Below are 57519 nucleotides of genomic sequence, written 5' to 3'. Positions count from 1 at the left end.
CTTGCATACAGCTTCTCCTTCGTTGCCAGTGCATAAAGCGGCAGGCAGAAATGCCTGCCACTGGAACGCTGTGGCGTGGCCTGTTACATCAACCGCTTGCGTTCGCTCGAAGGCGCGATCCCGAGGGATTCGCGGTATTTGGCGACGGTGCGGCGGGCCACCTGAATGCCTTGTGCCTCCAGTAAACCAGCGATCTTGCTGTCACTCAACGGCTTTTTCTGATTTTCCGCGGCCACCAGTTTTTTGATGATCGCGCGGATGGCCGTGGACGAGCATTCGCCGCCTTCGGAGGTGCTGACGTGGCTGGAGAAAAAGTATTTCAATTCATAGATACCCCGAGGGGTATGCATGAATTTCTGGGTGGTTACCCGGGAAATCGTCGACTCGTGCATGCCCACTGCCTCGGCAATGTCATGCAGGACCAACGGTTTCATTGCTTCATCGCCGTACTCCAGGAAGCCGCGCTGATGCTCGACGATCTGGGTGGCAACTTTCATCAGGGTTTCGTTGCGGCTTTGCAGGCTCTTGATGAACCAGCGCGCTTCCTGCAACTGGTTGCGCATGAAGGTGTTGTCGGCACTGGTGTCGGCACGCTTCACAAAGCCGGCGTACTGGGCGTTGACCCGCAGCTTGGGCACCGACTCCTGGTTGAGCTCCACCAGCCAGCGATCATTGTGCTTGCGCACGATCACGTCGGGGACTACATATTCGGGTTCGGTGGATTCGATCTGCGAGCCGGGGCGCGGGTTGAGGCTCTGCACCAGTTCGATGACCTGGCGCAGCTCATCTTCCTTGAGCTTCATGCGACGCATCAGTTGGCTGTAGTCGCGGCCGCCCAACAGGTCGATGTAATCGGTGACCAGCCGCTTGGCTTCGGCCAGCCACGGTGTCTTGGCGGACAACTGGCGCAGTTGCAGCAACAGGCACTCGCCCAGGTTGCGGGCGCCGATGCCGGCCGGTTCGAACTGCTGGATGCGATGAAGGACGGCTTCGATCTCGTCCAGCTCGATGTCGAGCTCGGGGTCGAAGGCTTCCAGGATTTCTTCGAGGGTCTCGTCCAGGTAGCCCTGGTTGTTGATGCAATCGATCAGGGTCACGGCGATCAGGCGATCGGTGTCGGACATCGGCGCCAGGTTCAACTGCCACAGCAGGTGGCTTTGCAGGCTTTCGCCCGCAGAGGTGCGGGTGGTGAAGTCCCACTCGTCGTCATCGCTGCTTGGCAGGCTGCTGGCGCTGGTCTGGTAGACGTCTTCCCAGGCCGTGTCCACGGGCAGTTCGTTGGGGATGCGTTCGTTCCATTCGCCGTCCTCGAGGTTGTCCACCGTCGGGGCGGTTTCCTGGTAGGTCGGTTCCGGGATTTCGGTGTTGGTCTTCTGCTCGACGTTGTCGGCCAGCGGATCGGTGTTGTCGAAGTCGTCGCCTTCTTCCTGGCGTTCGAGCATCGGATTGGACTCCAGGGCCTCCTGGATTTCCTGCTGCAGGTCCAGGGTCGACAATTGGAGCAGGCGGATGGCCTGTTGCAGCTGCGGTGTCATCGTCAGCTGCTGGCCCATTCTCAAGACTAGCGATGGTTTCATGGCAGGGGCTTAACACCTTATTAGCCGGCGCACATGCGCCATCCACTACAGGGCGCCGAAGCGCCAAACTTAAGCAAATTATATGCCTGAAACTGAAGTGTTTGCCTAGAGCGTCGCCACAATAAAATTAAACGACGCTCGGACAATTCGCCAGACACTTGTGATTACAGGCGGAACTCATGGCCCAGATACACTTCCTTGACCAGCTCATTGGCCAGGATGGCTGCGGAGTCGCCTTCGGCGATCAGTTGGCCATCGTTGACAATGTAGGCGGTTTCACAGATATCCAGCGTCTCGCGCACGTTGTGGTCAGTGATCAGCACGCCGATCCCCTTGGCCTTGAGGTGATGGATGATCTGCTTGATATCACCTACCGAGATCGGGTCCACGCCAGCGAACGGTTCGTCGAGCAGGATGAACTTCGGTGCGGTGGCCAGGGCGCGGGCAATTTCCGCGCGACGCCGCTCACCGCCGGACAGGCTCATGCCCAGGTTGTCGCGAATATGGCTGATGTGGAATTCCTGCAGCAGGCTTTCCAGCTCCTGGCGACGGCCGGCCTTGTCGAGTTCCTTGCGGGTCTCGAGGATCGCCATGATGTTGTCGGCAACCGACAGTTTGCGGAAGATCGATGCTTCTTGCGGCAAATAGCCGATACCTGCCTTCGCCCGGCCGTGCATCGGCTGGTGGCTGACATCCACGTCGTCGATCAATACGCGACCCTGATCGGCCTGGACCAGGCCGACGATCATGTAGAAGCAGGTGGTCTTGCCCGCGCCGTTGGGGCCGAGCAGGCCGACGATCTGGCCGCTGTCGATGGACAGGCTGACATCACGCACGACTTGACGGCTCTTGTAGCTCTTGGCCAGGTGCTGAGCTTTCAGAGTTGCCATTACTGGGCCTTCTGCTCGTCGGTTTTCTTTTTCGGTTGGATCACCATGTCGATCCGCGGACGCGACTCGGTCACCTTGCTGCCGGTGGCGCGACCGGCGCTGGCGAGTTTCTTGTTGGTGTCGTAGACGATTTTCTCGCCTTGGGTCACGTTGTTGTCCTTGTCAACGACCTTGGCGCGGTCGATCAGGACGACGCGATCCTGGGAGGCGTGGTACTGGATGGTTACCCCGTAGCCCTGCACAGGCTTGGTATCGCCTGCGGTTTGCAACTGCTCGAAATAGGCCAGGTTGCCCACCGAGGTCACCACGTCGATGTCGCCGGACTGGGTGCGGGTGATGGTCACGGTATTGCCGGTGACCTTCATCGAGCCCTGGGTGATGATCACGTCGCCTTTATAGGTGGCCACGCCATTCTTGTCGTCGAGCTGGGCGTCGTCGGCCTGGATGCGGATAGGCTGGTTGCGGTCGTCGGGAAGAGCCCAGGCGCTCGCGCTTCCCAGTGCTGCTGCGCCCAGACTGAGCAAAATAGGGAGGGTTTTAGCGAGCTTCATACTGTCCTCTTACGTTCGATAGCAGGTGTATCCTGCTTTCCTTCAAATACGCTTTCATTCCCGTGCCGGTCGATACACCCCCGGCGCCGTCGATTCTAACGGGTTGCTCGGTCTGCGCATATTCTTGCTGTGGGAACACGGTCATGCGCGTGCTGGTGATGATAGTCGTACGGTTTTTCTCGTCGGTTCGGGCGATGCGCACCGAGTCGATCAGTTCCACTTCGGTGCCGCCGGAATTGACTTCGGCATGCTCGCTCTGCACATGCCACGGAAACTCGGTGCCGCGGAACATGTTCAGGTCGGGCTTGGTGACCAGCGTAATGTCAGTGGCCTTTACGTGGTCGACCTTGTCGGACGTCATCTCGTACTGCACTTTGCCGTCGGGCAGGTACTGCAGGGTATGCGTGTTGGTCGCGTACCAGTCGATCTTTTCCTCGATCTGGGCCGCAGGCCGGTCGAGAAACCGTTCGGGGCTGATGTTCCAGTAGCCCACCGCAGCAAAAATCGCCGCGATACAGCCGAACACCACGATGGTGCGAATCTTCTTGCTCAGCATAAATGGCTCACAGGTACGCGGCGTTGGCCGCTTCGAGGTGGCCCTGGGCGCGCAGGATCAGTTCACAGAATTCGCGGGCCGCACCTTCGCCGCCTCGCGCCGTGGTGACGCCGTGGGCGTGCTCGCGGACGAAGCTGGCCGCATTGGCGACCGCCATGCCCAGGCCGACCCGGCGAATCACCGGCAGGTCTGGCAGGTCGTCACCGAGGTAGGCCACCTGTTCATAGCTTAGGTTGAGTTGACCCAGAAGCTCGTCCAGCACCACCAGTTTGTCTTCGCGCCCCTGGTAAAGGTGCGGGATGCCGAGGTTCTTCGCGCGCCGCTCGACCACTGGGGTCTTGCGGCCGCTGATGATAGCGGTCTGCACGCCGGCGGCCATCAACATCTTGATGCCTTGGCCGTCGAGGGTGTTGAACGTCTTGAACTCGCTGCCGTCTTCAAGGAAGTACAGGCGACCGTCGGTCAGCACGCCGTCCACATCGAAAACCGCCAGCTTGATGGCTTGGCCGCGTTGCAACAGGTCTGTGTTCATTTACATGACTCCCGCACGCAGCAAATCGTGCATGTTCAGGGCGCCCACCGGACGGTCTTCGTCGTCGACGACCACCAGGGCGCTGATCTTGTGGTCTTCCATGATCTTCAGGGCCTCGGCGGCGAGCATCTCGGCGCGGGCGGTCTTGCCGTGGGGCGTCATGACTTGCTCGATGGTCGCACTGTGGATGTCGATGGTGCGGTCCAGGGTGCGGCGCAGGTCGCCGTCGGTGAAGATCCCGGCGAGCTTGCCGTCGGTCTCCAGGACCACCGTCATGCCCAGCCCTTTGCGGGTCATTTCCATGAGGGCGTCCTTGAGCAGCGTGCCGCGCAGCACTTGTGGCAAATCCTGGCCAGCGTGCATCACGTTTTCGACTTTCAGCAGCAGGCGACGGCCGAGGGCGCCACCGGGATGGGAAAAGGCGAAATCTTCCGCGGTGAAGCCCCGGGCTTCCAGCAGCGCCACGGCCAGGGCGTCGCCCATGACCAGGGCCGCGGTGGTGGAGGAGGTCGGTGCCAGGTTCAGCGGGCAGGCTTCGTGTTCGACATGAACATTGAGGTTGACTTCGGCGGCCTTGGCCAGCGGCGAGCCCGGGTTGCCGGTCATGCTGATCAACTGGATGCCCAGGCGCTTGATCAGCGGCAGCAGCGTTATGATCTCATTGGTGGAGCCGGAGTTGGACAGGGCCAGGATGACGTCGTCCCGGGTGATCATGCCCATGTCTCCGTGGCTGGCTTCGGCCGGATGGACAAAAAAGGCCGTGGTGCCGGTGCTGGCGAGGGTGGCGGCGATCTTGTTGCCGATGTGCCCGGACTTGCCCATGCCGACCACGACCACCCGGCCTTTGCTGGCCAGAATCATCTCGCAGGCGCGTACGAAATTAGCGTCGATATGGGGCAGCAAGCCTTGCACGGCTTCGAGCTCGAGGCGGATGGTACGTTGTGCCGATTGAATCAGGTCGCTGGATTGGCTCATGTCAGAAATCGTATAGCCCGATGAAAAGGCGGCGATTATAGCGGCAATGAACAATTCCCTCACGTAAGTTCGTCATGCTTTGTTCGGGAGGCCGCAAGGTTCGACATAAAATGTGGCTTTTAACCTTAAGCCAGGCTTAACAGGCGGGGCGTTGGCCTTGGGCGCTTGGCCGTTGCAGTGATATAGTTCGCCGCCGGTTCGCATGCCCGGCGGTACCGGCGCTTGTCGGCTGCCCAGGGCATTCGAATGTGAGGCTGCATCGCAAGGAGTTTAGATGAGTGCCGACAACGCCTACGCGGTCGAGCTGAAGGGACTGTCCTTCAAGCGAGGGACGCGCAGCATTTTCAATGACATCGATATTCGCATTCCGCGCGGCAAGGTCACCGGCATCATGGGGCCTTCCGGGTGTGGCAAGACCACGCTGTTGCGGCTGATCGGGGCACAACTGCGCCCCAGCGCCGGCGAAGTCTGGGTCAATGGTCAGAATCTTCCCCAGTTGTCTCGCAGCGACCTGTTCGATGCGCGCAAGCACATGGGCGTGCTGTTCCAGAGTGGCGCGCTGTTTACCGATCTCGATGTGTTCGAGAACGTGGCGTTCCCGTTGCGGGTCCATACCGAGCTGCCGGAAGAGATGATCCGCGACATCGTCCTGCTCAAGTTGCAGGCCGTCGGGCTGCGGGGCGCCCTCGACCTGATGCCCGACGAGCTGTCCGGCGGCATGAAGCGGCGGGTCGCGCTGGCGCGGGCGATTGCCCTCGATCCGAAGATCCTCATGTACGACGAACCCTTCGTCGGGCAGGACCCGATCGCCATGGGTGTGCTCGTGCGCCTGATCCGCCTGCTCAACGATGCGCTGGGCATCACCAGCATCGTGGTCTCCCACGACCTGGCCGAAACCGCGAGCATTGCCGACTATATCTATGTGGTTGGCGATAGCCAGGTGCTGGGGCAGGGCACGCCTCAGGAACTGGCGGATTCTGACAATCCGCGCATTCGCCAATTCATGAAGGGTGATCCGGACGGGCCGGTGGCGTTCCATTTTCCGGCCACGGATTACCGTACCGATCTGCTGGGGAAGCGCTGATGCGCAAGAAATCACTGTTGGAAAGAATTCGCCTGTTTGGTCGCTCGGGTATCGACGTGGTGGCGGTACTGGGCCGCTCCTCGCTGTTCCTGATGCACGCCTTGCTCGGTCGCAACTCGACGGGCGGCGGTTTTGGCCTGCTGGTCAAGCAGTTGCACTCGGTGGGCGTGATGTCCCTGGTGATCATCGTGGTCTCCGGGATCTTCATCGGCATGGTGCTGGCGCTGCAAGGCTTCAGCATTTTGTCCAGCTACGGTTCGGAGCAGGCGGTCGGGCAGATGGTTGCGTTGACGCTGCTGCGTGAGCTCGGCCCCGTGGTAACGGCGCTACTGTTCGCCGGGCGTGCCGGTTCGGCGCTGACGGCCGAAATCGGTAACATGAAGTCCACCGAGCAGTTGTCCAGCCTGGAAATGATTGGTGTCGACCCGCTCAAGTACATCATTGCCCCGCGCCTGTGGGCCGGTTTCATTTCCCTGCCGGTGCTGGCGATGATTTTCAGCGTCGTGGGGATCTGGGGCGGCTCGTGGGTGGCTGTCGACTGGCTTGGGGTCTATGAGGGTTCCTACTGGTCGAACATGCAAAACAGCGTCGACTTCCTCGACGATGTCCTCAATGGCGTGATCAAAAGTGCCGTATTCGCTTTCGTCGTGACCTGGATCGCCGTGTTTCAAGGCTATGACTGTGAGCCCACGTCAGAGGGGATCAGCCGTGCCACAACCAAGACCGTGGTGTACGCCTCGTTGGCGGTCCTGGGCCTCGACTTTATTCTGACCGCCTTGATGTTTGGAGATTTCTGATGCAAAACCGCACCCTGGAAATCGGTGTCGGCCTTTTCTTGCTGGCTGGCATCCTGGCTTTGCTGTTGCTGGCCCTGCGGGTCAGTGGACTGGCGCCGACGGCAAGCACCGATACTTATAAACTTTATGCCAACTTTGACAATATCGCCGGTTTGACGGTCAGAGCAAAGGTGACCATGGCCGGTGTCACTATCGGCAAGGTCACGGCAATCGATCTGAATCGCGAGGATTTCACCGGTCGGGTGACGCTGCAGTTGGAAAAGCGCGTGGATAACCTGCCGACTGATTCCACTGCATCTATCCTCACGGCTGGGCTGCTGGGTGAGAAGTACATTGGCATCAGCGTGGGTGGGGAAGACACCGTGCTCAAGGACGGTGGTGTCATCCACGACACGCAGTCGTCCCTGGTGCTCGAGGACCTGATCGGTAAATTCCTGCTCAATACCGTTAGCAAAGACGCCAAATGAGGAGCTTTTGAATGATCTCTATCTTGCGACGTGGCCTGTTGGTGCTGCTTGCCGCGCTGCCGTTGATGGCTAACGCCGTGGCTGCGCCTTCGGCCCATGACATCATCCAGGACACGACGACCCGGCTGTTGGCGGACCTTTCCGCCAACAAAGAGAAGTACAAGCAGGACCCGAGTGCGTTCTATGACGCGCTGAACGGCATCGTCGGCCCCGTTGTGGACGCCGACGGCATCTCCAGGAGCATCATGACCGTCAAGTACTCGCGCAAGGCGAGTCCGGCACAGATGACTCGTTTCCAGGAGAACTTCAAGCGCAGCCTGATGCAGTTCTATGGCAACGCCTTGCTTGAGTACAACAACCAGGGCATCACCGTTTCGCCGGCCAAGGACGAAAGTGGCACCCGCACCAGCGTCGACATGCAGGTCAAGGGTAACAACGGCGCGATCTACCCTGTCTCCTACACTCTCGAGAAAATCAACGACGAGTGGAAGGTGCGCAACGTGATCATCAATGGCATCAACATCGGCAAGCTGTTCCGCGATCAGTTCGCCGACGCGATGCAGCGCAATGGCAACGATCTGGACAAGACCATCAACGGTTGGGCCGGTGAGGTCGCCAAGGCCAAGGAAGTGGCCGAAGAAGCCGAAGAGAAGCAGGCGCAATGATCGAGTCGGTGAGTGAATCGGCCGTTCGTCTGGGTGAGGCTGGCGTGCTGATGCTCAGTGGCGTGCTGGATTACCGCACGGGCCCGGCCCTGCGCAAGGAGGGCCAGGCGCTGATCAAGTCCATCAGTGCCGCCGAGGTGGTCATTGACTGCTCGGCGGTGCAGAAGTCCAGCAGCGTCGGCCTGTCGCTGCTGCTGTGCTTCATGCGGGACGCCAAGGCTGCCGGCAAAACGTGGAGCATCCGTGGGATGCCCGAAGACATGCGCGAAATAGCCCAGGTCAGCGAACTGACCGAGTTGTTGGCGCACCCCTGACCCATTGTGGCGAGGGAGCTTGCTCCCGCTGGCCGCGCAGCGGCCCCTGCTTTTATTGGGACAGCTTTGCAGCCAGGCGGGAGCAAGCGCCCTCGCCATGATGATTCACGCAAGCAAGTGGCCAGCGTTACTCGTCAGAGTCCTGCTTCGCGGGGTTCGCAGGCGCGGGGCTTTTTTGTATGATGTGCGACCCGCGCGCACAGGGCGCCGATTGAGGTTGAGCATGCAGGCTGTAGAAGTAAAGAGCTTCCTAGAAGGAAAGCTGCCTGGTACGCAGGTGGAAGTCGAAGGCGAAGGCTGCAACTTCCAACTGAACGTGATCAGCGATGAACTGGCGGCGTTGAGCCCAGTGAAGCGTCAGCAGAGCATCTATGCCCATTTGAACCCATGGATCGCCGATGGCAGCATCCACGCGGTCACGATGAAATTTTTCAGCAGCGCGGCCTGGGCCGAGCGCACCTGAGCCCAAGGGCCTCGAGATTCTTATGGATAAACTGATTATTACCGGCGGCGTTCGTCTTGATGGCGAAATCCGTATTTCCGGGGCAAAGAACTCCGCCCTGCCGATCCTGGCCGCGACCCTGCTGTGCGATGGCCCGGTGACCGTGGCCAACCTGCCGCACCTGCACGACATCACCACGATGATCGAGCTGTTCGGCCGCATGGGCATCGAGCCGGTGATCGACGAGAAGCTCAGCGTCGAGATCGACCCGCGCACCATCAAGACCCTGGTCGCCCCGTACGAGCTGGTGAAGACCATGCGTGCGTCGATCCTGGTACTGGGCCCGATGGTCGCCCGTTTCGGTGAAGCCGAAGTCGCCTTGCCTGGCGGTTGCGCCATTGGCTCGCGCCCGGTGGACCTGCACATTCGCGGCCTGGAAGCCATGGGCGCGGTAATCGACGTCGAAGGCGGCTACATCAAGGCCAAGGCGCCGGAAGGCGGCTTGCGCGGCGCGCACTTCTTCTTCGATACCGTCAGTGTGACCGGGACCGAGAACATCATGATGGCCGCCGCACTGGCCAAGGGCCGTAGCGTGCTGCAAAACGCCGCACGCGAGCCTGAAGTGGTCGACCTGGCGAACTTCCTGATCGCCATGGGCGCCAAGATCAGCGGCGCTGGCACCGATACCATCACCATCGATGGCGTCGAGCGCCTGCATTCGGCCACCTACAAAGTGATGCCGGACCGGATCGAAACCGGCACCTACCTGGTGGCCGCTGCGGTCACCGGTGGCCGCGTCAAGGTCAAGGACACCGATCCGACCATCCTTGAAGCCGTCCTGGAGAAACTCAAGGAAGCCGGTGCCGAAGTCACCTGCGGCGAAGACTGGATCGAAGTGAACATGCACGGCAAGCGGCCAAAAGCCGTCAACGTGCGGACCGCTCCGTACCCGGCGTTCCCGACCGACATGCAGGCGCAGTTCATCTCCCTCAACGCCATTGCCGAAGGCACGGGTGCGGTGATCGAGACGATCTTCGAAAACCGTTTCATGCACGTCTACGAACTGCACCGCATGGGCGCCAAGATCCAGGTGGAAGGCAACACGGCCATCGTGACCGGCACCGAGAAGCTCAAGGGCGCGCCAGTGATGGCCACCGACCTGCGGGCCTCGGCCAGCCTGGTCATCTCGGCCCTGGTTGCCGAAGGCGATACCCTGATCGATCGCATCTACCACATCGACCGTGGTTATGAGTGCATCGAAGAGAAACTGCAGATGCTCGGCGCCAAGATCCGCCGCGTGCCGGGCTAGTTCCGGCTGCATGGGCGCAGGGACGCGTCCGTTGATTTCGTTTTATCGAGGGTGGTTGCACCCTCGATGTGTGTCTGGCGCCGCTTGCGACCGGGCATGAGTACCTTGATAAGGACTGACGTTTCCCATGTTGACCATCGCACTGTCCAAGGGCCGCATCCTTGACGACACCCTGCCGCTTCTGGCTGAAGCGGGCATCGTGCCGACCGAGAATCCGGACAAGAGCCGCAAGCTGATCATCCCCACGACCCAGGCCGACGTGCGCTTGCTGATCGTGCGTGCCACCGATGTGCCGACCTACGTGGAACATGGCGCCGCCGACCTGGGCGTTGCCGGCAAGGACGTGCTGATGGAATACGGCGGCCAGGGCCTGTACGAGCCCCTGGACCTGCAGATCGCCCGCTGCAAGCTGATGACCGCCGGTAAAGTCGGCGCGCCGGAGCCCAAGGGGCGTTTGCGCGTGGCGACCAAGTTCGTCAACATTGCCAAGCGTTATTACGCCGAGCAGGGCCGTCAGGTCGATATCATCAAGTTGTACGGTTCGATGGAACTGGCGCCACTGATCGGCCTGGCGGACAAGATCATCGACGTGGTCGACACGGGCAACACCCTGCGGGCCAATGGCCTGGAACCCCAGGATTTCATCGCCGACATCACCTCCCGGCTGATCGTCAACAAGGCTTCGATGAAAATGCAGCACGCCCGTATCCAGGCTCTGATCGATACCCTGCGCAAGGCAGTGGAATCGCGACACCGCGGCTGATTCACCTGCGCGACCTTGAGTCGCGCCCGTCTATCCGTGTCATAGCCAATTTTCTCAGGTGCCCACGCGAATGGACTGGTAGCTTAGGGCGCCTGAGCATTTGCCATTAATGAGGCCTTCGCTATGACCGCTCCCACTTCGATTCGCCGTCTCAACGCTGTCGACCCGGATTTCGCACATCATCTGGATCATCTGCTGAGCTGGGAAAGCGTGTCTGACGACTCGGTCAATCAGCGGGTGCTGGACATCATCAAGGCTGTGCGCGAGCGTGGCGATGCCGCCCTGGTGGAATTCACCCAGAAGTTCGACGGCCTGCAAGTGGCGTCCATGGCCGACCTGATCCTGCCGCGCGAGCGCCTGGAACTGGCCCTGACCCGGATCACCGTGCCCCAGCGCGAAGCCCTGGAAAAAGCCGCGTCGCGGGTGCGCGACTATCACGAAAGGCAGAAACAGGACTCCTGGAGCTACACCGAAGCCGACGGCACGGTGCTGGGCCAGAAGGTCACGCCGCTGGACCGCGCCGGCCTGTACGTGCCGGGTGGCAAGGCGTCCTATCCGTCCTCGGTGCTGATGAACGCGATCCCGGCCAAGGTCGCCGGCGTGACCGAAGTGGTCATGGTCGTCCCGACCCCGCGGGGTGAAATCAACGAGCTGGTGCTGGCCGCCGCTTGCATTGCCGGCGTGGACCGGGTGTTCACCATTGGCGGTGCCCAGGCCGTGGCTGCGCTGGCCTATGGCACCGAAAGCGTGCCGCGGGTCGACAAGGTGGTCGGGCCGGGCAACATCTATGTCGCCACCGCCAAGCGCCACGTGTTTGGCCAGGTCGGCATCGACATGATCGCCGGCCCTTCGGAAATCCTCGTGGTGTGCGATGGCCAGACCGATCCGGACTGGATCGCCATGGACCTGTTTTCCCAGGCCGAGCACGACGAAGACGCCCAGGCGATCCTGGTCAGCCCGGACGCCGAGTTCCTCGACAAGGTCGCCGCCAGCATCGACAAGCTGCTGCCGACCATGGACCGCGCCGAAATCATCAACACCTCGATCAACGGCCGTGGGGCGCTGATCCATGTCCGCGACATGGAGCAGGCCATCGAAGTCGCCAACCGTATCGCGCCGGAACACCTGGAGTTGTCGGTCGCCGACCCGCAGGCCTGGTTGCCGCAGATTCGTCACGCGGGTGCGATCTTCATGGGGCGCCACACCAGCGAGGCCCTGGGCGATTACTGCGCGGGCCCCAACCACGTGTTGCCGACCTCCGGTACCGCGCGCTTCTCGTCGCCGCTGGGGGTGTATGACTTCCAGAAACGTTCGTCGATCATCTTCTGCTCCGAGCAGGGTGCCTCCGAACTGGGCAAGACCGCTTCGGTGCTGGCCCGTGGCGAATCGCTGAGCGCCCACGCGCGCAGTGCCGAGTACCGCATTCTTGACGAGCCATCCATTGAAGGGCAGGGGAACTGAAATGAGTAAATTCTGGAGCCCGTTCGTCAAGAACCTGGTGCCCTACGTGCCGGGTGAACAGCCGAAGCTGACCCGGTTGGTCAAGCTCAACACCAACGAGAATCCCTACGGCCCATCGCCCAAGGCCCTGGCGGCGATGCAGACCGAGCTGAACGACAACCTGCGCCTGTATCCGGATCCCAACAGTGACCTGCTCAAAGGCGCCGTGGCCCGCTATTACGGCGTGCAGAGCAACCAGGTGTTCCTGGGTAATGGCTCGGATGAAGTGTTGGCGCACATTTTTCACGGCCTGTTGCAACATGACCAGCCGCTGTTGTTCCCCGACATCAGCTACAGCTTCTATCCAGTGTATTGCGGGCTGTACGGCATTCAGTTCGATGCGGTGCCGCTGGATGCGCAATTCCAGATCGACCCGGCAGACTACGCCAAACCCAATGGCGGGATCATTTTCCCCAACCCGAACGCGCCGACCGGCTGCCTGCTGGCGCTGGAAGCGGTCGAGCAGATCCTCAAGGCCAACCCGGATTCGGTGGTGGTGGTCGACGAGGCCTATATCGACTTCGGCGGCGAGACGGCCATCAGCCTGGTGGATCGCTATCCGAACCTGCTGGTGACCCAGACCTTGTCCAAGTCCCGCTCCCTGGCGGGGCTGCGCGTGGGCCTGGCGGTGGGTCATCCGGAGCTGATCGAAGCGCTGGAGCGGATCAAGAACAGCTTCAACTCCTACCCGCTGGATCGCCTGGCGAATGTCGGCGGCGCGGCGGCGTTCGATGATCGCGAGTATTTCGATCGGACTTGCCGGTTAGTCATCGAGCACCGTGAATGGGTCGTGGCCCAACTGCAAGCCAAGGGCTTTGAAGTGCTGCCCTCGGCGGCCAACTTCATCTTCGCCCGCCACCCTCGGCACGATGCGGCGGGCTTGGCGGCGAAACTGCGGGAACAGGGGGTGATCGTGCGGCACTTCAAGCAGGAGCGGATTGCCCAATTTCTGCGGATCAGCATCGGTACACCGGAGCAGAACCAGGCCCTGATCGAAGCCCTCGGCGAACTCTGAAACCCTGCAAATCCCCTGTGGGAGCAGGCTTGCCCGCGAAGGCGTAGTGTCAGTCGCTTCGATGTTGGCTGAACCGACGCCATCGCGAGCAAGCTCGCTCCCACAGTTGTTTTGGGGTGTTCGCACTGTCGGCGTTCCACCGCCAATCCCTCTGTGGGAGCGAGCGTGCTCGCGATGGGGCCTTCGGATCAGACCCTGAACTGATTGATCAGCCGCCGCTGCTGCTCCGCCAGTTTGGTCAACCCGGCGCTGGCCGCGCTGGATTCGTCGGCGCCGCTGGCGACTTCGTTCGCCACTTGCCCGATGTTGATCACGTTACGGTTGATGTCGTCGGCTACGGCGCTTTGTTCCTCGGCGGCGCTGGCGATCTGGGTGTTCATGTCGTTGATCACCGACACGGCCTGGGTGATCGTTTCCAGGGCCTGGGCCGCTTTCGCCGCATGCTGCACGCTTTCGTCGGTGCGGGTCTGGCTGTCTTCCATCACCCGCACCACATCCCGGGTGCCTTGTTGCAACTGTTGGATCATCGTCTGGATTTCTTCGGTCGCCTGTTGCGTCTTCTGCGCCAGGTTGCGCACTTCATCGGCGACTACCGCGAAACCACGGCCCTGTTCACCGGCACGGGCGGCTTCGATGGCGGCGTTGAGGGCGAGCAGGTTGGTCTGCTCGGCGATTCCGCGAATGGCGGTGAGGATCGCGTTGATGTTCTCGCTGTCCTTGGCCAGCGTCTGTACCACGCCCACCGCCTTGCCGATTTCCACGGCCAGGGCACCGATGGAGGTGGAAGTGTCCCGCACGATCTGCATGCCCTGGCTGGCAGCCTGGTCTGCATGGCTGGCGGCCTGGGCAGCTTGGGTCGCGTTGCGGGCCACGTCCTGGGCGGTGGCGGTCATTTCGTGCACGGCGGTGGCGACTTGATCGATCTCTGACATCTGCTTGTGCACGCCCTGGTTGGTGCGGATCGCGATATCGGCGGTGTGCTCCGACGAATCGCTGACGCTCTGCACCGAGGTCACCACCTGGGTGATCATGCCCTGCAACTTGCTCAGGAAGGTATTGAAGCCCCTGGCGATCGCCCCCAGCTCATCGGCGCGGTCGCTCACCAGGCGGCGGGTCAGGTCGCCTTCGCCCTGGGCGATGTCATCGAGCATCGCCACCATTTGCTTGAGTGGTCGGGCAATGCCGTGGCCCACCAGCCAGATCACCAGCAGACCGATGCCGGCAATCACCAGGCCCACTATCGCCATGCCGAAGATGTCGGCCTGGCGCTGGTGGTCGAGGTCTTTCTGCAGCGCTTGCAGGTCGGCCATGACCGCGTTCAGTGGCAGCTGCAACATCAGCGTCCAGCGGGCGTTGGTCTCGCCGATGCCGAACGGCATGTACACCTCGATATGCCCGTGTGCTTCGTCGATGTCATAGCGCACTTCGCCGACGCCCAGCTTGGCGAGGTTATCCAGTGCACTGGCGTCCAGCAGGTCGCTGGCCTTTTCTCCGAGTTTGCTCGGGTCCTTGGTGAAGGCCACCAGTCGATTGTTGCTGGAGAGCAAGGCCATTTCCCCGGCGCCGTCGTACAACTTGCCATCGGCGGCCACGAGCATGTCCTGGATGAAGTTCACCGACAGGTCGGCGCCGACGATGCCCTGGAACTGGCCATCGATCATGATCGGTTCGATGAACGAGGCGAGCATGGTCATCGTGCTGCCAACGCGATAGGGCGCCGGGTCGATCACGCAGGCTTTCTTGCTGTCCTGGGAGCACAGGTAGTACTCACTGGCGCGGATGCCGGTGGAAAGTAGTTTCTGGTCGGTCACGTCGGCGAGCTTTTCCAGGCCCAGGGAGCCGTCCTGGTTACGGAACCACCACGGCAGGAAACGCCCGTTGGTTTCCATGCCCACCACCTGGCTGTTCACATAGTTGGCGTCGTCGTGGTCGATGGCGTTCGGTTCCCAGGCGATGTAGGCACCGAGGATCTTCGGGTTGCGCACCACGGTTTCGCGCAACAGGCTGATCATTTGCTCGCGGGGCACCTTCAATTGCGGGTTGCCGTCCGTGCCGTTCATGCCCATCAAGGCGTTGCTGGTGGCCAGGCCGCGGGCGAGTAGCAGCGGGGCTTCCAGTTCCCGCTGGATCAGGCTCGCCTGGGTGCGGGCCAGGGCAGTGAGACGTTGTTCGATGAGTTGTTCGAACTGGGCCTTGGTCCGCTGTTGCACCATGTCCTGGGTGCGCGCGCCGACAAACAACGCGTACAGCACGAGGGCGCCCACCACGCTGAGCACGATGGCACCGGCCAGGGCGGCCACGGAAAACTGGATCGATCTGAATTTCATAAAGGCTCCGGACGCGGAAATGACGTCTGGAGCCGTTATCGGCGTTTCTGTGGCGCGGCATGAGGCGCTGTTCGTCGGGTGACTGTTTTAGCTGCGTAGGTGTCGCAAATGGACTGGGTGGGGTCTGTCCGAAAAACCTGTAATCCTTCGTTATGTATCTGGCGCCGATACAGATCAAGGCCTAGGATACGCCCACGTTTCCAGGGAGCTTTTTTACATGAACAAGACATTGATGGTGAGTGCTCTGAGCGCGGCGCTGCTGCTCACCGGTTGCCAGTCGGTCAATACCACCAGCGGCGGAGCCGTGGGCGTGGAACGCAAGCAGTACATGTTCAGCATGCTGTCGACCGATCAGGTCAACCAGATGTACGCCCAGTCCTATCAAAAGACGATGGGCGAGGCCAAGGCCCAGGGTGCGCTGGACAAGACCAGCAACGATGCCAAGCGCATCCAGGTCATTGCCGATCGCTTGATTGCCCAGGCGCCGATGTTCCGCCCGGATTCGGCCCAGTGGAACTGGGAAGTGAACCTGATCAAGAGCGACGAGCTCAACGCCAATTGCGGCCCTGGCGGCAAGATCATGTTCTACACCGGCCTGATCGACCAGTTGAAGCTGACCGACGCTGAAATCGCCGCGATCATGGGCCACGAAATCGCCCACGCCCTGCGCGAGCACGGGCGCGAAGCGATGTCCAAGGCCTATGGCATCGAGATGGCCAAGCAGGGCGCTGGTGCCTTGTTCGGCCTGGGCCAGGACAGCCTGGCGTTGGCCGATACCGTCGCCAACTATGGCATGACCTTGCCCAACAGCCGTGGCAACGAGAACGAAGCCGACCTGATCGGCCTCGAACTGGCCGCCCGCGCCGGCTACGACCCGAACGCGGCGATCACCTTGTGGAACAAGATGGCCAAGGCCTCGGAAGGCGCGCCACCGGAGTTCATGAGCACCCACCCGTCGTCGAGCAGCCGTATCGCTTCATTGCAGGCGGCGATTCCGAAGGTGATGCCGCTTTATCAGCAGGCCAAGAAGTAAGCATCGTCATGCGGTAAAAGCTGTTTTTTGTGGTGAGGGAGCTTGCTCCCGCTCGGTCGCGTAGCGGCCGCAAAAGCTTAGGGCTGCTTCGCAACCCAGCGGGAGCAAGCTCCCTCGCCACAGAACCTGCATCAACCTGATCAAACCCACCCGCTGCTCTGCATCGCCTTGTACACCGCCACGATCGCCAGGACGAAGAATGCCGAGGCGGCTAGGCGGCGGATCAGGGCCAGGGGCAGTTTCTCGGCGGCGAAATTGCCCGCCAGGACCACCGGCACGTTGGCAATCAACATGCCCACGGTGGTGCCGATGATGACCAACCACAACTCCGGGTATTGCGCGGCGAGCATCACCGTGGCGATCTGCGTCTTGTCGCCGATTTCCGCGAGGAAGAACGCAATGAGCGTGGTCAGGAATGGCCCGAACTTGCGGGCCGTGTTCGCTTCCTCATCGTCCAGTTTGTCCGGGACCAGGGTCCACAGCGCCGTGGCGGTGAAGCTTGCCGCCAGTATCCAGTGCAGCACCGCATCGGAGAAAAATCCACTGACCCAGGCCCCTACTGCCCCGGCGGCTGCATGGTTGGCGAGTGTTGCGGCAATGATGCCGGCGATGATCGGCCAGGGTTTGCGAAAGCGAGCGGCCAGGATAAGTGCGAGCAATTGCGTCTTGTCGCCAATTTCGGCCAGCGCAACGATAGCGGTAGGTACGAGGAGTGAGTCCAGCATCAGGAATTCCTAAAGGGGCGGGTCGACACGGCTATGACACGTACAGCCTTCCCGCCCCGGGTAAGGTGTGCGTGTCATAGGTCTTGTCAAACCCAGCGACCATCTGCGTGGACGCTTGGGCCGCATACGCCATGGTCTGCTGACCAAGTATGTTGACGTATGCCGGGCGAGCATGGCGCTCGCGGGAGACTACTCCCCTAGGACGGAGCGGATTCTGCCTAGGCAAATCCGATTGGGCAAGTGCTGTTTTTTAAAAAAGGTTTCAGCCGCGCTTGGCCCGGTAGATGCGAAAACCCTGGCCCTCGGCCTTGATCGCACACACGCCCAGATGCTCTTCGATCAGCGGTTGGTACTTGAGGAAACTGTTCGCCACCAAACGCAGTTCGCCACCATTTTTCAGATGTTTGGCCGCTTTTCGCAGCAGGTTTTCCGTTGCGTGGTAGTCGGTATGCACGCCGACATGGAATGGCGGGTTGCTCAAAATCGCGCTCAAACCCATCGGCGCGGCGTCGATCCCATCACCAGTCAGCACCTCGGCTTCCAGACCGTTGGCAGCCAGGGTCAGGCGACTGCTGGCGGCGGCGAATGCGTCCACGTCCAATAGGGTGACGGTGTTGTGCGGGTAGCGCCGCTTGACCGCCGCCCCCAGCACCCCGGCACCGCAGCCGAAGTCGAGCAAGTGCCCGCTGGGCAGTTTATCCAGGTGTTCCAACAGCAGCGCACTGCCGCGATCCAGGCGACCGTGGCTGAACACCCCCGGCAAGCTGATGACCTTCAGCGGGCCTTCGGCCAGGGGCAATTCGTAGGTCTGGGCCAGGCTTTCCAGGGGCTTGGCCTCGGGCGCGTTGGCGACGGTGACTTGCCACAGTTGGCAATGCCGCGCACTGTCGAGCTTGCGTGGCTTGCCGAACGGGTTGAGCTGCTTGGACGCGCCTTCGATGCCGCTGCGCTTTTCCCCCACCAGGTACACCTCGCGACCGGCCAGGCGCGCCGCCACGGCATTGAGGAGGTAGTCGGTCAGGTCCTTGGCCTTGGGCAGGAACACCACGGCGGTGTCGAACCCACGCTCGGGCACGGTCACGCCAAAGTGGCTGCGCTCGGGAAAGCGAGCGTCCAGCGCCGCCTGATCGCCGGCATGCCAGCACCAGCCATGGGCCTCTGGCAAACGGCCGAGCAGATCGTCGGCGGGCAGGCCGGCCAACAACACCGAACCCCGGAATAACTCGGCCTGACGAAGCAGTACTTCACTGCGCGGATCCATGGTCTGCTCCTTGATAAAGCGGGTAAAAAAAGTGCCGCAGTTTATCAACTGACGACACGCCGCGCTGTACCGCTGAAAAAGCCCTGGGCGTTTTCACTCATTTGCCCGACGATCCGTTGCCGCGCCTCGCGGCTGCCCCAGGCGTTGTGCGGTGTGACGATCAGGCGTGGAATATCGCCGGCCAGCAGCGGGTTGCCTTGGGCCGGCGGCTCCACGCTGAGCACGTCGGTGGCGGCGCCCCCCAAGTGACCGTTGCGCAGGGCTTCGGCCAGGGCCTGTTCGTCGATCAGGCCGCCACGGGCGGTGTTGACCACGAATGCGCCGGGCTTGAGCTGCGCCAGTTCGCGAGCGCCGATGAAGTTCCGCGTGTGCTCGTTGAGCGGGCAGTGCAGGGTCAAGGCATCGACTTGCGGCAACAACTGCTCCAGCGGCAAGCGGTCGGGGCGGGCCGGGCGCCCGGGGATCTGCCCCAGCAGCACACGCATGCCAAAGGCTTCGGCCAGCCGCCCGACGGCGCTGCCCAATTCACCATGGCCCAGCAAACCCAGGGTCTTGCCTGCCAGCTCGACAATCGGATAGTCCAGCAGGCAGAACTGCGAAGCCTGTTGCCAGCGACCTTCACCCACCGCTTTTTGATAATCGGCCAGGCGCGTCGCCAGGTTCAGCAACAGCATGATGGTGTGCTGGGCCACCGACGGTGTGCCGTAACCCTGGCAATTGCACACCGTGATCCCATGGCTGCGGGCGGCGGCCAGGTCGACATTGTTGGTGCCGGTGGCGCTGATCAGGATCAGCTTCAGTTCGGGGCTGGCCGCCATGGCCTGTGCATCGATCACGATTTTGTTGGTGATCGCCACGGTGGCGCCCTTGAGCCGCTCGATGACCTGCTCCGGCGTGGTCCGGGCGAACAGTTGCAGGTCGCTGAAGCAGTTGCGCAGCGGGGCCAGGTCCAGGTCGCCGAGGTCCAGGGAAGGGTGGTCGAGGAAGACTGCGCGGGCGGTGTTCGTCATCAGCTGTACCTTTTATCTCAAGAATCGAAGGCGTAATGTGGCGAGCCTACCAGATGAAATGCGGCTGTGGCGGTGTGTATCCGTGGCGAGGGAGCTTGCTCCCGCTGGCCTGCGAAGCAGGCCCCAGTACACGGCATGCGACTGCTATGCAGTCGAGCGGGAGCAAGCTCCCTCGCCACGGGATTTCATCCAACAAAAGATTGTCGCAAGGAGCTCCACCATGTACCTCGCCGAATTCCTCACCGTCGCCCTGATCCACCTGCTGGCCGTTGCCAGCCCCGGGCCGGATTTTGCCGTGGTGGTGCGCGAAAGCGTGACCCATGGCCGGCGTGCCGGGACCTGGACGGCGCTGGGCGTCGGCACGGCGATTTTCCTGCATGTCGGGTATTCGCTGTTGGGTATCGGCCTGATCGTGTCGCAATCGATCGTGCTGTTCAACGCGCTGAAATGGGCCGCCGCTGCGTACCTGCTGTACATCGGCTTCAAGGCACTGCGGGCGCAACCGGCCAAGCCCACCGAGGACAACCTGCACAAGGAGGCCGGTGAACGTACTCCTCGCGGCGCGTTCACCTCGGGCTTCGTCACCAATGGCCTGAACCCCAAGGCGACGCTGTTTTTCCTGTCGCTGTTCACCGTGGTGATCAACCCACACACGCCGTTGGCCGTCCAGGCCGGTTACGGTGTGTACCTGGCGGTGGCGACGGCCGCCTGGTTCTGCCTGGTGGCGCTGCTGTTCAGCCAGCAACGGGTGCGCGCCGGTTTTGCGCGCATGGGCCACTGGTTCGACCGGACCATGGGCGCGGTGCTCGTCGCCATTGGGGTGAAGCTGGCGTTTACCGAAGCGCATTGACCGTTGCGCGCTGTCCTTTGATCGCTTCCACGCGGATGGAAGGGGCCACGATCGATACAAGCAGCGCAGCTTGAGGCGCGGTGGCCTGGGAAGAGGTCAGTTCGGTGTTCATTATTTTCTGTCAAAAAGTGGTGGCATGCTGGAGACCTGCCAGGGCATTTCCCCGCAGGTTTTTGTAACAAGCGTGATACCTGTGCTCGCTGTTGGATCCCGATGAGACAAGGTTTGGTTGCGCCATGTTTGCGAAAACCTGGGGGGCGAGATGGCTCAAGGCTAGTATTTGCGCGCGGATCAAATCATTCCTTTGGCTGATTTGATCTGTGTACAAGCGCTCTAGAGTGCTTGCTTCCAGCCAAGACCGTGCAGTCAGAAAAGGGACTCTTATGTTGCAGACTCGCGTTATTCCCCCAGCCGAAGGCGCCTATCAATACCCGCTGCTGATCAAGCGGCTGCTGATGTCCGGTACGCGTTACGAGAAAACCCGCGAGATCATCTACCGCGACCAGTTGCGCTACAGCTATCCGACGCTGATCGAACGGGTCGCGCGCCTGGCCAACGTATTGACCGAGGCGGGGGTCAAGGCTGGCGATACCGTGGCGGTGATGGACTGGGACAGCCATCGTTATCTGGAATGCATGTTCGCGATCCCGATGATCGGCGCGGTGATCCACACCATCAACGTGCGCCTGTCACCGGAGCAGATCGTCTACACCATGAACCACGCCGAGGACCGCTTCGTGCTGGTCAACAGCGAGTTCGTCGGCTTGTACCAGGCGATAGCCGGGCACCTGACCACGGTGGACAAGACCCTGCTGCTGACCGACTTGCCGGAAAAAACTGCCGAGCTGCCGAACCTGGTGGGTGAATACGAGCAATTGCTGGCCGCCGCGGCGCCCACCTACGACTTCCAGGATTTCGACGAAAACTCCGTCGCCACCACGTTCTACACCACCGGCACCACGGGCAACCCCAAGGGCGTTTACTTCACCCATCGGCAACTGGTGCTGCACACCATGGGCGTGGCGACCATCATGGGGGCCATCGACAGCGTGCGGCTGCTGGGCACCAACGACGTGTACATGCCGATCACGCCGATGTTCCACGTCCATGCCTGGGGCCTGCCCTACGTGGCGACCATGCTCGGGCTCAAGCAGGTCTACCCGGGGCGCTACGATCCCGAATTCCTGGTCCAGCTGTGGCGCAAGGAAAAGGTTACCTTTTCCCATTGCGTGCCAACCATCCTGCAAATGGTCCTCAACGCCAAGGGCGCCCAGGACACCGATTTCGGCGGCTGGAAGATCGTCATCGGCGGCAGCGCCCTGAATCGCAGCCTGTACGAAGCGGCCAAGGCGCGGGGCATCCAGCTCACTGCCGCCTATGGCATGTCGGAAACCGGCCCGCTGGTGTCTTGCGCCCACCTCAACGAGGAACTGATGGCCGGCAGCGAAGACGAGCGCACCACCTACCGGATCAAGGCCGGCGTGCCAGGCCCGCTGGTGGAGGCGGCGATCGTCGACGCCGAGGGGCGCTTCCTGCCGGCCGACGGCGAGACCCAGGGCGAACTGGTGCTGCGCGCGCCGTGGCTCACCGAGGGCTATTTCAACGAGCCGCAGAAGGGCGCCGAGCTCTGGGCCGGCGGCTGGCTGCACACCGGCGACGTCGCCACGCTGGACAACATGGGCTTCATCGACATCCGTGATCGCATCAAGGACGTGATCAAGACTGGTGGCGAATGGATCTCCTCCCTGGACCTGGAAGACCTCATCAGCCGTCACGTGGCGGTACGCGAAGTAGCAGTGGTCGGCATCCCCGATCCGCAGTGGGGCGAGCGACCGTTTGCCCTGCTGGTGATTCGCGAAGGGCATGAGATCGGGGCTCGCGAACTCAAGGAACACCTCAAGCCGTTCGTCGAGCTGGGGCACTTGAGCAAGTGGGCGATCCCGAGCCAGATCGCCCTTGTTACGGAAATTCCCAAGACCAGCGTCGGCAAGCTCGACAAAAAGCGCATCCGCGTCGATATCACCGAATGGCAGAGCAACAACAGCACCTTCCTGTCCACGCTTTAGGCCTTTTTGCCGTGCCCGAAAGGGCACGGCAGCCCCACCAAGCAAGCGCTTGACTTGTCAAACCGTAAATTTCAGCCATCCTTGCCGTGCCGACACCTGTCGGCCTGGCGAAAGGACTGTCCCAGAGTGGTTGAGGGCTGCAAATCACACTTTAGAGGGATCAAGCCGTACTACCTGCTGGCTATAGTCCGCTCATGGGATTTTCGAAATGGGACGTACGTGCCAGTACGGCGAAGGGTTTCTGGAAATGTCCACTGCCATAACAATAAAACACATGGAGTTGCGTCGATGACCTCAGCAAACACTTTCTGGCGCCGGGCAAAACTGCCTCTGGCCGTCAGTCTTGCCTCCTCGCTCGCCGGCCCGGCATTCGGCGTCAGCTTCAACATCGGTGAAATCGAAGGCCAGTTCGACTCGTCCCTATCGGTGGGGGCGAGCTGGTCCACGGCCAAAGCCAACAAGAACCTGATCGGCGTAAACAACGGCGGTCACGGCCTGTCCCAGACCTCAGATGACGGCCACCTTAACTTCAAGCGTGGGGAAACCTTTTCGAAGATATTCAAAGGCATCCACGATTTGGAGCTGAAGTACGGCGACACAGGTGTGTTCCTACGCGGCAAGTACTGGTACGACTTTGAACTCAAGGATGAAAGCCGTCCGTTCAAGGACATCAGCGACAGCAACCGCAAGGAGGGTGCGCAGTCATCCGGCGGGCAGATACTCGATGCGTTCATCTATCACAACTATGCCGTCGCCGATCAGCCGGGTTCGGTGCGCCTGGGCAAGCAAGTGGTCAGTTGGGGTGAGAGTACGTTTATCCAGAATGGCATCAACGCCATCAACCCGGTCGATGTGTCTGCGTTCCGTCGCCCGGGCGCCGAGGTCAAGGAAGGTCTTATCCCGGTCAACATGTTTTATGTGTCCCAGAGTCTGACCGACAATTTGTCGGCTGAAGCTTTCTACCAGTTGGAATGGGACCAGACCGTTGCCGACAACTGTGGCACGTTCTTCTCTCAGCCGGACGTTATCTCCGATGGTTGCGACAATAACCTGCGGGTGCTGAGGCCGGGCTCCGCAATCCCGGGGGCAGTCATGCCAACGTTGGAAGCACTGGGCGTGAATGCAAACGAGGAAGGGGTTCTGGTCCGCCGAGGCCCCGACCGTGATGCTCGTGACAGTGGCCAATTTGGTGTGTCCTTCAAATACATGTTCGAGCCGCTGGACACTGAGTTCGGCGCTTACTTCATGAACTACCATAGTCGTGCGCCTATTTTCAGTGGTCGTGGCGCGCCGGCGGGTGCTTATAACCCGGCAACGTTGGTGGGGTCGCTGATTGGTGCCGGTATTCCTCCCGCTGTCGCGGTCGGCTTAGCTCCGAGCTTGTTGCCGATGGTAGTGGCGGGTAATTCAAGCTACTACGTCGAATACCCTGAGGATATCCGCCTGTACGGCCTGAGCTTCTCTACTACGTTGCCCACGGGCACCGCGTGGAGCGGTGAAGTCAGCTATCGGCCAAATGCGCCGGTCCAGCTCAACACTACCGACATCCTATTCTCCGGGTTAACGCCTTTGAACCCTGATGTTTCTGTGCTTCCAGGACAGCCAGGACAAGATCAGCCGGGCTACCGTCGTAAAGAAATAACCCAACTACAAACGACGTTCACGCATTTCTTCGACCAAGTGATGGGCGCTGAGCGACTGACTTTGGTTGGCGAGGTCGGCTTTACTCACGTCGGCGGTCTGGAGAGCACTTCCAAGGCGCGTTATGGTCGTGACCCTAGTTACGGCCCTGGTCCACTGCCAAATGGCCAATGCGAGATATTGAACGGCTCCACCCTGGGAAGCGGAGCGCAAAACAACCTCAGTCGCTATTGCGAAAACGACGGTTACACCACCGCCAACTCTTGGGGCTATCGCGGTCGTGCCATCTGGGATTACAACGACGTATTTGCCGGCGTGAACCTCAAGCCCAACGTGGCCTGGTCTCATGATGTGAAGGGTTACTCGCCAGGTCCTGGCGCCAACTTCGAGGAAGGCCGCAAGGCTGTGAGCCTGGGTATCGATGCCGAGTACCAGAACACCTATACCGCCAGCCTGGCCTATACCAATTTCTTCGACGGCAAGTACACCACTGTGGACGACCGGGATTTCGTGGCACTCAGCGTCGGCGTGAACTTTTAAGCACCGTATTTCAGGACGACACACTATGAAAATAACAAAGAATCTGTTGCAGGCCGGTGTTCTGGGGCTCTCCCTGCTGGCCGCCAGCGTCATGGCGGCAGTGCCCGCGGCCGAGGCCGATAAACTGGGCAAGAGCCTGACGCCGATGGGCGCCGAGATGGCCGGCAATGCCGACGGCTCGATCTCGGCCTGGAAACCCATGGCCAAGAATGCCGGTTCCGTGGACAGCAAGGGCTTCCTCGCCGACCCATACGCCAGTGAAAAACCGCTGTTCACCATCACCGCGCAGAACGTCGACCAGTACAAGGACAAGCTCGCGCCGGGTCAGTACGCGATGTTCAAGCGTTATCCGGAAACCTTCAAGATGCCGGTCTACCCGACCCATCGCGGTGCCACCGTGCCGGACGAGGTGTTCGCCTCCATCAAGAAGAACGCGGTCAACACCAAGCTGGTCTCCGGCGGTAACGGCCTGGAAAACTTCGAGACGGCCGTGCCGTTCCCGATTCCCCAGAGCGGTGTGGAAGTCATCTGGAACCACATCACCCGCTATCGTGGTGGCAGCGTAACGCGCCTGGTCACCCAGGCCACCCCGCAGCCCAACGGTTCGTACAGCCTGGTGTACTTCCGCGACCAGTTCGTGTTCCGCGACAAGATGAAGGATTTCGATCCGGCCAACCCTGGCAACATCCTGTTCTACTTCAAGCAGCAAGTGACCGCGCCGGCGCGCCTGGCCGGTGGTGTGCTGCTGGTGCACGAAACCCTCGATCAGGTGAAGGAACCGCGTTCGGCGTGGGTCTACAACGCTGGTCAGCGCCGTGTGCGCCGTGCCCCGCAGGTGTCCTACGACGGCCCGGGCACCGCCGCCGACGGCCTGCGTACCTCCGACAACCTGGACATGTACAACGGCGCGCCGGATCGCTACGACTGGAAGCTGGAAGGCAAGAAAGAGCTGTACATCGCCTCCAACAGCTACAAGATCGATTCGCCGCAACTCAAGTACGCCGACATCCTCAAGGCCGGCCACATCAATCAGGACCTGGCACGCTACGAGCTGCGTCGTGTCTGGCACGTGACCGCGACGCTGAAGGAAGGCCAGCGCCACATCTATGCCAAGCGTGACTTCTTCATCGATGAAGACACCTGGCAAGCGGCGGTAATCGACCATTACGACGGCCGTGGCCAACTGTGGCGCGTGGCCGAGGCCCATGCCGAGAACTACTACGACAAGCAAGTGCCGTGGTACGCCTTGGAAACCCTCTACGACCTGCAGTCCGGCCGCTACCTGGCGCTGGGCATGAAGAACGAAGAGAAATCGGCCTACGACTTCGGCTTCACCGCCACCACCGCCGATTTCACCCCGAACGCCCTGCGTCAGGACGGCATCCGCTAAACCGCTGCATCCGAGGCCGCATCCTCGAAACAACGCCCCGACTGGTTCGGGGCGTTTTTTTTTGTTCGATCAGTCAACACAAAACCCTGTGGCGAGGGAGCTTGCTCCCGCTGGGCTGCGCAGCAGCCCCAAACCAGCCTTCTCATTCTGTCAGGTACAACGCAGTCGCTGCCTTGCGGGTTGCTTCGCAACCCAGCGGGAGCAAGCTCCCTCGCCACAAGAGCGGTGGCTGCCTGAATTTTTTCAAGTCGGTCGGCTTGTAGTCTTTTTGTAGCCATTTGTAGCACTCCCTTCAATACCTCCTCGTTTACCGCTAGTCTGCGGACATCTGCAACGCCGCCACCCGCATTCCTACAAGAGCCGGCCATGACTGATTTGTCTTCACTTCCGGATTCTGCCCGCGCAGCCATCGCGGTACAGGACGGGCGTTTCTACCGCCCGCCCTTGCCCGACGGCCATGTTATGCGGCCGCGGTTGTGCGAGCGTTTGAGCGCAGGGCTCGGAGGCAGGTTGCTGTTGGTCAGTGCCCCGGCGGGGTTCGGTAAAAGCTCCCTGGCGGTGGAGTTCTGCCAGAGCCTGCCGGCCCATTGGCAAAGCCTCTGGCTGGGGCTCAGCGCCCGGGACAACGATCCAGGCCGCTTCCTTGAACGGTTGCTCGAGGGGCTCCAGGCCTTTTTCCCGCAACTGGGCGGTCGGGCGCTGGGGTTGCTGAAAATGCGCCAACGTCATCAACCCTTTGCCTTCGAAGAATGGCTCGACGGCTTGCTGGACGAACTGTCCACGCACTTATCGCCCCACGAGCCCTTGCTGCTGGTGCTCGACGATTACCACTTGGCCCAAAGCCCGGTGCTGGATCGCTGCCTGCAGTTTTTCCTCAATCACCTGCCCGACGGGTTGCTGGTCCTCGTCACCAGCCGCCAGCGCCCGGACTGGCATTTGGCGCGCCTGCGCCTGTCGCGGCAGTTGCTCGAACTCAATGAGCAGGACCTGCGCCTGACCCATGAAGAAGCCTTGACCCTGCTCCAGCATCACAGCAGTTCGTTGCGCGGTGAGGCGCTGGAAAATCTTATCCAGCGCAGTGAAGGTTGGGTGGCCGGGCTGCGTTTCTGGTTGCTGGCCGCCTCCGAAGCCGGTACCGAAGGCCTGCTGCCCCAGGCCTTGCACGGCGGCGAAGGGCTGATTCGCGATTATCTGCTTGAAGAGGTCATCGACTGCCTGCCCGCCGAGGTGCAGGCATTTCTCTACGACACGGCCCCTCAGGAACGCTTTTGCAGCGAACTGTGCGACGCCGTGCGCGAGGCCCATGACAGCGCCGAAATCCTGCGTTACCTGGCGGCCCACCAGGTGTTCCTGGTACCGCTGGACGAGCACGGCCATTGGTACCGATATCACCACCTGTTTTCCGACCTGCTGCGCAGTCGCCCCAGCGCACCGGCCATGGTCCCGGCCGCGACCCTGCACCTGCGGGCCTGCCGTTGGTTCAACGCCCAGGGCCTGATCGACGAAGCCGTGGAGCAGGCGCTGCGGGCCGGGCATCTGGACGTGGCGGCGAACCTGGTGCAGAACCTCTCGGAGGAGCAACTGCTGGCCGAGCAGAACGTCGGCATGTTGCTGCGCTGGAAAATGGACTTGCCCGACAGCCTGCTCATCAGCACCCCGCGGCTGATCGTGCTCTACAGCTGGGCGTTGGGGCTGGCCTGCCAGTTGGACGCTGCCGAAGAGCTGGCGGCGCACTTGAGTCGTTTCCTGCCGGCCCCCTCGGCCACTGCGCAAAAATCCATGCTCGCCCAATGGCTGGCCCTGAGCGGGATCATCGCCCGTGGCCGGGGGGATCGCGAGACCACCGTGCGGTATTGCAGCGAAGCTTTGGAGAGCCTGCCGCAAAAACGCTACGGCCAGCGCCTGATGTGCCTGTCCACACTGTCGAACCTGGCGATTGCCGACGGCGACCTGTGGCGCGCCCGGAACCTGAACCGCGACTCCCTGGAGCTGGCGCAACGGGTCGGAAATCCACTGTTCGAGGCCCTGGCCCATTATGATCGTGCCCGGGTCCTGCAGGCGCGGGGAGAGATCCTGCGGGCGCTGGATGAAGTGCACCAGGGCCTGCAACGTTTGCACAAGCTGTCGCCCCAGCGGCTTTATGCGGTGCGGGCGCGCTTGATCATGTACGAAGGTTTTTTGCTGACCTTGCGCATGCAGCCTCAGGCCGGCCTTGCGCGCCTGCAGGCGGGCCTCACCGAAGCCCGCGCCTGCCGCGACATCAGCGTGCTGATCGGCCATTGCGTGATCGCGCGTATCGAAGGCTACAGCGGCGAGTTCGCCCGGGCCTTCGCCGAACTGGCGGAAGCCGAGCGCCTGATGCACATCTGGGACGTTCCGCCGATCTACTATCTGGCGATGATCACCCTGGTCAAGTGCGAACTCTGGTTGGCCCAGGGTCGTACCGACCTGGCCGAAGCCTGGCTGGCCCGGCTGGGCCAGACCTACACGGGCGAACGGGCTGCCGCGCCACCGGAATTCCACCCGCAACTGCCGCTGCATGTCGAGTTGCAACAGGCGGTGCTGGAGTCCATCCGGGGCCAACCGATACTCGCGCAAGGACGGCTCGATGCCTTGCTTGAACACGGTCAGCAAAGTGGCCGGCAGATGCTCAGCGTGATGGCGCTCAACCAGAAAGTCGCCTTGCTGCTGAGCATCGGGCGTGAAGCCGAAGCCCGTCGCACCCTGGCCCAGGCTTTCGAAGCTGCCAGCGGCGGGGTGTTGCAGCCCTTCGAGTGGTTGTTCGGTGAGCACCGTGAATGGTTACGCGAACAACTGCTGCAGGCACCGCCCAGTACCTTGCGTGAGCATCTGCTCGAACGCCTGCCCTCGACGGTGGCCCAGCCTGCCGACCCGGCGGCGCCGGTCGAAACCCTCAGCAGTCGCGAGCGGGCGGTGTTGCAACTGATTGCCCAAGGCTGTTCGAACCAAGAGATCAGCGAGCAATTGTTCATCTCGCTGCACACGGTCAAGACCCACGCCAGCCATATCAACAGCAAGCTCGGTGTGGAGCGTCGCACCCAAGCAGTAGCGCGGGCGAAGGCGTTGGGGTTGTTGGGCTGAGTAAGATATTGCGGTCGGTGAGATCCCCGTGGCGAGGGAGCAAGCTCCCTCGCCACAAAGGCTTTGACAAGGAATCCCTCGATGTTGCCTCTGTACAAAACCATCCAATCCCCTGTCGGCCAACTGATCCTCGTCGCCCGGCAGACACGGCTGGCGGCCATCCTCTGGGAAAACGAGCGGCTCAATCGGGTGCGCCTGGGGCCTTTGGAGGAGGACACCCAGCATCCGGTCCTCAAGGAAACCGAGCGTCAGTTGCTGGAATACTTCGCTGGCCAGCGCCGTCGTTTCGAGCTGGAGCTGGACTTCGCGGGCACTGATTTCCAGATCCGGGTCTGGCAAGCCCTGTTGACCATCCCCTTTGGCGAAACCCGCAGCTACCGCGACATCGCCATCCAGGTGGGGCAACCCACGGCGGTCCGGGCGGTCGGCGCCGCCAATGGCCGCAACCCCATCTCGATCATCGCCCCGTGCCACCGGGTCATCGGCAGCTCCGGCAGCCTTACCGGCTTCGCTGGTGGCCTGGCGGCCAAACAGTTCCTGCTGAGCCTTGAAGGTCAGCAGTCGCTGCAATTGGTGTTCTGACTGCCACTTCCCTGTGGGAGCGAGCTTGCTCGCGATAGCGAATTGTCAGCTTGCGTAGGTGCTGGCGGTGCCAGCGCTTTCAGGTCGGTGGTGATTTTGGGGGCAGCATCCGCGTCGGCGGTTGGCCGTTGGCATTGTGCTGGTAGATCTGCGCGGGCTGGCCCTGTTCATTGAAGAACACCTGGCCAATGCCGGCGCTGTTCCACAACCGTTCACCCGCTTCGGCGTGTTCCGGGGTGTGGGGGACGATGCGCATGCTGCGGCGCTTGGTGAACCAGTTCAGGGGCGAGCGTGGCGAGTAGAGCCAGCGGTTCAGGCGATCGAACCATTCCAGCAGCGCAGGGGGAAATTCATTCTTGATGCCGCTGCTGGTGATCTGCCAGATGCGCGGGCCGCCCTTGCGGTGCGGGATCAATACTTCGTATACGAAGCAATAGTGCACGTCCCCGGACAGCACCACGTAATTACCGGGCGTACGTGAGTGGCGGAAAATGTTCAGGATCACCTGGGCAGCGCCGCGATGGGCCATCCAGTTTTCCGCATCCACCAGCAGTGGATAACCGCACCAACTGAACACCCGCTGCACGGTCTCGATCAGCTTCACACCGAAGATCGGCGCCGGTGAGACGATAATCGCCGACGGGTGATCCAACAACTCCTGCTGCAACTCGCTCAGGGCTTCCCAATCCAGCAGGCCGGAAGGTTGCTTGAGGTTGTTCTCGCTGCGCCAGCGGCGGGTGCGGGTGTCAAGCACCACCAGGGCCGGGGTACTCGGCAGCACGTAATGCCATTGTTGGAAACCCAGCAGCGTGTCGATCAGTTGGTCCTGGGGTTCGCTGTCGAGGTAACGGTCTCGGGCGGTGTCGCTCAGGGCCAGGGTTTGCGGGAGCACGTCAGCGAAGGCATCGGGGTTGTTACCCCAGCCCTGGCAGAGCATGTAGGCGATCAACGCATTGCCGATGATGCGTTTGGAGAACGGATGGCCGTAGGCCGTTTCCTCCCACTGCGCAGACAGGTTCCAGTCATCGGTAATGTCGTGGTCGTCGAAAATCATCAGGCACGACAGGTGCGCAAACACTCGCGCCACGCCGCCCAGCCCGGTCTTGAACGCATCGATGCGCTGCTGTTCCAGGTCGTAGCGCTGGCGCCGTTCGACGGTCAGTTCGGGCGGCTGCACGGTGATCAGCGTCCAAGGCACGGGCGACCACACTAGCAGGTACATCGCCATGACCTCGGCGAAGGTCACCAGGTGATTGTCGGCACTGCTGCTGGTGAAAATCGGCTTGCGGGCCCCGCCGAAAAATCGCTCGCGCAGGGTTTCGTTACTCTCCAGTGCCGGCAACAAATCGGCACGATGGTAATAACTGGCCGGGTGCCGATAGAGCTTGGCGCTGTCTTCCACCACGGCACCTTCCAGGCATTCCTCGAACAACCCCAGGCATTCGATCAGCGCATGAATCGCCCGCAACATGGGCCCGGCGACGTCGTCGGCATAGACCTGGTCGCCGCTCATCATCAGCAATGCCGGGCGTTGCTCAGGGGCTTGCGCCAACAGCCGGTCGACGCAGAGCAGGCCGTCGTTGGCTGGGTAATGGGGTTTGCGGCAAGAGCCGTGGACCAGTTGCTCGATGCGCGAATGCAGTATGAAATTCGGGCACTGTGCGCCGTCATACAGCAGGTGCGGCGCCCATTCGGCGATGGGCGCGCCGTCCACCAGCAAGTCGTAGTCAATCGTCACGTCCCGGGGCAGGGGGCTGGCGAGCCGTACATCGATCAAGTGCACAAACGCCCGCTGGCCCACCGGCACCACGGTGCAGCGTGTCGCATCCAGTGCAAGATCACCCACGCCGGCCACGCGCAACGTCATCGCCAATGCTCGCGTGCCCACCAGCCACATCACCAGCCGCGTGGGCTCCAGCCGTCGCAACAGTGGGCCGACCAGGACGGCGGGCAGGGTGGTGATATCAGAAGTGGATGGCAGCATTCGCGGGTAAAAGCTCTGTTCAGGGAGAGGCGGGGGATCATAACGCAATGTGCCGGGTTGCTGGGGACAGGGAGGCGTTGTGGTAACTCTGTGGCGAGGGAGCTTGCTCCCGCTGGGCTGCGCAGCAGCCCCCAAAAGTTTGCCTGACACACCGCGGTATCAGGTTTTGGGGGTGCTTCGCGCCCCAGCGGGAGCAAGCTCCCTCGCCACAACAGAAGTGTTCAGCCAGGGGCTTCAAGTTATCCCCCGCCTTGTTACATCACTGGGCCTTGTTGGACGCCTGCGCCGCCTTGATCAGATCGGGCCCGATCTCCTGTTCGAACTTGGCCCACACCGGCTTCATTTTTTCGCGCCAGGCATTGCGCTGCTCTGGTGTGAGGGTAATGACCTCGGTGGTCTTGGCGTCCAGCACATGCTGCTTGTCCTGTTGGTTGAACCGCTCCGCTTCTTGGTTGGCATAGGCGGTGGACTCAACCACGATCTTGTCCAGTTCGCTGCGGATATCCGGTGGCAGGCCTTTCCAGAAGTCCGAGGTGGTGATCAACATGTAGTCGAGTATGCCGTGGTTGGACTCGGTGACATATTTCTGCACTTCATTGAGTTTCTGGTTGTAGAAGTTCGAATAGGTGTTTTCCGTGCCGTTGACCAAACCGGTGCGCAAACCCTGGTACACCACTGAGAAAATCATCGGTTTAGCCTTGGCATCCACCGCCTTGAACTGTTCCTCCAGCACTGCGGAGGTCTGGATCCGGAACGTCAGGTCGCGGGCGTCCTCGGGTGTGCGCAACGGCTTGTTGGCCGATAGCTGCTTCATGCCGTTATGCCAATAGGCCAGGCCGGTGATGTTCTTGCTTTCCATGGACTTGAGCAGCTTCTGGCCCTCGGGGCTGCGCTGAAAACGGTCCACGGCGGCGATGTCGTTGAACAGGAAGGGCAAGTCGAACAACTGTACCGACTTGGTGTACTGATCGAATTTGGCCAACGACCGCGCAATGATCTGCACTTCCCCGAGGAGCAAGGCTTCCAACTCCTTGTCATCGCCATACAGCGTGGAGTTGGGGTACACCTCCACCTTCACCTTGCCCGCCAGCCGTTCATCCACGAGCTTCTTGAACATCAACGCGCCCTGGCCCTTGGGCGTTTGTTCGCCAACGACGTGGGAGAATTTGATGACGATCGGCTCAGTCGCCATGACCATGCCCCACGCCCCGAAAGCCAGGGTGCAGGCGAGCGCTTTCCACATAGGTTTTAGCATTGCGAGGCGTCCCTTTCAGTGTCCGAAGGCACAGGGCCGACAGGTCGGCCCTATCCCTCTGTGACGAACAAGTTGTCCTGTGCCCGTCACGGAGTGTGTTTATCGGGTTTAACTCATTCCCAACCAGTTCGGTAGCACCAGCGAGATCCACGGCACATAGGTAATCAGCACCAGGAACGCCAGCAGAATCATCAACCACGGCATGGCCGCGCGGATGGTGGCGGGCAGGGACATGCCGGTCACCGCCGAGGTGACGAACAGGTTCAACCCCACCGGTGGCGTGATCAGGCCGATCTCCAGGTTCACCACCATGATGATGCCCAGGTGGATCGGGTCGATGCCCAGTTTCATGGCGATGGGGAACAGGATCGGCGCCAGGATCAGGATGATCGCCGAGGGTTCCATGAACGCGCCGGCAATCAGCAGCACGATGTTCACCACCAGCAGGAAGGTCACCGGCGTCAACCCGGCATCGATCACCCATGCCGTGATTTGCTGCGGCAGTTGCTCGGTGGTCAGCACATGGGCGAAGAGCATGGCGTTGGCGATGATGAACATCAGCATGATGCTCAGCTTGGCCGACTCCAGCAGCACTTTCGGGGTCTCACGGAACGTGAGGTCCTTGTAGACGAACAACGCAATGAACGCCGAATACACTGCCGCCACCGCCGCTGCTTCGGTGGGGGTGAACATCCCGGAGTAAATCCCGCCGAGGATGATGAACATCAGCAGCAGGCCCCAGATGGCCTGGCGTGCCGTGCTCAACCATTCACGGAGCGTCGCCCGGGGCAGGGCTGGGAGGTTTTTCTTCACCGCGACGATGTAGATCGCCACCATCAGGAAAAAACCCAACAGCAAGCCGGGAATCACACCGGCCATGAACAGCTTGCCCACCGAGGTTTCGGTCGCCGCGGCATACACCACCATCACGATCGAGGGCGGAATCAGGATGCCCAGGGTCCCGGCGTTGCAGACGATGCCTGCGCCAAACGCCTGTGGATAACCCGAGCGCACCATCCCGGCAATGGCAATGGAGCCGACCGCCGCCACTGTCGCGGGACTTGATCCCGACAACGCAGCAAACAGCATGCAAGCCAGCACCGCCGCAATCGCCAGGCCGCCACGGATATGCCCGACGCAGGCGTTGGCAAAGTCGATCAGCCGCCGCGCCACACCGCCGGTGGTCATGAACGCACCGGCCAGCAGGAAAAACGGAATCGCCAGCAGCGTGTAGTGCTCGGAGGTTTCGAACAGCTTGATCGCCAGGGAACGCACCGAGTCGGGACTGAAGAAAATGATGGTCAACGAACCGGCCAAACCCAGCGATATGGCGATGGGCACGCCGATGAACATCAGCACGAACAGTGCTATGAACAGGAAGGCAATGGTCATGGCTTGTCTTCCTCATGTTCGGTCAATTTGATGGCTTCGGCCGCTTCATCGGCCAGCCCCAGGCCGGTCTGGCGATTGCGCAGGATTCGCACGAGAATTTCCGCGAAACGGATAAACACCAGGGCAAAACCGACCGGTACGATCAACCCGATATGCCACTGCATGATGCCGAAATGGCCGAGATCCTCGGCGCCGATCTGGGCAATCATCAACGTGTTGATCCATTCGAAACTCGCCACCGCCAGCAACCCGGCATAGCCAAGGCAGCACAGGCAAGCGATGACGCCGATGAAACGCTGCACCGGTTTGCTCGCCAGTTTCACCAGCGCATCGACGCCGATGTGCCCGGCCGTGCGCACGCCGTACGACAGGCCAAAGAAAATCAGCCAGCCAAACAGCGCCTTGGTCAGTGATGTGCTCCAGGTCATGGCCTGGGCCATACCCATGATGTTGTCGCCGATGGCGAACATCGGTTCGCTGGCGGCTGGCCAATGATCGCCGAGGCTGTAGAAAACCGCATAGAGGTTGTTGAGTACCACGTAGACGAACGTTACGAGCGTCATGGCGGCCAGGAGAAAGGCGATGAAACCTTCCTCGAAGTGTTCCCAGATGCGCCGAAGGGCGTTCATGGACGACATCTCCTGTTGGAGGGACGACAGGCCGGTGCCGCCAGGGTGGCGACACCGGCCAACCAATCACTGGGCTTTATTGGACGCTTCGGCTGCTTTGATCAGGTCAGCGCCGATATCGCCTTCGAACTTCTTCCACACCGGTTTCATCTTGTCGCGCCATTCGCCACGTTCTTCTGGCGTCAGGGTGATGATCTCGGTGGTCTTGGCGTCGAGGATGCGTTGTTTGTCGTGCTCGTTGAGCTGTGCCGCCTCTTTGTTCACATGGGCGGTGACTTCTACCAGGATCTTGTCCAGTTCCGTGCGAATGTCCGGTGGCAGGCCGTTCCAGAACTTGGTGTTAGTGATCAGCATGTAGTCGAGCAAACCGTGGTTGGACTCGGTGATGTACTTCTGCACTTCATGCATTTTCTGGCTGTAGATGTTGGAGTACGGATTTTCCGCACCGTTGACCACACCGGTCTGCAAGCCTTGGTACACCTCGGCAAAACTCATCTTGCGCGGATTGGCGTTCACCGCCTTGAATTGTTCTTCCAGCACCGCTGACGCCTGTACCCGGAACTTCAGGCCGCGAGCATCCTTGGGTTCACGCAGGGGTTTGTTCGCCGACAGCTGCTTCATGCCGTTGTGCCAATAAGCCAGGCCGGTGATGTTCTTGCTTTCCATGGATTTGAGCAGTTTCTGGCCTTCAGGGCTCAACTGGAAACGGTCCACGGCGGAGATGTCATCGAACAGGAACGGCAAGTCAAACAGCTGTACGGTCTTGGTGTATTGCTCGAACTTGGCCAGCGATGGCGCAATCATCTGCACGTCGCCCAGCAGCAAGGCTTCCATCTCCTTACCATCGCCGAACAACGAAGAGTTGGGGTAGACCTCGACCTTCACTTTGCCTGGCAACCGTTCTTCCACCAGTTTCTTGAACAACAGTGCGCCTTGGCCTTTTGGTGTTTGCTCGGCGACCACATGGGAGAACTTGATCACCACCGGATCTGCCGCCATGGCCGTGCTCATCGCGCTCAGGGCCAATGTGCAAGCGAGCGCTTTCCAGATAGGTTTGAACATTAGGGGCTTTCCTCTTGTTTTTAGTATTTTCGTGCGAGCTCATTCAAAACACAGCGTACGGCGGAACAATGATGAGTCTAGGCAGAAAAACAACTTGCGGGGACGGTTGACGGGAAAAACCGTCCTTTGGCCATACGTCTCGACAGGTTGCGTTAGAGTCTTCCTTGTGTCGGGCTGAAACATCACAAACGGGTCGAATACTGGGCCGGAAACCGTGAAGGGGTGGTAATGACTGGCTCTCAATCTCACGCCAGCGCTTATCGAATTCATGGGGCGAGGGGGGCTGCTAGGCTATGCGTCCAGGATGAAAAACCTCATGGAGAGGACAGATGTTTACATTCGACACGTTGTGGAAAAGCCATCCGCAGATATTTGGACAAATGGGTTTTTCGATCGAAGGCACGTTCTCGGACTTTCACGATTCCAAGGACATCTGGTTCTGGAAAGTCATATGAACGTCATCAAGGAAATTTTCTTCGTGCTCCTGATCATCGTGCTGGCGGTCGGCACATTTAACTTGGCGTTCATGGCCGTTGGTAGTTATTTCGGACCGTTCTACGAGAGCGAAGCAGACCAGAGCCGCAACTTTGCGATCTGGTTGTTTGGCAATGTCGGGGTGGTGGTCATGGCTGCGGCGCTGGGCATTGCCTGGAGACGACGGCGCAAACCTCGAATCTAGCCAGGCAGCCAAAGTCTGCACAAAACCTGTGACAGGGCGTCACCTTCCGCAGCCATCGCCTCCCACAATTTTGATCCCCTGTGTTCACGAATTCTGCGTCCGCCACAGTCCCCCTGTGGGGAGCGAGCCTGCTCGCGAAGACGCCGGCCCAGCCAACATCACCCTCTCAGACTGCATTCGCGAGCAAGCTCCCACCGTGGAATGGTGGCCTGCACGAATCTGCCAATCGACACCGATCCCGTGTGGAGAGGGAGCTTGCTCCCGCTGGGCTGCGCAGCAGACCCAAGCCTTTGCCTGAGACACCGAGTCGTCAGGCTTCAGGGCCGCTTCGCGCCCCAGCGGGAGCAAGCTCCCTCGCCACCGGATGTGGCTGCACCTGACCAATAGCCGTGATCGGTTTGGTGCGCGGACCTGACAGTTCACCGTCGCCTGAGCCACCGCTATCGCGAGCAAGCCCGTTCCCCCAGTCGCCCATCTCCTGCCCACGTCTTCAGCCTTCAAGGCGCTACGTCGTCTACGGCAAGTCGTCTCACTTTACGCTGTGTGGTATGACGACATTTTAAAATTTTGCTCATGGAAATGACCTCTTCTTCGCGAAAAGCCCCGTTAGCGTGTAAGTTTTATTGCGTTTAAGGGGTTGACAGCTCACCGGAAACGTCAGAATAATCCGACACGTTGTATGACGACATACAAATAAACAATAACAACATTTGGTGTTCCTCCCCATGAGAATCACAGGCGTTCACGTCGACGTTTTTTCCACCCCTTCGCGCCGTGCCCAGGACAGCGCCGGCCATGCCCATCCAGGCGATGAGGTCATGATCAAAATGGCTTTGCTGCGAATCGGTTGCGACGATGGCTCCGAGGGCTATGCCTTCGGCCCGCCTGAGTTGATTCGTCCGCACATCATCGAATCCTTCGTGCGCAAGGTGCTGATCGGTCGCGATCCGATGGACCGTGAAAGCATCTGGCAAGACCTTGCACACTGGCAGCGCGGCAGTGCCGGGCAGTTCACTGATCGGGCGTTGGCCCTGGTGGAGCAAGCGCTGTGGGACTTGGCCGGGCGCAAACTCAAGCTGCCGGTGCACAAGTTGATTGGTGGCTATCGCGATAAGGTTCCGGCCTACGGCTCGACGATGTGTGGCGACGATCTGCCGGGCGGGTTGTCCACGCCGGACGAGTACGGCCAGTTCGCCGAAAAGCTGGTCCAGCGCGGCTACAAGGCCATCAAGCTGCACACCTGGATGCCGCCGATTTCCTTCGCGCCGAACCCGCAAATGGACATCCAGGCCTGCGCTGCCGTGCGTGAGGCGGTGGGGCCGGACATCGCGCTGATGCTCGACGGTTATCACTGGTACAGCCGCATGGATGCGCTGACCATCGGCAAGGCCCTGCAAAAGCTGAATTTCGCCTGGTTCGAAGAGCCGATGATGGAAGACTCGGCGGAGTCCTATGCCTGGCTGGCCGCCAACCTGGACATCCCGGTGTTGGGCCCGGAAAGCATCGCCGGCAAGTTCCACAGCCGCGCCAGTTGGGTCACCCAGAAATCCTGTGACATCCTGCGCGCCGGCGTGGCCGGGGTCGGGGGCATCGGGCCGTGCCTGAAGGTGGCGCACCTGGCCGAGTCGTTCGGCATGGACTGCGAAGTGCACGGCAACGGCGCGGCGAACCTGGCGGTGGTCGGGGCGATCAGCAATTGCCGCTGGTACGAGCGCGGCCTGCTGCACCCATTCCTCGACTATGAAGAAGTCCCGGCGCACCTCAACAGCATTGTCGATCCGATGGACGCCGATGGTTTTGTACACCTGTCCGACCGACCGGGGTTGGGCGAGGACATCAACTTCGCGTATATCGAAGCCAACACCCTGTCTCGACATTGATCCTGTTCCACGCCTGAGGTCGATGGCTGCCCGGGCGACAAGTCTTTATAAATATAAGAAAGGACTGAACCATGAATCTCTGGCCCAAGCGCCTGACCAGGCTGCTGTGTGTCGCCGTGGCCCTGTACGCAGTGCAGGTGCCCGTCAGCCTGGCCCAAGGCGAAACGCCCCCCGACCAATTGGTGGTGGGCATGAGCATGATCAACCTGTTGTCCCTGGACCCTGCCGCGGCGACGGGGCTGGAGGTCGCCGAGGTCAACGCCAACGTCTACGATATGCTTCTGGAGCAGGATGCGGCGCAGCCGGACACGCTGATTCCGGCCCTGGCGAAAACCTGGGACATCAGCCCCGACCGCATGCGCCTGACCTTCCAATTGCGCGATGACGTGCGTTTTCACTCCGGCGCACCGCTCACTGCCCAAGACGTCGCCTGGTCATTGCAGCGTGTGGTCACCCTCAACCGCGCCCTGGCTTCGACCTGGAAAGCCTACGGTTTCACCGCCGACAACGTCGTCAAGTTGATGCGTGCCGAAGGGCCGCACACCTTTGTCATGGAGCTGCCACGCGTCACGGACCCGATGCTGGTGCTCAACACCCTGGCGACTTCTCCCAGCGCCTTCATCATCGATCGCAGCGTCGCCTTGCAGCATCAGGTTGGCGACGATCAGGGCGCGGCCTGGCTGGCGACTCACACAGCCGGCTCCGGCGCGTTCAAGCTCGATATCTGGCGCGCCAACGACGTGATCCTGATGAGTCGTAATGACGACTATTGGCGCGGCGCGGCGAAGTTGCGCCGGGTGATCATGCGCAACATGACCGAGTCCCAGGCCCTGCGGCTGATGGTCGAGCGCGGTGACCTGGACGTCGCCCGGGGCATGGCGGCCACCGACATCAAGGCCCTGGGCAAGGTCGATGAGGTGCGCATCCAGAGCATCGCCCGGGGCACGCTGTACTACGTGGCGATGAGCATGCAACAGCCGTTGTTCCAGGACATCCGCGTGCGCCAGGCCATTCGCCTGTTGATCGACTACCAGGGCATCAACGATGTGGTGATGCCGCACTACGGTGTGATCAATCAGCGGCCCTTGCAGTTGGGGCTGCCGGCACGCCTGGAAGACCCGGGCTATCGCCTGGACGTGGCCGAGGCCAAGCGCCTGTTGGCGGCGGCCGGGCATGCCGACGGCTTTAAAGTGACCATTCGATCGCTCACCGATCCGCCGTTCATCAACATCGCCACCAGCCTGCAAGCGACACTGGCCCAGGCCGGTATCCAGGCGACGATCATCACCGGCACCGGCAACCAGATCTACGGGGCGATGCGCGACCGTCAGTTCGACATCCTCGTCGGTCGCGGCGGTGGCGGGGCGGAGCGTCATCCCCATTCGAGCCTGCGGGCCCTGGTGTACAACCCGGACAACCGCACCGAAGCCAAGCTGAGCAACTTCCAGGGCTGGCGCACCTCGTTCTTCGACCCGCAGCTCAATCAGTTGATCGAGCAGGCCGAGCGCGAGCGTGATCCCGAGCGCCAGCGCGAAATCTACGCACGGATCCAGACCCTCTACGACCAACAGGCCGGGGCGATCATGCCGGTCTCACAGATGGTGGACGAAGTGGTGATCCACGCCGACGTGCGCAACTACATCGGCCACACCGCCGCCACCACGCGTCTTCGGGACGTCTACAAGCAGCGCTGAAATCGACGGCCACAGGGCCAAGGCAGGAATGAACATGTCGACTGCATCCTTTTCAATCTGGACCACCCGGGCCGCTTCGGCGACCCGGCGCGGCGGCTCGGTGGCGGTGACGCTGCTGGGGTTGCTGCTACTGACCTTTTTCATCGGGCGAGTGATGCCCCTGGACCCGGTGCTGGCCATCGTCGGCCCGGACGCCGACGCCTCGGCCTACGCCCAGGTGTACAAAGAGCTGGGCCTGGACAAACCGTTGTGGACCCAGTTCGCGATCTACCTCGGCGACCTGCTGCACGGTGACTTCGGCATGGCCTTGTTGACCGGCAACCCGGTCATCACCGACATCGCCCGGGTCTTCCCGGCCACCTTGGAACTGGCGACCCTGGCTATTCTGTTCGGCGTGTTGGCGGGCTTGCCGCTGGGTGTCTACGCCGCGACGCATCAGGGCCGTGCCGGTGACCATGTCGCACGGCTGATCACGTTGTTCGGTTACTCCACGCCGATTTTCTGGATCGGCATGATGGCCTTCCTGGTGTTCTACGCCTGGCTGGGTTGGGCCGGTGGCGTCGGGCGCATTGGCCTGGCTTATGACGGGCTGATCCCGAAACACACCGGGCTGTTGTTGATCGACACCGCCTGGTCCGGCGACTGGGAGGCCTTTCGCAGCGCCCTGCGGCACATCCTGTTGCCGGCGGTGATCCTCAGCTTCAACTCGGTGGCCTACATCAGCCGCATGACCCGCAGCTTCATGCTTGAGCAACTGTCCCAGGAGTACATCATCACCGCCCGGGTCAAGGGTTTGTCCCAGCGGCGGATCGTTTGGGGACATGCCTTCGGCAACATTCGCGTGCAGTTGTTGACCATCGTCGCGTTGGCCTATGGCGGCCTGCTGGAAGGCGCGGTGCTGATTGAAACCGTGTTCGCCTGGCCGGGGTTCGGCCAGTACCTGACCAGCAGCTTGCTGCTCGGTGACATGAACGCGGTGATGGCTTGCGTGCTGCTGATCGGCCTCATCTTCGTGACGCTGAACCTGATCAGCGACGCGTTGTACAAGATCTTCGACCCGAGGACTCGCTAATGAACCTGCCCCTGGCTTCCAGCGCACCCGCCGCGCTGCCCGCCTCCAGTACCGCAGCGATGGCCGCCAGTACCTTGCGCCTGCTGCGTTTCCTGCTGCGCAACCCGATGACCTTCGCCGGCCTGATCGTCGTCGCGACCCTGATGCTGGTCGCGGTCTTCGCGCCCTGGATCGCCGGCCACGATCCGCTGTTGCAGAACCTCGCCGGGGCCTTGCAGGCACCCAGCGGTGTGCACTGGTTCGGCACGGACGAATACGGTCGCGATGTCTTCGCCCGGCTGGTGTATGGCTCGCGCATCACCCTGTACATCGTCTTGCTGGTGACGGTGATTGTCGGCCCCATCGGCCTGCTGGTCGGCACGGTTTCCGGCTACTTCGGCGGTTGGGTCGACAGCCTGTTCATGCGCATCACCGACATCTTCATCTCGTTCCCCAGCCTGGTCCTGGCGCTGGCCTTCATCGCCGCCCTTGGCCCGGGCCTGGAGCATGCGGTGATCGCCATCGCGCTGACGGCTTGGCCGCCGATTGCCCGGCTTGCCCGCGCCGAAACACTGCCACTGCGCAACGCTGACTTCGTTGTTGCGGTGCAGCTCCAAGGCGCGTCGAGCACCCGCATCATCCTGCGCCACATCATCCCGATGTGCCTGTCGTCGGTGATCATCCGCCTGACCATGAACATGGCGAGCATCATCCTCACCGCCGCCGCCCTGGGTTTTCTCGGCCTCGGCGCCCAGGCACCGTTGCCGGAGTGGGGCGCGATGATCTCCACCGGGCGGCGCTACATGCTCGAAAGCTGGTGGCTGGTGGCGGCACCCGGTGCGGCGATCATGCTGGTCAGCCTGGCCTTCAACCTGTTGGGCGACGGCTTGCGCGACGTCCTCGACCCACGCAGCCAATCCTGAGGAACAGGCCATGACTGAGATAAAACTTGCGGTACAGGACTTGTGCGTGGAATTTCGCAACGCCGGCAAAACTTCCCTGGCGGTGCGTAACGTGTCGTTCACCCTGGGCCGGGAAAAACTCGCCATCGTTGGTGAATCCGGCTCAGGAAAATCCACCGTTGGCCGCAGTCTTTTGCGTCTGCATCCGCCGACCGCGCGGGTCACCGCCAAGACCTTGCGCTTCGCCGATATTGACCTGTTGGCCGCCAGCGAAAAGCAGATCCAGGCGATTCGCGGCGCGCGCATGTCGATGATCATGCAAGACCCCAAGTACTCGTTGAACCCGGTGGTGCGCGTCGGCGAACAAATCGCCGAGGCCTACCTGGCCCATCACAAGGTGCCCCATCGCGAAGCCCGCGAACGCGCCTTGGACATGCTCGCCAAGGTGCATATCCGCGACCCACGGCGGGTCTATGACCTGTACCCGCACGAGGTCTCGGGCGGCATGGGCCAGCGGATCATGATCGCCATGATGGTGATCACCGATCCCCAGGTGATCATCGCCGACGAGCCCACCTCGGCGCTGGACGTATCGGTGCGCCGACAGGTGCTCAATGTGCTGGAGGAGTTGGTCAGCGAACGTGACCTGGGGCTGATTTTCATCAGTCACGATTTGAATCTGGTACGGCATTTCTGTGATCGCGTGCTGGTGATGTACGCCGGTCGCGTGGTCGAGTCGATTGCCGCCGCCGACCTGGATAACGCCACCCATCCCTACACCCAAGGCCTGTTGGCCGCATTGCCGAGCCTGGACCATCCGCGCGCCACGTTGCCGGTGCTGCAGCGCGACCCACACTGGTTGAATGCTTGAGGAGCCTGTCATGAGCATGATTGAAATCGCCGGCCTGAACCTCAGTTTTGGTACCGGTTCGGCACTGAACGCAGTACTGCACGACGTCGACTTGAGTGTCGCCGAAGGTGAGGCATTCGGCTTGGTGGGGGAGTCCGGTTCGGGCAAGACCACCGTGCTGCGCTGCCTGGCCGGGCAGTACCAGCATTGGAGCGGACAACTGCGGGTCGCCGGCCAAGCCGTGACGCGCAACCTGCCGCTGAATCACTATCGCACGGTGCAGATGGTGTTCCAGGACCCGTACGCCTCGTTGCATCCGCGCTACACCATCGATGCCGCGCTGCAAGAGCCGCTGCGCATCCACGGCATCGACGGGCGTGCGCAGAAGGTCAGCGAGATCCTGCGCAAGGTCGGCTTGAACGACAGCTTTCGCTTCCGTTATCCGCACCAGTTGTCCGGTGGCCAGCGCCAACGCGTGGCGATCGCCCGGGCGCTGATCCTGCGTCCCCGGGTGTTGTTGCTGGACGAGCCGACCTCGGCGCTGGACGTCTCGGTGCAGGCGGAAATCCTCAACCTGCTGGCCGACTTGCGTCACCAGGAAGGGCTGACCTACCTGATGGTCACCCATGATCTGGCGGTGGTGGCGCATTTGTGTGATCGGCTGGCGGTGATGCAGCAGGGCCGGGTGGTGGAGACCCTCGACAGCCATCTGCTGGCGAGCGATGGCGCCACGCACGCGTACACCCGTTTGTTGGTGCAAGCCAGTCGGGACATACAACGCGTGCCCATCGCTGTTTGAGGTTCCATTAATTAGTTGTACTTGTTTTAACCCGTAAAAAACGTTGGAGCCCAGGTATCAATGCCGCGCACGCGCTCGCCTGTGATTTAGCGTCTGCCCTAACTAACCTTTTAACCAACAAGAATAAAAAACATGAAAAAGACACTTGTATTAGTTTCCCTCTCTGCATTGTTCACTTCGGTTGTTGCAGTGGCCGATACCGGCTACATCAATGTGCGTCACCAATATGCGGAGAAAACTCGCATGCACGCCGACCGCGCCAAGTTCGGTATACGACTGGACAACGGCGTGGGCCTGGAAGGTGAACTCAAATACAAGACCGCCGGTGACCGGCAAGACGTCGCCTTCGACAATACCGTTGGCAGTGGTCATGAATTCACCGTCAACTACCAGCACAAGATCGATGACCGCTGGACGCTGACGCCTTCGTTCGCCATGGAAAGCGACGAGGAATCCACCACCTACAAACTGGGCATGCGCCTGGGCTACAAAATCACCAAGGAGCTGAGCATCGCCGGTCGTTACCGTTACGATTCATCCAAGCTGGATCGCGACCAGATCGACCGTGACGTGCCGCATAATGGCCAGGACGATCAGAAGGTCAACCGTTACGATGTTTATATCAACTATGGCCCTCAAGGACCGTGGGCCTATGAATATCAATTGACTTATTTCGATGCCGACTACATTCGCTATAACGGCGGTACCGACGACTATGAACAGAATGCCGTGGTTAAATACCAGTGGGACAAACGCTGGGCGCCGTTCTTTGAAGTGGGCGATATCAAAGTCAACTCGGTCGACAGTGATCGCCAGTTGCGACTGCGGGTCGGTGTTAAATACAGCTTCTTCTAAATTGTGAGAGCAAGCGCCCCCAGACAGCACTGCTCGTTCAAGGGGGCGATGAATCCGTGGCGAGGGAGCTTGCTCCCGCTTGAGTGCGAAGCGCTCACAAAAATGGGCCTGCTGCGCAGTCCAGCGGGAGCAAGCTCCCTCGCCACAGTGAGTCAAGCAAACCTTAAGTGAACAGCATTGGGCTTACTCGTTGTAGAACGCCTGCCGTTGCTGGGTTTCACACAGGCGCATGCGGCTATTGCTCAAATGCAGGTACATGGCCGCCCGCGCCGCATCGACATTGCCGCTGGCGATGGCGTCGAAGATCTGCTGATGTTCGGCGTTGATCCCTTGCAGGTAAGCACTGCGATCGCTTTGCCCGGAGTAGGCGGAGTTCATGCGGGTACGCGGGATCAGCTTCGTGCCCAGGTGCTTCATGATGTCGATCAGGTAGTAATTACCGGCCGCCTTGGCGATTTTCAGATGGAACTGAAAATCGGCATTGATGGTGGTGCCGGATTTTTCCGGCCCTTGCAGCAACGCCTCCAGCGCCTGGGCCAGTTCGGCCAGGGCTTCGGGCGTTGCGCGTTCGGCGGCCATGCCGGCGGCCTGGACTTCCAGGCTCAGGCGAAACTCCAGCAGGCTGAGCACATCCGACAACGTGGCAATCGTCGCCGGCCCGAGGGTAAAGCCCTCGGGTGCCGGCATGTCCAAAACAAAGGTGCCGACGCCATGGCGCGTCTCCACCAGCCCTGCCGCCTGCAAGCGCGACAGCGCCTCACGCACCACCGAACGACTGACGCCTTCGGCCTCCATGATGTGCACTTCGGTGGGGAGCTTTTCGCCGCGCTTGAGAACACCTTCACGCATGCGCTGGGCAAAGCGGTCGACCAGGGTTTCGGCGAGGCGGCGCGGCTTGTTCAGTGGAGATAACGCTTGATCCGTCATCGGCTTGCTCTTGGGTGATCAGCGGGCATTATAGTGCGTTTTGCCGCGAGGTCGCGGCTATAATGCGCGATCGTCTGGCTTTAATGGATAGGTGCAATGGACCGTGTCACACCCGATCGACGCCTGAGCATGACCCAGCAACTGGTGGTCGACCTGACGCAGCAGATACTGGCCGGCGAACTGCCCGCGGGCAGCAAGTTACCCACCGAACAGGTCATCATCAAGGACCGTGGCGTCAGTCGGACCGTGGTCCGCGAAGCCATGTCGCGGCTTCAGGCCGAAGGTTTGGTGGAGACCCGCCACGGCATCGGCACCTTCGTGGTCGACACCGCCCGCCCCGGTGATTTCCAAGGCAGCAAACACGTCAAGGGTGGCGCCTACGACGCGCTGGCCGTGATCGAACTGCGCCTGAGCCTGGAAGTGGAAGCCGCCGGCATCGCCGCACAACGGGCCACGCCGGAACAGTTGCAGGCCATGCGCGAAGTACTCGACGCGGCGAATGCCCTTGAGGCGGCCGATGACGACAGCGCCCGGACGGATTTTGAGTTTCATCTGCAGATCGCCCAGTGCACGGGCAACAGTTTTTTCATCGACGCCATGGCCCATGTGGGCAATAGCTTGATCGCGGTCGTGCAACAGGCCGGACCGGCAGTGACGGGTCAAAATCGGGCGTTGGTGGTGCGTGAGCGCGAGCAGATCTACGCGGCGCTGGCGCGGCGGGATGCGGAAGCGGCGCGGGCTTCGATGCGCCTGCATTTGATCAATATGCTGCAGCGGGTTCGGGGTGCGGTCGAGTTGACGGCGCAATAACTTCCACCGCAGAACATTGTGGGAGCGAGCCTGCTCGCGATGACGGCGGTGCAGCCATGTTGTTCCTGCTAGTTGCGCTTCCAGCATTCCGCAAACTTTGCACATACCCCGTAACGCTCATCCATCTGCGCCATCCTCTCCAGGTGATGACCTACCGCTTCGACCGTCACCCCATTCCCGATTCGGAAGTACTCCACCATCATTGCGACGTCCAGGTCGATCTCGGCTTTTTCCGGCTTGGCATTGGCGGTTTTGGGCAACGCCCACTGTTCCAATTGCTCATCCTTCAACTGCCGCAGGCGCACCTGGTATTCCTCCTTGAAGCGTTCCATCGAGCGCGCCTTTTTCTGCGCCATGTCATCGCCAAACGTCTTCAGGTTTTCCCGGTACTGCGTCCAGTAGTCAGCCGGCAGCTCGAAGCCGAGCTTGGCCTTGCGTTCGCTGATCAAGGTGTCCAGTTTCTCTGGCGAATAACTTTCGATTTTTTCCTTGGCTGGATCGGTCTTTACGGTGACGACCAGGCTTTTGTCGATGACCCGGTTCATCAGTTCCAGGCGATGGGGCGTGTCCGGGTAGGTCTTGGGAAACAGCGGATTGCGTCCGGCGCAGGCGGGGAAGTCTTTCTTCAAGATCAGGATCGGCGTACGCACGTCCTTGCCATCGACCCGTTGCAAGCGTTGCAACTGAGTCTGGCAAAAGTTCTTCTCGGACTTGAACGTTACCTCGTATTCGGCATTGGCCTCGGGCGTAAAGTTGAAGCCCTTGCCGCACACGGCATAACCGCTGTTCATGTTGGTGCGCAGGTGAATCTGCTCACCCGGCTTGAGCTTGACCTCCAAGTAACCCCTGGCATCCTTGGGCGCCGGAACGCTCATCCCCACCCGCCGCGCGGTATCGCTCAGCAGCATATTATTGAGGATGCCAGTGGTTTGCCCGTCGCAATGGGCCGCGTCGAAATAGTCCAGCGTGGCGTTGCTGGTATTGGCGACGAACCGCAACTTGGCGGCGTCCGGTTCGATGGCATCGGGGTAACTGCCATTGACGCTGCAACCGCCGAGCAATACGAATAACGCGAACAATGCTGGCGACGGGACAAGACGGCGAGGCAGGGCGAGCATGAGGCATCCTTGAAGGATCGATAAAGTGGGTGAATGCTACTGAAGTGCCACTACTGCGTCCACCACCGACCTCCTGTGGGAGCGAGCTTGCTCGCGATGACGCCGGCACAGTCAACATCACCGATCCAGATAGACCGCTTCGCGAGCAAGCCCGCACAGGGGATTGCCTGCCAGTTGAAGCTCAGGGCTCCAGCGCCGGGCCCTTCAACTCGATCTGGTTGCCATCCGGATCGAAGCAGTAGATCGACCAGCCCTTGCCTTCCGCGCCATAGCGCATCTGCGCTTTCTCAACGGTCAGGCCAGCTGACGCCAAATGCGCGAGGAGGGCTGATTCATCAAACGGCTCGATCCGCAGGCAGAGGTGATCGACATTGTGCCCCTGCTTTCCCGCTGCCGGCCCACCCTGGCGACCGAGAGGCCCGTCGACGGCAACCAGGTCAATCATCGAAACACCGGTGCCCAGATGAAGCATGCCAAGATCGTCCCGGCGCTTCTTGAGCTCGCAACCAAGCACCGACGTATAGAAAGCGAGGCTGCGCTCGAGGTCTTTTACGCGCAGGACGATGTGGTCGATACGTTGAATCGTGAAGTTCTTCATACGGGCCTCATGTGCTCAGTGCCGCATTGTTTATTGCCACAGGAATTCCACACGCTATCGGGCCTTCTGATACCGTGCAAAAAACATGATCTGGAGAATGGCATAAGCATGAAGGCTCCACGCATTTTTATGATCCACGCGACCCCATTGGCGATCGAGCCCATCACGGCGGCTTTTGCCCGGCATTGGCCGCAGGCACGGATCATCAATCTGCTCGAGGACTCGCTACCCCAGGACCGGGTGGAAGAGGGCGAATTGACCACGAGCATGAAAGCGCGCTTCCTGGCGCTGTCCCACTACGCCGTACAAAGCGCGGCGGATGCCATTCTGTTTACTTGCTCGGCGTTTGGCGATGCCATCGACCTGGTTAAACCCGAGGTGGCCATTCCCGTGCTCAAGCCGAACGAAGCCATGATCGACCAGGCGCTGAGCCAGGCATCGCGCATTGCTGTGCTGGCAACGTTCGAACCCACCATTACTTCGATGATGCCCGAGTTCAAGCAAGCGGCAGAGCGCAGTGGTCGCGCGGTGGAAGTGGTGCCTTATTTCGTTCCGGGGGCATTGCAGGCGTTGAAAGACGGCAACTCACAAGCTCACGATGCTGCCATTGTGGAAATGGCCACCCGGGTCGAGGGCTGCGACCTGATCTGTTTTGCCCAGTTTTCGATGACCAGTGCTGCCGAACAGGCCGGGGCTCGCTCCGGCCTGCCAGTATTGACCACGCCCGACAGTGCCGTGCTGGCGCTGCGCAAGTTGTTCTAAACGGATGATTTCGTTTCTTCCCAGGATGGATGATTTACCCAATGCCCAAGTTCAACGCTCACCTCGGTTTTCAATTCAATGAAGTGCCTTTTCTACAACGCATCGAAGCTGCCGCCGCTGCGGGCTTTCGCGCGGTGGAATTCCCGTCACCCTATGAGTTCGACGCCAGTCTTCTAGCCGATCATCTGACTCAACATAACCTGCCGTTGATCCAGTTCGCCGCACCGGCTGGCGTGACCAAAGGCATCGCAGCCTTGCACGGCCAGGAAGAGGCGTTTCGCAGCGGCTTGCTCCAAGCGGCTCGCTATGCGAAGGCGCTGGCGTGTTCGGATGTCCACATCATGTCGGGCGTTACGGTCCAGGAAGACGCCGCGCGTATTTATGAGCGCAACCTGGAGTACGCCGTCAAATACCTTGAGGACCAAGGTTTGCGGCCGCTGATCGAAGTCATCTGCGTGCAGGAAATGCCGGACTACTACATGTCCGACTTCAGCAAGGCACAACAGGTGTTGGAGACGTTCCCGAGTGTCGGGCTGATCCTCGATCTTTACCACGCCCAACGGCTGACCGGGGACGCGGCGGATGTCCTGGCTCGCTTCTATGACCGAACCGTCCATGTGCAAATTGCCGACTGCCCGGGGCGTCATGAACCGGGGACGGGGAATATGGATTTTGCGGCCTTGTTCGCAGACCTGGAGCGGCGCGGCTACCAAGGCTGGATCGGCTGTGAATACCGTCCCACCGGTTCTACCGTGGCAGGCCTTGATTGGATCAAGCAGTTCAACGCCTGACCCCCTGTGGGAGCGACCATGTCTGTGGGAAATCTGCCGTATGTCTATCCTAGGTATTCTTGAACCAGGCGCGGAATCGGCAACCGATCACCCACGGACTTCCATACCATGAAAAAACAAGAACTAGACAACCTCATCCAAACCCTGAAAACCCGCTTCGAACAAAACCTGAGTCGTCACCCAGACATCCCTTGGGCCGACGTCCAGAACCGGCTCGAAAACAACCCCAATGCCCTGGCGTCCCTCCAAGCCATGGACGCCACCGGCGGCGAGCCAGACGTGATCGGCCTCGATCCGAAAACCGGTGTTGTCACCTTCTGCGATTGCGCTAAAGAAAGCCCGACCGGTCGCCGAAGCCTCTGCTACGACCGCGCCGCCCTGGACGCACGCAAGGAGAACAAGCCCAAAGGCAGTGCCGTCGAAATGGCCGAAGAAATGGGCATCGCCCTGCTGACGGAAGAGCAGTACCGAGCCCTGCAAACGCTCGGCGAGTTTGATGCCAAGACATCCAGTTGGCTGGCAACCCCTCCAGAGCTTCGCTCGCTCGATGGGGCGATTTTTGGCGACTACCGTTATGGCCGGGTGTTCATCTACCACAATGGCGTGCAGTCGTATTACGCGGCGCGGGGCTTTCGTGGGTTGCTGCGGGTCTGACTCTTCGAAATCACCGCGAACCCCGTGGCGAGGGAGCTTGCTCCCGCTGGGCTGCGCAGCAGCCCCAAGGCCATCCACCACGGTGCATCAGGAAAAACGGCGCCGGCAGGTTTTACGACTGCTGCGCAGCCGAGCGGGAGCAAGCTCCCTCGCCACAGACCGCAGCGGGGCAACCTGCTGCGGTGTTTCTGAGCGCGGAAAGGTCCCTCACTCAAAAACCAAAACCTCGCCCCCCTTGGCCTCGACCATCTCACTGAACGCCGGCAACCTCGCCACGAACGCCGTCTCGAACGCCAGGTACCGATCCTGCGCCGGCACATAACGAACATCCGGTTTGATACGCGGGATGTCCTTGGAAGACAGCTTCACCACCTCATGGCTGTCCTGATTCCAAAACCAGGCCAGGGTGTGTGTACCAAACGTATTGGCGCTGTAGTTCCACACCCACCAATCCCCATGCCCCCGGGCAACATGAAGCTGCCCATGAAAGGTGCGCAACGTAATGACCTGCTTGGGCTGCGTGACAAGCAGGCGCGTGTCCTGGCGCAGCTCACTGCCGAAACCGTCCAACAGCGCCTTCGTCGAAGCGCCGGTCACGAAGTTGAAGCGCCACGCCAACAGCACCGTCTCCTGATACCCCGAATGCTCGACGTTCTGCCGCGCACCTTCGCTGAACAGCAAAATTTCATCGCCCCCCAGATACGCGCTTGCCGCCCTGAGTTTATAAGCCTCGACGGGCATTGGTTTGGCGGCGATGGTTTGCTGGGGAGCGTCCTGATTCCAGATCCAGCACAACGGCCCGTTGTGCTGCATGAACAGCAAGCGGCGCGGGCCGACGGGCAGGATCGTCAGTTCATCCGCATGCTCGAAAATCACCTCGCTGCTGTCCGCCGTGATCCGCCAGATCCGCGTCACATGCTCGGGTTCGTAAATACGCTGGCGTTCGAATATCGCCGAGCCCACCACCACGCAGGGCTGTTCAAACTCCGGCCACTGCACCCCGGCAGGCCCGAACGCCGCGATCTCATCGCCTTGCCGAATCTCGTATTGGTAACGGTCATCCGCACTGTAATCGCCGCGCATCACCCGACGTTTCCACAGGCTGCGCTGGGCATCGGCATCGATGAGCTGCAAGTCCGCGGCGTCCACGCCGTCGGTGCGGTGTTCGAGCATGTCCTGCTCGATGGGCGGCCACTGGTTGTAATCGATCAGAAAGCACAGCCACTGGTCTTCGTCCTGCTCGGTAATGGCGGCCCAACCGTTGCGGTAGTTGTATTCATGCACATAGGTGGCGCCGGGATAGTCATGGACTTCCTGCAGCCACTTCACCTTGCCGCGCTTGGCTTTGGCCGGTTTGCGTTCAACGGCGGCAGGTTTGGGCGGCTCGATCAAACTCGCGGTGAACCTCGGCTCGCCGCGCTGGCCCTGCCAATGCCGGGCAAACGCCTCGCGTTGAGCGACCGGGACAATCACCGGCCGATAATCATCGCCACCGGCGTCCAGGTTCCACAAGTCATAACCCTGGCCCGCCAACACCGGCGCCAGTGCCTCGAAACAGACCTCGGGCATCTCGTTGGACAGCTCATCCAACAACGCCTCGAACCCCGGACCGGCAAACACACCGATATCGGGATAGTAATGCTGCAACAGCCCGAGCAGGTCGCCGCCCGGTGTTTTCCAATCGATATGAACCAACGGATCGAATTGCGCTTGCATCACGCCTGTCTTCCTTGTGATTTCCCTGCGCGTCATCTTAGCCGCACCCCTACCGAAATGGACAATCACCCCCCACCATCCAATCGTTCCCACGCTCTGCTGGGAATGCATCCCGTGACGCTCTGAGTCACCACCGGACGCGGAACGCGGAGCGTCTCTGGCGGCATTCCCCCGCGGCGCGTGAGGAACGATCGAACGCTGCCGAACTTCCGGTCGAAATGGGAGCGTTCCAGCATAGCTCGCCCACGAAGGCGACCAGCCTCCACCCGATGCACGTTACCCACCCATCGTGAAAAAAGTTCATTCGATCCCTTCAATCAAAAGCCGCGGGCGCTCAAGCAAAAGCGCGATCGGCAAGCCGCAGAGATGATGGCACGGAGCATTGTGGGATTTTCAAGCCGTCATCCGTCCGGATGCGGTTTTCCATTGATTTGTCGACGCGAACCGCCTGGTCGTCATGGCACGACCCGTCGTATTAAGGATGAGTGAACAAAAATGAATAGAGTTTACCGAGTCGTCTGGAATGCCGTGATGGGCGCGTGGCAGGTAGCATCCGAGTTGGTCAAGAGTCACGGCAAAGACAAAAGCCGTACATCGCTCAGCCTCGTCATCGGCGTAGGCGGCAGTGTCTTCGCCTCGGTCGCCGCGGCGGGGGCGTTGCCTTCCGGCGGCAACATCGTGGCGGGTAACGGCAGCATTCATCAGAACGGCAACAACATGGCCATTCATCAGGGCAGCGATAAGCTCGCGATTGACTGGCAAAGCTTCTCCATCGGCAAAGGCAACACCGTCCAGTTCGTCCAGCCGGGCGCGGCGTCTGTCGCATTGAACCGCGTGTTGGGCTCGGATGTATCGGTGATTCAGGGCGCGCTGAAAGCCAACGGCCAGGTGTTCCTGGTCAACCCCAACGGCGTCCTGTTCACACCCAGTGCTCAGGTTGATGTAGGCGGCCTGGTCGCGTCCACGCTCAACATGACCACGGAAGACTTCCTCGCGGGCAACTACCGTTTCAGTGGCACCAGCGCCGCCTCGGTGGTCAACCAGGGCAACATCAATGCCGCGCAAGGCGGCACCATTGCCCTGATCGCCGCAAAAATCGTCAACGAAGGCAGCATCACCGCGAACAAGGGTAATGTGCTGCTGGGCGCCGGCAGTGTCGTGACGCTCGATCTGGGCGGGCCGGTGCAGTTGGAAGTGAAAGAAGGTGCGCTTCAAGCGCTGATCGAAAACGGCGGCGCCATTCGTGCCGATGCCGGCCGGATCCTGCTGACCGCCCGTGCGGCGGAAACCCTGGCGAGCACGGTGATCAACAACACCGGTTTGATCGAAGCCCGTTCCCTGGATATCGGTGAAAACGGCGTGGTGACGCTGATGGGGGATCAGGGCGGTGTGCAAGTCGCCGGGCGAATCGATGTGTCCTCCGAGACCGGCAAGGGCGGCAAGATTGTCGTGACCGGTGAGCATGTCGCGATCAACGGCGGCGCTGAGCTCGACGCCACCGGCGCCAAGGGCGGCGGCGACATTTATGTGGGCGGTAGCTGGCAAGGCAAGGACCCGGCGATCAAACAGGCCAGCCAGACCACCATCGCCGCCGGTGCCGTGCTCGATGCATCGGCGACCGACAACGGCAAGGGCGGTACCGTGGTGGCCTGGTCGGATACCAAGAAGCCGGGCAGCGTGACGCGGGTGGATGGCACGCTGAAAGCCACCGGCGGTGCCAAGGGCGGCGACGGCGGCAAGATCGAGACCAGCGGTGCCAAGTTGGCGGTGAGCAAAGCCGCCGATGCTTCGGCCAAGAACGGCAAGGGTGGCTTGTGGTTGCTCGACCCGGACAGTGTCACCGTGGGGCCGGGTAATGGAGGGCTGACGGGCGGCGCCAACGGCCAAGCCGCCACGGTCGGTTTCGACGCGATCGACACCGCCCTGGCCGGCGGCACCGATGTGGCAATCAAGGCCGACAATACCATTCACTGGAACGGCGACTACACACCGCAGAGCGTCAGCGGTGACCGGACGCTGACGTTGCAGTCGGGACACGACGACGGCGCAACAGGCCGTTATGTCTTCGGCAATATCTTCCTCAACGGTGACATCGACGCCAGCGGCGCAGGCAATGGCAACAGCCTGGCGTTGATTCTCAACGGCAAAATCGCGCTCAACACCGACGTCAGTTTGAAGAGCAACGGCGGCAATGTCGTATTTGCCGGCGTGGTGGACTCCGATGCGGTGGCCAACAACCGCCAACTGCGCGTCGATGCCGGTTCGGGCTCGATCATCTTCAGCGACATGGTCGGCGGTAACAGCGCGCTGGGCGCCCTGTATGCGACCACCAGTGGCACCGGCAAGACGTTTATCAACGGCGCAAAAGTCTTCACCCGCGGCGAGCAGGTCTACACCGGTGCGGTTGAGCTGGGCACTTCACAATTCCTGAACGCCGACTTCGAAAATGGCCTGGTCGGTTGGAAGACGTCCATCGACCAGTTCTTCACGGGCGTCACCGTGGTGGATGGCGTGGTCTCGCCGAATGATCCGACGTTGCCGACGACCTCGCCAACGAACGGCAATGCGCCGAGCGTTTCCCCTGGCGACCAGGGCGACATGAATTACAAACCCCTCACTCCGGTCGCTGCCGTTGGCCAAGGCGAGGATGGCGGCGCCGCGCTGCTGCTGGGGACCGAGAATACCTCCAACTGCCTCAACGCCCCCGCCGGCTGCATCATGCGTGGCCCTTCGGTCGTGAGCGAGGGCACGGTCTCCCTGGCCGCCGGGGAAAAGGTCAGCTTCGATTACAAACCGGTCGCGGGCGGCGATACCTACGATGTCTTCGGCTACCTGTTGAACGTCAATACCGGCGAATACCAGATCATCCTGAATGAAACGGGTAACGGCACGGGGGCGGTGAACTGGCAAAGCCACACGGCTACGGCGGACAAGGCCGGCACGTACAAATTCGTCTTCGTCTCGGGCAGTTTCGACCAGACCGCCGGCAAGCAGGTCGGTGGCTCGCTGTACGTTGACAACATCAAGACCGACACCTCGGGCAGCAAGGGCCTGCAAGGCAGTTCCATTACGTTCAATGGCAGCCTCAACAGCACCGACAACAACCTGGCCATCAAGGCGGACGACATCAACTTCAACGGCGGCGTCGGCAGTGTCACCGGCAATGGGAACATCACCCTTGAGACCAACACGCCGAGCAAAGACATCGCAGTGGGCGGCAGCACGGGCGATGCCCCCGGTTCGTTGGAACTGACCGGCACCGACATCGGCGCACTGGGCGACGGGTTCACCTCCGTCAACATCGGCGGCGCAGACATGACCGGTGACATCAACATCATCGAAGCGACCCGCATCAACGACAACCTCGTCCTCAATGCCGGCACCGGCAATATCCATATCAATGACCAATTGACCGTGGCCGACGCCCCGGGCACTGGTAACGATGACACCAAGCCGGCCCCCGTCCTGGTGTTGCAGAGCAACGGTGGCAAGGTCGACCAGACCGCCGGTGGTGCCCTTGTCGCCGATGGCCTGGTGTTGCTGGGTGACGGCGCTACCCATGATCTCGACAACGCGGCCAACGACGTCAACACCATCTCCAGCGACACCGGCACGGTCAGCTTTGCCGATGTCGATGACCTGACCGTCGGCGTTGTAACCATTCCCGATAGCCAGACCCCGACAAACCCGCAAGGCGTGCCGGTCGCCGGTATGACCCAGACCGGTGACCTGAACCTTGTCGCGGACAAGCTCACGGTCGGCCAGGCCCTGCTCACCCAGGGCGATACGAGCCTGACCGCCGACGAAATCGATCTCGCCGCGAGCGTTTCCGGTAGCGGCAGTCTCACCCTGCAGCAGAAGACCGATGGCCTGGACATCCACCTGGGCGGCAGCGACGACCCGGAGGTGACCGGGCCTAACGATCCGTTGGTGCTGTCCGACGCTGACCTGGCCAACATCCAGGATGGCTTCGACAAGGTCGTCATCGGCAACGACAAGACGCGCAACATCACCGTCGACGATGAAGGCGCGACGTTCAAGGACGATCTGGCCCTGGTCGCCAACGGCGTCCTGGATTTGCTGGGCGATCTGATGCTCAAGGATCCCGAAGGCACCGACGAAGACGGCACCACCGGCAAGGGACTGACGCTGAGCGTCGACGCGGGCAAAGGTGCGACTCAGGGAACTGGCGCGACCATTACCGCAGACGAATTGGCCTTGCGTGGCGAAGGTGACTTCCAACTGGGCAAGGGCGGGCATGACGTGGGTGTCATTGCCGCCGATGTCGGCAGCCTGGCATTTGCCGGCAATGGCAACCTGACGGTAGGCATCGTGGACGGTACCGTGGGGATTACCTCCGATGAGGCGGTCACCCTGAAAACCGATCACGACCTGACGTTGGTAAAAGGCATCACCATAGAAAACGGCCCTCGAGACGATGCCAGCCAGGGCCAGACCCGTGCCGACGACATCATCACCTTGGAAGTGGCGGGCAACACCATCCAGTCCGGCGACGCCGGGGCCAAGCTGGATGCCAGCGGCCTGGTGCTGCTGGGCGGCAATTACGCGCTGGGCAACACCGGCAACGTGATTGGCGACATCGCCAGCGCGGCGGGCAAGGTCCAATTCAACAACAGCGCAGACCTCAAGGTGGGTTCGCTGACTGCGACCCATGCCGACGGCACGCAGACCACCATCACCGGGGTGAACAACACCGGCGATGTGAGCATCGGCACCCAAGGTAACTTGGCGATCAACGAAGGACTGGCCACCAGCGGCAATGTGTTCCTCAATGTCGATGGCAAGACCACCCAGGATGCCAACGGCAACATCACCGCCGACGGCCTGGCCCTCAACGGTGGCGATTTCGAGTTGCGCAACAATGGCAACGTGGTGGGTGATATTGCCAGCGAGGCGGGCAAGGTTGCTTTCAACAACACCGGTAACCTGAAAGTCGGCACGCTGACCGAAACCGACGGCAACGGCAACGTGGTCAAGGTCACCACGGGGGTGAACAACTCCGGCGACGTCAGCATCGGCACCCAAGGTGACTTGGCGATCAACGAAGGGCTGGCCACCAGCGGCAACGTGTTCCTGAACATCAGTGGCAAGACCACCCAGGATGGCAACGGCAATATCACCGCCGA

52 protein-coding genes, 1 pseudogene and 1 riboswitch (1 of these 54 running past the window's edge) are annotated in these 57519 nt (G+C 61.2%); of the genes and pseudogenes, 31 read left to right on the top strand and 22 right to left on the bottom strand.

Annotated elements, in window-relative coordinates:
- The 7 genes from hpf to BLT00_RS29245 form a co-directional block, all read right to left on the bottom strand.
- Window positions 1-7, bottom strand: the 5' end (the start) of a protein-coding gene (gene hpf / locus BLT00_RS29275; RefSeq protein ID WP_003178005.1) for a ribosome hibernation-promoting factor, HPF/YfiA family. 302 nt of this gene lie to the left of the window's left edge; 7 of the gene's 309 nt are visible here — the first part of the coding sequence; it begins with the start codon at window positions 5-7; its stop codon lies beyond the left edge, outside the window.
- A gap of 76 nt (window positions 8-83) precedes the next feature.
- Window positions 84-1577 (bottom strand): RNA polymerase factor sigma-54, encoded by a 1494-nt coding sequence (locus BLT00_RS29270; protein ID WP_063322914.1) that lies wholly within the window; start codon window positions 1575-1577, stop codon window positions 84-86.
- A 164-nt stretch (window positions 1578-1741) separates the two neighbouring features.
- Window positions 1742-2467: an LPS export ABC transporter ATP-binding protein gene (lptB, locus tag BLT00_RS29265; RefSeq protein WP_063322913.1), complete on the bottom strand. Its 726-nt coding sequence runs from the start codon at window positions 2465-2467 to the stop codon at window positions 1742-1744.
- Complete coding sequence (gene lptA, locus BLT00_RS29260; RefSeq protein ID WP_063322912.1) at window positions 2467-3018, bottom strand: lipopolysaccharide transport periplasmic protein LptA; 552 nt, start codon at window positions 3016-3018, stop codon at window positions 2467-2469. Before lptA ends, lptB begins: the two co-directional genes overlap by 1 nt.
- Window positions 3005-3574, bottom strand: coding sequence for an LPS export ABC transporter periplasmic protein LptC (gene lptC, locus BLT00_RS29255; protein ID WP_063322911.1), 570 nt, complete (start codon window positions 3572-3574; stop codon window positions 3005-3007). The genes lptA and lptC overlap by 14 nt, the downstream gene beginning before the upstream one ends.
- A gap of 7 nt (window positions 3575-3581) precedes the next feature.
- Window positions 3582-4106: a KdsC family phosphatase gene (locus BLT00_RS29250; protein ID WP_063322910.1), complete on the bottom strand. Its 525-nt coding sequence runs from the start codon at window positions 4104-4106 to the stop codon at window positions 3582-3584.
- The gene (locus BLT00_RS29245) at window positions 4107-5081 is read right to left on the bottom strand and encodes a KpsF/GutQ family sugar-phosphate isomerase (RefSeq protein WP_063322909.1); all 975 of its coding nucleotides are present in this window, start codon (window positions 5079-5081) and stop codon (window positions 4107-4109) included.
- A gap of 274 nt (window positions 5082-5355) precedes the next feature.
- Here BLT00_RS29245 and BLT00_RS29240 point away from each other — a divergent pair, with 274 nt between their 5' ends.
- The 10 genes from BLT00_RS29240 to hisC all read left to right on the top strand — a co-directional run bounded on the left by BLT00_RS29240 (window position 5356) and on the right by hisC (window position 13437).
- Window positions 5356-6165 carry an ATP-binding cassette domain-containing protein gene (locus BLT00_RS29240; RefSeq protein WP_072346979.1) on the top strand — a complete coding sequence of 270 codons (810 nt, stop codon included), beginning with the start codon at window positions 5356-5358 and terminating at the stop codon, window positions 6163-6165.
- Complete coding sequence (mlaE, locus tag BLT00_RS29235; protein ID WP_046063856.1) at window positions 6165-6962, top strand: lipid asymmetry maintenance ABC transporter permease subunit MlaE; 798 nt, start codon at window positions 6165-6167, stop codon at window positions 6960-6962. Before BLT00_RS29240 ends, mlaE begins: the two co-directional genes overlap by 1 nt.
- Window positions 6962-7429, top strand: coding sequence for an outer membrane lipid asymmetry maintenance protein MlaD (mlaD, locus tag BLT00_RS29230; RefSeq protein ID WP_003178020.1), 468 nt, complete (start codon window positions 6962-6964; stop codon window positions 7427-7429). Before mlaE ends, mlaD begins: the two co-directional genes overlap by 1 nt.
- Before the next feature lie 11 nt (window positions 7430-7440).
- The gene (locus tag BLT00_RS29225; protein WP_063322906.1) at window positions 7441-8094 is read left to right on the top strand and encodes an MlaC/ttg2D family ABC transporter substrate-binding protein; all 654 of its coding nucleotides are present in this window, start codon (window positions 7441-7443) and stop codon (window positions 8092-8094) included.
- Window positions 8095-8102: 8 nt separating this feature from the next.
- On the top strand, window positions 8103-8408 hold the full coding sequence (locus tag BLT00_RS29220; RefSeq protein WP_063325164.1) for an STAS domain-containing protein: 306 nt from the start codon (window positions 8103-8105) through the stop codon (window positions 8406-8408).
- Window positions 8409-8631: 223 nt separating this feature from the next.
- Window positions 8632-8871, top strand: a complete 240-nt coding sequence (locus BLT00_RS29215) for a BolA family protein (protein WP_007953556.1) — start codon at window positions 8632-8634, stop codon at window positions 8869-8871.
- A gap of 22 nt (window positions 8872-8893) precedes the next feature.
- Window positions 8894-10159, top strand: coding sequence for a UDP-N-acetylglucosamine 1-carboxyvinyltransferase (gene murA / locus BLT00_RS29210; protein ID WP_003197868.1), 1266 nt, complete (start codon window positions 8894-8896; stop codon window positions 10157-10159).
- Between the two features lie 127 nt (window positions 10160-10286).
- A complete protein-coding gene (hisG, locus tag BLT00_RS29205) occupies window positions 10287-10922 on the top strand; it encodes an ATP phosphoribosyltransferase (protein WP_003197870.1) in 636 nt (211 codons plus the stop codon).
- Window positions 10923-11045: 123 nt separating this feature from the next.
- A complete protein-coding gene (gene hisD / locus BLT00_RS29200) occupies window positions 11046-12383 on the top strand; it encodes a histidinol dehydrogenase (RefSeq protein WP_063322905.1) in 1338 nt (445 codons plus the stop codon).
- Window position 12384: 1 nt separating this feature from the next.
- Complete coding sequence (gene hisC, locus BLT00_RS29195; protein WP_063322904.1) at window positions 12385-13437, top strand: histidinol-phosphate transaminase; 1053 nt, start codon at window positions 12385-12387, stop codon at window positions 13435-13437.
- Window positions 13438-13625: 188 nt separating this feature from the next.
- Here hisC and BLT00_RS32695 read toward each other — a convergent pair whose 3' ends face one another.
- Together BLT00_RS32695 and BLT00_RS32690 are read right to left on the bottom strand one after the other, a co-directional pair.
- Complete coding sequence (locus BLT00_RS32695; protein ID WP_371856178.1) at window positions 13626-14369, bottom strand: methyl-accepting chemotaxis protein; 744 nt, start codon at window positions 14367-14369, stop codon at window positions 13626-13628.
- Window positions 14370-14483: 114 nt separating this feature from the next.
- Window positions 14484-14684 (bottom strand): annotated as a pseudogene (locus tag BLT00_RS32690) (HAMP domain-containing protein); the annotation flags it as partial.
- Between the two features lie 1297 nt (window positions 14685-15981).
- On the opposite strand from BLT00_RS32690, the gene BLT00_RS29185 reads away from it, so the two are divergent.
- Window positions 15982-16797: a M48 family metallopeptidase gene (locus BLT00_RS29185; protein ID WP_092149017.1), complete on the top strand. Its 816-nt coding sequence runs from the start codon at window positions 15982-15984 to the stop codon at window positions 16795-16797.
- Between the two features lie 140 nt (window positions 16798-16937).
- Here the strand turns inward: BLT00_RS29185 and BLT00_RS29180 are convergent, their stop codons facing one another.
- The 3 genes from BLT00_RS29180 to BLT00_RS29170 form a co-directional block, all read right to left on the bottom strand.
- Window positions 16938-17522: a TMEM165/GDT1 family protein gene (locus tag BLT00_RS29180; protein ID WP_063322901.1), complete on the bottom strand. Its 585-nt coding sequence runs from the start codon at window positions 17520-17522 to the stop codon at window positions 16938-16940.
- An 89-nt stretch (window positions 17523-17611) separates the two neighbouring features.
- Window positions 17612-17732: riboswitch (yybP-ykoY riboswitch) on the bottom strand.
- Window positions 17733-17784: 52 nt separating this feature from the next.
- On the bottom strand, window positions 17785-18783 hold the full coding sequence (locus tag BLT00_RS29175) for a class I SAM-dependent methyltransferase (protein ID WP_092149016.1): 999 nt from the start codon (window positions 18781-18783) through the stop codon (window positions 17785-17787).
- Between the two features lie 44 nt (window positions 18784-18827).
- Window positions 18828-19793, bottom strand: a complete 966-nt coding sequence (locus tag BLT00_RS29170; RefSeq protein ID WP_092149014.1) for a 2-hydroxyacid dehydrogenase — start codon at window positions 19791-19793, stop codon at window positions 18828-18830.
- 220 nt (window positions 19794-20013) lie between these two features.
- Between BLT00_RS29170 and BLT00_RS29165 the strand changes: the two genes are divergently transcribed.
- Complete coding sequence (locus BLT00_RS29165) at window positions 20014-20643, top strand: LysE family translocator (RefSeq protein WP_063322898.1); 630 nt, start codon at window positions 20014-20016, stop codon at window positions 20641-20643.
- On the opposite strand, the gene BLT00_RS32300 is transcribed toward BLT00_RS29165, so the two are convergent.
- The gene (locus tag BLT00_RS32300; RefSeq protein WP_256572800.1) at window positions 20627-20755 is read right to left on the bottom strand and encodes a hypothetical protein; all 129 of its coding nucleotides are present in this window, start codon (window positions 20753-20755) and stop codon (window positions 20627-20629) included. The genes BLT00_RS29165 and BLT00_RS32300 overlap by 17 nt on opposite strands.
- A gap of 271 nt (window positions 20756-21026) precedes the next feature.
- Here BLT00_RS32300 and BLT00_RS29160 point away from each other — a divergent pair, with 271 nt between their 5' ends.
- The 5 genes from BLT00_RS29160 (at window position 21027) to BLT00_RS29140 (ending at window position 29964) form a co-directional block, all read left to right on the top strand.
- The gene (locus BLT00_RS29160) at window positions 21027-22709 is read left to right on the top strand and encodes a fatty acid--CoA ligase (protein ID WP_092149012.1); all 1683 of its coding nucleotides are present in this window, start codon (window positions 21027-21029) and stop codon (window positions 22707-22709) included.
- Window positions 22710-22997: 288 nt separating this feature from the next.
- Complete coding sequence (locus tag BLT00_RS29155) at window positions 22998-24890, top strand: DUF1302 domain-containing protein (protein ID WP_092149010.1); 1893 nt, start codon at window positions 22998-23000, stop codon at window positions 24888-24890.
- Between the two features lie 25 nt (window positions 24891-24915).
- Window positions 24916-26280, top strand: a complete 1365-nt coding sequence (locus BLT00_RS29150) for a DUF1329 domain-containing protein (RefSeq protein ID WP_003197892.1) — start codon at window positions 24916-24918, stop codon at window positions 26278-26280.
- Window positions 26281-26646: 366 nt separating this feature from the next.
- Window positions 26647-29382, top strand: a complete 2736-nt coding sequence (locus BLT00_RS29145; protein ID WP_092149008.1) for a winged helix-turn-helix domain-containing protein — start codon at window positions 26647-26649, stop codon at window positions 29380-29382.
- An 81-nt stretch (window positions 29383-29463) separates the two neighbouring features.
- A complete protein-coding gene (locus tag BLT00_RS29140; RefSeq protein ID WP_063322893.1) occupies window positions 29464-29964 on the top strand; it encodes a methylated-DNA--[protein]-cysteine S-methyltransferase in 501 nt (166 codons plus the stop codon).
- A gap of 79 nt (window positions 29965-30043) precedes the next feature.
- Here the strand turns inward: BLT00_RS29140 and BLT00_RS29135 are convergent, their stop codons facing one another.
- The 5 genes from BLT00_RS29135 to dctP form a co-directional block, all read right to left on the bottom strand.
- Window positions 30044-31948, bottom strand: coding sequence for an alkaline phosphatase D family protein (locus BLT00_RS29135; protein WP_092149006.1), 1905 nt, complete (start codon window positions 31946-31948; stop codon window positions 30044-30046).
- A gap of 259 nt (window positions 31949-32207) precedes the next feature.
- On the bottom strand, window positions 32208-33203 hold the full coding sequence (locus BLT00_RS29130; protein ID WP_092149004.1) for a TRAP transporter substrate-binding protein: 996 nt from the start codon (window positions 33201-33203) through the stop codon (window positions 32208-32210).
- Window positions 33204-33311: 108 nt separating this feature from the next.
- The gene (dctM, locus tag BLT00_RS29125) at window positions 33312-34595 is read right to left on the bottom strand and encodes a C4-dicarboxylate TRAP transporter large permease protein DctM (protein ID WP_092149002.1); all 1284 of its coding nucleotides are present in this window, start codon (window positions 34593-34595) and stop codon (window positions 33312-33314) included.
- Entirely contained in the window at window positions 34592-35224 is a 633-nt protein-coding gene (locus BLT00_RS29120; RefSeq protein ID WP_092149000.1) for a TRAP transporter small permease, read from the bottom strand. Before BLT00_RS29120 ends, dctM begins: the two co-directional genes overlap by 4 nt.
- 66 nt (window positions 35225-35290) lie before the next feature.
- Window positions 35291-36286 (bottom strand): C4-dicarboxylate TRAP substrate-binding protein DctP, encoded by a 996-nt coding sequence (gene dctP, locus BLT00_RS29115; RefSeq protein WP_014336661.1) that lies wholly within the window; start codon window positions 36284-36286, stop codon window positions 35291-35293.
- Window positions 36287-36615: 329 nt separating this feature from the next.
- Here dctP and BLT00_RS32295 point away from each other — a divergent pair, with 329 nt between their 5' ends.
- The 9 genes from BLT00_RS32295 (at window position 36616) to BLT00_RS29075 (ending at window position 44996) form a co-directional block, all read left to right on the top strand.
- Complete coding sequence (locus BLT00_RS32295; RefSeq protein WP_256572246.1) at window positions 36616-36741, top strand: hypothetical protein; 126 nt, start codon at window positions 36616-36618, stop codon at window positions 36739-36741.
- Complete coding sequence (locus BLT00_RS29110) at window positions 36738-36965, top strand: hypothetical protein (protein ID WP_092148998.1); 228 nt, start codon at window positions 36738-36740, stop codon at window positions 36963-36965. Before BLT00_RS32295 ends, BLT00_RS29110 begins: the two co-directional genes overlap by 4 nt.
- A 725-nt stretch (window positions 36966-37690) precedes the next feature.
- Entirely contained in the window at window positions 37691-38845 is a 1155-nt protein-coding gene (locus BLT00_RS29105; RefSeq protein WP_170867330.1) for a mandelate racemase family protein, read from the top strand.
- Between the two features lie 71 nt (window positions 38846-38916).
- Window positions 38917-40539, top strand: a complete 1623-nt coding sequence (locus BLT00_RS29100) for an ABC transporter substrate-binding protein (protein ID WP_092148996.1) — start codon at window positions 38917-38919, stop codon at window positions 40537-40539.
- 34 nt (window positions 40540-40573) lie between these two features.
- On the top strand, window positions 40574-41611 hold the full coding sequence (locus BLT00_RS29095; RefSeq protein WP_025211956.1) for an ABC transporter permease: 1038 nt from the start codon (window positions 40574-40576) through the stop codon (window positions 41609-41611).
- Window positions 41611-42513 (top strand): ABC transporter permease, encoded by a 903-nt coding sequence (locus BLT00_RS29090; RefSeq protein WP_063322887.1) that lies wholly within the window; start codon window positions 41611-41613, stop codon window positions 42511-42513. Before BLT00_RS29095 ends, BLT00_RS29090 begins: the two co-directional genes overlap by 1 nt.
- A 10-nt stretch (window positions 42514-42523) precedes the next feature.
- The gene (locus BLT00_RS29085; RefSeq protein ID WP_092148994.1) at window positions 42524-43363 is read left to right on the top strand and encodes an ABC transporter ATP-binding protein; all 840 of its coding nucleotides are present in this window, start codon (window positions 42524-42526) and stop codon (window positions 43361-43363) included.
- Between the two features lie 10 nt (window positions 43364-43373).
- A complete protein-coding gene (locus BLT00_RS29080) occupies window positions 43374-44141 on the top strand; it encodes an ABC transporter ATP-binding protein (protein WP_092148992.1) in 768 nt (255 codons plus the stop codon).
- A 132-nt stretch (window positions 44142-44273) separates the two neighbouring features.
- A complete protein-coding gene (locus BLT00_RS29075; protein WP_092148990.1) occupies window positions 44274-44996 on the top strand; it encodes an oligogalacturonate-specific porin KdgM family protein in 723 nt (240 codons plus the stop codon).
- Between the two features lie 183 nt (window positions 44997-45179).
- On the opposite strand, the gene BLT00_RS29070 is transcribed toward BLT00_RS29075, so the two are convergent.
- A complete protein-coding gene (locus BLT00_RS29070; protein WP_092148988.1) occupies window positions 45180-45923 on the bottom strand; it encodes a FadR/GntR family transcriptional regulator in 744 nt (247 codons plus the stop codon).
- Between the two features lie 96 nt (window positions 45924-46019).
- Between BLT00_RS29070 and BLT00_RS29065 the strand changes: the two genes are divergently transcribed.
- Window positions 46020-46733 carry a FadR/GntR family transcriptional regulator gene (locus tag BLT00_RS29065; RefSeq protein ID WP_092148986.1) on the top strand — a complete coding sequence of 238 codons (714 nt, stop codon included), beginning with the start codon at window positions 46020-46022 and terminating at the stop codon, window positions 46731-46733.
- A gap of 68 nt (window positions 46734-46801) precedes the next feature.
- On the opposite strand, the gene BLT00_RS29060 is transcribed toward BLT00_RS29065, so the two are convergent.
- Together BLT00_RS29060 and BLT00_RS29055 are read right to left on the bottom strand one after the other, a co-directional pair.
- Entirely contained in the window at window positions 46802-47851 is a 1050-nt protein-coding gene (locus BLT00_RS29060) for a hypothetical protein (RefSeq protein ID WP_092148984.1), read from the bottom strand.
- A 181-nt stretch (window positions 47852-48032) separates the two neighbouring features.
- Entirely contained in the window at window positions 48033-48449 is a 417-nt protein-coding gene (locus tag BLT00_RS29055) for a VOC family protein (RefSeq protein WP_092148982.1), read from the bottom strand.
- A 108-nt stretch (window positions 48450-48557) separates the two neighbouring features.
- On the opposite strand from BLT00_RS29055, the gene BLT00_RS29050 reads away from it, so the two are divergent.
- From BLT00_RS29050 to BLT00_RS29040, 3 genes are all read left to right on the top strand, one after another.
- Window positions 48558-49211 carry an arylsulfatase gene (locus BLT00_RS29050; protein ID WP_092148979.1) on the top strand — a complete coding sequence of 218 codons (654 nt, stop codon included), beginning with the start codon at window positions 48558-48560 and terminating at the stop codon, window positions 49209-49211.
- Window positions 49212-49252: 41 nt separating this feature from the next.
- Window positions 49253-50002, top strand: a complete 750-nt coding sequence (locus tag BLT00_RS29045) for a hydroxypyruvate isomerase family protein (RefSeq protein ID WP_092148977.1) — start codon at window positions 49253-49255, stop codon at window positions 50000-50002.
- Between the two features lie 108 nt (window positions 50003-50110).
- Complete coding sequence (locus tag BLT00_RS29040; protein WP_092148974.1) at window positions 50111-50656, top strand: DUF4256 domain-containing protein; 546 nt, start codon at window positions 50111-50113, stop codon at window positions 50654-50656.
- Window positions 50657-50863: 207 nt separating this feature from the next.
- Here the strand turns inward: BLT00_RS29040 and BLT00_RS29035 are convergent, their stop codons facing one another.
- Window positions 50864-52372: a hypothetical protein gene (locus BLT00_RS29035; protein ID WP_092148971.1), complete on the bottom strand. Its 1509-nt coding sequence runs from the start codon at window positions 52370-52372 to the stop codon at window positions 50864-50866.
- Between the two features lie 495 nt (window positions 52373-52867).
- On the opposite strand from BLT00_RS29035, the gene BLT00_RS29030 reads away from it, so the two are divergent.
- Window positions 52868-57519 (top strand): two-partner secretion domain-containing protein (locus BLT00_RS29030; protein WP_092148968.1); only part of this gene is annotated, 4652 nt, incomplete at its 3' end.

Source organism: Pseudomonas sp. NFACC51 (assembly GCF_900103575.1).
Lineage (GTDB): Bacteria > Pseudomonadota > Gammaproteobacteria > Pseudomonadales > Pseudomonadaceae > Aquipseudomonas > Aquipseudomonas fluorescens_Q.
The sequence above is the reverse complement of the archived record's forward strand: the minus strand, read 5'-3'. Positions and strand labels throughout refer to the sequence as shown.

Coding starts and splice junctions, on each gene's coding strand:
- BLT00_RS29040 (WP_092148974.1), top strand. CDS start 50,111: ATGAAAAAACAAGAACTAGACAACCTCATCCAAACCCTGAAAACCCGC.
- BLT00_RS29120 (WP_092149000.1), bottom strand. CDS start 35,224: ATGAACGCCCTTCGGCGCATCTGGGAACACTTCGAGGAAGGTTTCATC.
- mlaD (WP_003178020.1), top strand. CDS start 6,962: ATGCAAAACCGCACCCTGGAAATCGGTGTCGGCCTTTTCTTGCTGGCT.
- dctM (WP_092149002.1), bottom strand. CDS start 34,595: ATGACCATTGCCTTCCTGTTCATAGCACTGTTCGTGCTGATGTTCATC.
- mlaE (WP_046063856.1), top strand. CDS start 6,165: ATGCGCAAGAAATCACTGTTGGAAAGAATTCGCCTGTTTGGTCGCTCG.
- BLT00_RS29140 (WP_063322893.1), top strand. CDS start 29,464: ATGTTGCCTCTGTACAAAACCATCCAATCCCCTGTCGGCCAACTGATC.
- BLT00_RS29070 (WP_092148988.1), bottom strand. CDS start 45,923: ATGACGGATCAAGCGTTATCTCCACTGAACAAGCCGCGCCGCCTCGCC.
- BLT00_RS29185 (WP_092149017.1), top strand. CDS start 15,982: ATGAACAAGACATTGATGGTGAGTGCTCTGAGCGCGGCGCTGCTGCTC.
- murA (WP_003197868.1), top strand. CDS start 8,894: ATGGATAAACTGATTATTACCGGCGGCGTTCGTCTTGATGGCGAAATC.
- lptB (WP_063322913.1), bottom strand. CDS start 2,467: ATGGCAACTCTGAAAGCTCAGCACCTGGCCAAGAGCTACAAGAGCCGT.
- hisC (WP_063322904.1), top strand. CDS start 12,385: ATGAGTAAATTCTGGAGCCCGTTCGTCAAGAACCTGGTGCCCTACGTG.
- BLT00_RS29225 (WP_063322906.1), top strand. CDS start 7,441: ATGATCTCTATCTTGCGACGTGGCCTGTTGGTGCTGCTTGCCGCGCTG.
- BLT00_RS29135 (WP_092149006.1), bottom strand. CDS start 31,948: ATGCTGCCATCCACTTCTGATATCACCACCCTGCCCGCCGTCCTGGTC.
- BLT00_RS29080 (WP_092148992.1), top strand. CDS start 43,374: ATGAGCATGATTGAAATCGCCGGCCTGAACCTCAGTTTTGGTACCGGT.
- BLT00_RS32295 (WP_256572246.1), top strand. CDS start 36,616: ATGTTTACATTCGACACGTTGTGGAAAAGCCATCCGCAGATATTTGGA.
- BLT00_RS29215 (WP_007953556.1), top strand. CDS start 8,632: ATGCAGGCTGTAGAAGTAAAGAGCTTCCTAGAAGGAAAGCTGCCTGGT.
- BLT00_RS29270 (WP_063322914.1), bottom strand. CDS start 1,577: ATGAAACCATCGCTAGTCTTGAGAATGGGCCAGCAGCTGACGATGACA.
- BLT00_RS29105 (WP_170867330.1), top strand. CDS start 37,691: ATGAGAATCACAGGCGTTCACGTCGACGTTTTTTCCACCCCTTCGCGC.
- BLT00_RS29100 (WP_092148996.1), top strand. CDS start 38,917: ATGAATCTCTGGCCCAAGCGCCTGACCAGGCTGCTGTGTGTCGCCGTG.
- BLT00_RS29165 (WP_063322898.1), top strand. CDS start 20,014: ATGTACCTCGCCGAATTCCTCACCGTCGCCCTGATCCACCTGCTGGCC.
- BLT00_RS29250 (WP_063322910.1), bottom strand. CDS start 4,106: ATGAACACAGACCTGTTGCAACGCGGCCAAGCCATCAAGCTGGCGGTT.
- BLT00_RS29065 (WP_092148986.1), top strand. CDS start 46,020: ATGGACCGTGTCACACCCGATCGACGCCTGAGCATGACCCAGCAACTG.
- BLT00_RS29075 (WP_092148990.1), top strand. CDS start 44,274: ATGAAAAAGACACTTGTATTAGTTTCCCTCTCTGCATTGTTCACTTCG.
- BLT00_RS29160 (WP_092149012.1), top strand. CDS start 21,027: ATGTTGCAGACTCGCGTTATTCCCCCAGCCGAAGGCGCCTATCAATAC.
- lptA (WP_063322912.1), bottom strand. CDS start 3,018: ATGAAGCTCGCTAAAACCCTCCCTATTTTGCTCAGTCTGGGCGCAGCA.
- BLT00_RS32695 (WP_371856178.1), bottom strand. CDS start 14,369: ATGTCAGAGATCGATCAAGTCGCCACCGCCGTGCACGAAATGACCGCC.
- BLT00_RS29045 (WP_092148977.1), top strand. CDS start 49,253: ATGCCCAAGTTCAACGCTCACCTCGGTTTTCAATTCAATGAAGTGCCT.
- dctP (WP_014336661.1), bottom strand. CDS start 36,286: ATGTTCAAACCTATCTGGAAAGCGCTCGCTTGCACATTGGCCCTGAGC.
- BLT00_RS29145 (WP_092149008.1), top strand. CDS start 26,647: ATGACTGATTTGTCTTCACTTCCGGATTCTGCCCGCGCAGCCATCGCG.
- BLT00_RS29240 (WP_072346979.1), top strand. CDS start 5,356: ATGAGTGCCGACAACGCCTACGCGGTCGAGCTGAAGGGACTGTCCTTC.
- BLT00_RS29055 (WP_092148982.1), bottom strand. CDS start 48,449: ATGAAGAACTTCACGATTCAACGTATCGACCACATCGTCCTGCGCGTA.
- BLT00_RS29035 (WP_092148971.1), bottom strand. CDS start 52,372: ATGCAAGCGCAATTCGATCCGTTGGTTCATATCGATTGGAAAACACCG.
- BLT00_RS29090 (WP_063322887.1), top strand. CDS start 41,611: ATGAACCTGCCCCTGGCTTCCAGCGCACCCGCCGCGCTGCCCGCCTCC.
- BLT00_RS29060 (WP_092148984.1), bottom strand. CDS start 47,851: ATGCTCGCCCTGCCTCGCCGTCTTGTCCCGTCGCCAGCATTGTTCGCG.
- BLT00_RS29085 (WP_092148994.1), top strand. CDS start 42,524: ATGACTGAGATAAAACTTGCGGTACAGGACTTGTGCGTGGAATTTCGC.
- BLT00_RS32300 (WP_256572800.1), bottom strand. CDS start 20,755: ATGAACACCGAACTGACCTCTTCCCAGGCCACCGCGCCTCAAGCTGCG.
- BLT00_RS29175 (WP_092149016.1), bottom strand. CDS start 18,783: ATGGATCCGCGCAGTGAAGTACTGCTTCGTCAGGCCGAGTTATTCCGG.
- hisG (WP_003197870.1), top strand. CDS start 10,287: ATGTTGACCATCGCACTGTCCAAGGGCCGCATCCTTGACGACACCCTG.
- BLT00_RS29245 (WP_063322909.1), bottom strand. CDS start 5,081: ATGAGCCAATCCAGCGACCTGATTCAATCGGCACAACGTACCATCCGC.
- BLT00_RS29110 (WP_092148998.1), top strand. CDS start 36,738: ATGAACGTCATCAAGGAAATTTTCTTCGTGCTCCTGATCATCGTGCTG.
- lptC (WP_063322911.1), bottom strand. CDS start 3,574: ATGCTGAGCAAGAAGATTCGCACCATCGTGGTGTTCGGCTGTATCGCG.
- BLT00_RS29170 (WP_092149014.1), bottom strand. CDS start 19,793: ATGACGAACACCGCCCGCGCAGTCTTCCTCGACCACCCTTCCCTGGAC.
- BLT00_RS29155 (WP_092149010.1), top strand. CDS start 22,998: ATGACCTCAGCAAACACTTTCTGGCGCCGGGCAAAACTGCCTCTGGCC.
- BLT00_RS29050 (WP_092148979.1), top strand. CDS start 48,558: ATGAAGGCTCCACGCATTTTTATGATCCACGCGACCCCATTGGCGATC.
- BLT00_RS29095 (WP_025211956.1), top strand. CDS start 40,574: ATGTCGACTGCATCCTTTTCAATCTGGACCACCCGGGCCGCTTCGGCG.
- BLT00_RS29130 (WP_092149004.1), bottom strand. CDS start 33,203: ATGCTAAAACCTATGTGGAAAGCGCTCGCCTGCACCCTGGCTTTCGGG.
- BLT00_RS29180 (WP_063322901.1), bottom strand. CDS start 17,522: ATGCTGGACTCACTCCTCGTACCTACCGCTATCGTTGCGCTGGCCGAA.
- BLT00_RS29150 (WP_003197892.1), top strand. CDS start 24,916: ATGAAAATAACAAAGAATCTGTTGCAGGCCGGTGTTCTGGGGCTCTCC.
- hisD (WP_063322905.1), top strand. CDS start 11,046: ATGACCGCTCCCACTTCGATTCGCCGTCTCAACGCTGTCGACCCGGAT.